This is a genomic window from Cohnella sp. AR92 (genome assembly GCF_003990975.1).
Taxonomy (GTDB): domain Bacteria; phylum Bacillota; class Bacilli; order Paenibacillales; family Paenibacillaceae; genus Cohnella.
The window spans coordinates 114,078-170,909 of sequence record NZ_RZJR01000006.1; the positions used below are offsets into that span (position 1 = coordinate 114,078).

The window sequence follows — 56,832 nt, forward strand, 5'->3', positions numbered from 1 at the left end:
GGTATGTATCCAAGGGAACCTTCTACGATCCGGATGCGATTGCGGAGAAATATTGGGAGCTGTACAAGAACCGCGATGAAGTCGAGTACTTATTCGTAGAGAAATAAGAATGGAATCCGTTAAGATCGGAATTATTCATATGCTGAGAAACCCATCATCTGGAATCCGGATGCATGGGTTTCTTTGTTTGGGGAAAGCTTACCCTCGGACCCATCTCCGGTTCAATCAACATTCGAAAGAGTTTCGTTGAAGATGAAGGTCATTGGGCGACAGTCGATCGCCATCTGTCGGATAGATGACATTCCCGGTTGCATTGATTCTTGTTCACCTATCTGTAACGATTTAAACTACAGATGGGCCCCAAGAAAAAATGAAACCTGGTTTCATATCAAACTCTATACGGAAAGAAGAGAATATCCATCATGGCAAAAACAGCGATTATCACCGGCGCCGCCGGCGGCATCGGCAAAGAGCTTGCGCGCCGTCTGGCCGAACGCAAGCTGAATCTTGTGTTGGTTGACTTGAAGGAAGAAGCCGTCAAAGCGGTCATCGAAGAGCTGGGCTTGAACGATTCCAACTCCCTGGCGGTAGCGGCAGACGTATCGAAAGAGGAAGACGTTAAGAACTACGTCGACAAAGCGGTCGAGAAATTCGGCTCGATCGACTACTTCGCGAACAACGCCGGCATCGAAGGGCCGCTCGGCAATGTGGACGATCTTAGCGTTAACGCGCTCGATCTCGTCTACAACGTCAACGTTCGCGGCGTGTTCCTTGGCCTTCACTATGTCGTGCCGGTCATGAAGAAGCAGCAATCCGGCGCCATTCTCAATACCTCGTCGCTTGCTGGCTTGATGGGCGCGCCGGGCATGTCTCCGTATGTCATGTCCAAGCATGCCGTTATCGGCATTACTCGTTCCGTCGCGAACGAGCTGGCGCCGCTCGGCATCCGCGTCAATGCCGTATTGCCGGGGACGATTAACACTCGCATGATGCGTCAAATCGAGAAAAATTCGGGCAATCCCGAAGACTATAAGAAGCTGAACGAAGCGGCAACGCCAATGGGACGCTACGGCGAACCGCAAGAGGTTGCGGCCGTCATGAACTTCCTGCTGTCCGATGAGGCTTCCTTCGTAACCGCTTCGCTTTATACCGTCGACGGCGGCATGATGGGGCAATAACCCCCCGCTATAACCGTTAGCCGACAAGCTAGCCCGGTTTTCTCCACCTTGGAGAAGGCCGGGCTTTTCTTCATCGCTTGTATTGCGGATCCCCGAATGACTATAATGTTTTCCTAGAACAGCCCCTTATCGAATAGGAGTCTAGCGGACATGGAAGAAGCGAACGACAGAAGAATAAACCGTACCCGAATCGCCCTGAAGCGGGCTCTGGTCGAATTGATACACGAGAAAGGCTACGAAGCCATCACCATATCGGATATTGCGAACCGTGCGGACTATAATCGCGGAACTTTCTATAAGCATTATTTGGACAAAGAGGACCTGTTGGCCGCGATCAAAGAGGAGATCCTGAAGGATCTATCCGAAGCTTTGTTGGCCCCATACGAAGGATTGGAACGAATCGACGCCCATCACATTTTCCCGTCCACCCTTAGACTGTTGGAGCATATCGAGCATCGCAAAGAGACCTTCATCGCGATCGTGTCCGTCAATAAGGATTTTTACTTCGATATCTATAACATGCTTCGCCGATCGATGAAACAAGAGATGCATATCGTCATCAAAGAAACGAAAGACGACATTGATTATGAGATCATGCTTAGCTATCGGATGTCCGCCTTCGTCGGGGTCATCATGCATTGGGTAGAGAACGGGTTTAAATATTCGGCGAATTACATCGCGGAGCAAGTCCTGATCCAAGTGAACCGGAGCCTCGATTATATCGAATTCATCTGACGGAATCGGGACAGCTCTTCACGATGAGCCGCACCTTCAATAAGAAACGGCTTTTCTTTATTCTCGCGCATTGAAACCAAAGGAAGCGGCCAGTAGAATAGAAAACGACACTTCGTCACGGAGGCTCCAAGATGAACATTAGACCGATTCGGGTTCAAGATAACGAAGACATCGAGACCATTATCCGGCAATGCTTGATCGAGTTCGGCGGTAACCGCGCCGGGCTGGCATGGGAGGATGAGAGCTTGAGCCATCTATCGGACTTCTACGCTCAAGAGGGAAGGGAATATTGGGTGGCTCTCGATGCAAGCGGCAAGATCGTCGGCGGGTGCGGCATTGCGGAGTTCGGTTCTCCCGAGGGGGAGATCTGCGAATTGCAGAAAATGTACTTGCTGCCGGAAGCGAGAGGGACCGGGGCGGCGGCGGAGCTGCTTCGGATCGCTATCCAATTCGCCAAGCAGCATTATCGGGCTTGCTATCTCGAGACGCTGCAGAACATGCAGGCCGCCAATCGTTTCTATGCGAAGCACGGATTCAACAAGCTGGACGCTCCTCTCGCCGGGTCCGATCATTTCGCCTGCGATGCCTGGTATATTCGCGAGATCTAGCAGATGTCCAGCTCGTCCATAGAAGGAGGAGGCGGAGAGGCCATGGATCAACGGGACCTTCATATTCAGGAGTTGACGACGCTTAAGACGATCGCCGAGACGCTTAACGAATACAACGATCTGAACGCCATGCTCCATGTCGTCCTCGAGAAGCTGCTCGAGCTGACGGGACTGGCGGCCGGATGGCTGTTCCTCGTTGACGAACGCGGAACCTACGAATTCGCCGCAGGAAGCCGTCTGCCTCCCGGCCTGTCTTATAACGATGCCCAACCGATGCGCTGCGGGGATTGCTGGTGCTTGAACCGTTATAAAGACGGCAGACTCAAGAATGCCGTCAATATCATGAACTGCAAGCGGATCGAGAATGCGGAGAGATATGCTTGGGGAGACACTTGCGGAATTACGCATCATGCGACCGTGCCGCTGCGATCCGGCAATAGACGCTTCGGCTTGCTGAACGTCGCCTCACCCGGTAAAATCCGCTTCGAAGAAACGGAGCTGGAGCTGCTGCAATCCATAGCCCTGCAGATCGGCAGCGCCATCGAACGAATGCGGCTCTATGCAGCCGAACAGAGAAGAGCCGCTTTGTTCGCTAAGCTGGGCGAATACGGCAGCGCTTTAGGAGCGGCGACGGCCCAAGAGGAGGATCGGGCCGAGCTGTTCAAGCATGCCCTGTCTCTGGTGGGCCGCCTGTTCGATTGGCCCTATGCGGCGCTGTTCGAACCTATCGGGGGCGAACTTGTCGTACGAGCCGTCTATGCGGAAGGACAAACGATGATTCCGCAGCTTCAGACGCCGATGGACGACATCGATTGGTTCGAGGACAATTCCATTCATCGAGAGACGGCTTCGATCCGCAGGGAGGAAGCGGAGAAGCTGGCCGTTTGGCTCGAACGCCATGGATTGATGCCCCGTGCGGCCAAGGCCGCAGCCGCTCCGGTCACTTGTCCGGGCAGGGGTTCGTCGGGGATCCTCCTGATCGGCTACGATACGGAGGATGATCGTTATCGTACCGATGCCGAAGCGATCGAATCGCTCGCGGGCCATATTGGCCTGACGTTCGAACGGATTCGGCTGGAGAGGAATCGGCGCGAGATTGCCCGCATGGAGGAACGCAACAGGCTGGCCCGGGATTTGCATGATTCCGTCAGCCAGACGTTATTCTCGCTCGCCATGATGTCGAAGGGGACGTCAAGTCTTCTCTCAACGGGCAAAGACGATCTCTTGAGCGAATCCTTGCAGGATATGCAGACGTTGTCCCAGAGCGCCCTCAAAGAGATGAGGGAGCTCATCATGCAGCTTCGTCCCGCCGGGCTCGAAGCCGGATTGGCTACGGGGCTCAAACAATACGGAGAACGGCTTAAGCTTAACGTTCAAACGAAAGTAAACGGGGTCATGGAGCTGCCTCGAGAGGTCGAAGAGGCGTTATGGCGTATCGGCCAAGAGGCTCTCAACAACGCAAGCAAGCATTCGGGTACGTCCGACGTCGACGTGATCCTTATCCTAAGGCGGGAAGAAGCCATTCTGCGGGTAATCGACCATGGCATAGGCATCACGAATAAGAGACTCGCCGAGTTGAAGCGGCACTCGATCGGCTTGTCTTCGATGCGCGAACGGGCAGAATCGTTGGGAGGCCGCTTGACGTTACAGACGGCCTATCGAAAAGGAACTACGATTGAGGCAGCCATCCCATTGGCTGTAAGTGACTGATCTTGGAAAAGGAGGGGGACGGATGGCGATTCGATTGCTTATCGCGGACGACCATGCCATGGTCAGGCGCGGCCTGCAAGTTTTTCTGGCGACGCAGCCGGATATCGTATTGGTCGGAGAAGCTTCCAACGGGCAGGAAACGCTTGATCGTGCCTTTGAACTGCAGCCAGACGTTATCCTGATGGACCTCAATATGCCCGTGCTGAACGGGATCGAGACGACGGCTCGGCTCGTTCAAGCGCAGCCGTTGACGAAGATCATCGTCCTTACGTCGTTCGCGGACCAGGACCATGTGCTGCCTGCCATTCAAGCCGGAGCGAAGGGTTACTTGCTCAAGGACATCGAACCGGAGACGCTTGTCGAAGCGATCAGGCGGGTCCATCAAGGCCGGGTGGAGCTGCATCCGGACGCCGCCGGATTGCTTGTCAGCCATCTGTCAGGCTCCGAAATGACCCATGGCCGCAACGATCCGGAAGCGATCGAAGAGGACATGCTTGCCCGGCTTACTCCAAGAGAGATGGAGGTGCTTCGGCATCTCGCCTCGGGCAAGTCCAATAAGGAGATCGGCGATTCACTCGTCATTACGGAGAAGACCGTCAAGACCCATGTCAGCCATGTGCTCGACAAGCTGGGTTTCTCCGACCGGACGCAAGCGGCCATCTTCGCCGTTAAACGGGGGATTGGCTTGTAGAACCGAATCCGTTATCGTCTCCGACTAAAGTCGTAGAGGCTCTCGACCGAACGGTTGAGAGCCTCTTTGCTGTAACTTCATCCTTGCAGCCGACGACCGAGGAGAGGCCGTTCTCTACAATAAGGGTAACTAGAACAGACAAAGGGTTCTAACCCAAGGAGTGAGAGGCCTATGAAGATCGCAGTGATTGCAGGAAGCAACCGTATTAACGCAACAAGTACGAATCTGGCTAAGGCAATGGTCAATCGGATGGAAAGAATGCAAGTCGAAGCAAGCGTCTTCGATCTTGCGGAGCGGCCGCTGCCGTTCTACTCCCCGGATGACAGCTACGCGCACCATGACGGCGTACAGAAGCTGAGTAGAATCATGATGGATGCAGACGGAATCGTCTTGTCCACGCCGGAGTACCACGGAGGGATCAGCGGCGTTCTGAAGAACGCGATCGACTTCCTGGGCAAGGAACACTTCTCGGGCAAGCCGGTTCTCTTGATCAGCTCGTCCGGGGGCGCCGTAGGCATCAGTTCTCTGACGCAGCTGCAGATGACCGTGCGCAACCTTCATGGCATCAACAGCCCGCACTGGATCTCCATCGGCGGGAATCAGCGTTCCCGTTACGAGAATCCGGAGACGGCTGAGCTTGATTCCCGCGCTGAGCAAGCGATGGAGGCTTTCCTGGATTTGACCGGCAGGCTGGCGGGAAGATCGGAGGCGAACGCCCGATAATCACTCATTTTGCGAGTCTAAAGCTGCACACCGTTTCCCTTCAAGGCGTGAAGCAGTTCTATCGCGATATACTCGGATTTCCCATTATCCAAGAAGAAGAAACCGAGATTCGGGTTCAGTCTTCCGAGAATAGCGAGCTTATCTTCGCGGAGACGGAAGAACCGATCGCTCCCGTACACTTCGCTTTCGAGGTTCCCTTCTTAGCCTTCGAAGAGATTGCAGCCAAACTAGGGCAAGTCGTCCCTTTGTTAGCCTGGCAGGATGGTACCCGGATTAATCGGTACCCGGGGGGACAGAACGTCTATTTTCGAGATGGAGACGGGCATCTGCTCGAGTTGATCGCGCACGAGGATCTCCGCGGAGAAGTCCCAAAGCCATTCGGGAAGCTCCAAGTGTTGTTCCTTCGAGAAGTCGGACTCCCGTTTGCCCCCATTCGTTTAGCTGCGGCCAAAGAATGGATGAGAAAGGTTCTGGGCATGAGGAGCGAGCTGGAGGACGATCGATTTGCTTTTATGATAGCCGGTTCCGCCTACGCGGTAGTCGTATCGACAGACAGAAGGTGGGTGCCGATCTCGATGGCCGCGCTTAAACCGAGAATTGAGCTAACCTATGGAGTCGACGGCAAGGACTATTTCGAGAGCGTGAAGAGGCAGTTGAGTTTGGAGCAAAAGCTGATAAAAGGCGGAGAAAGCACGTTGACGTTCGACCTGTTCGGTTATCTTATTCATATGACTTTAGGAGGCGGCAACAAGGAACGTTATCGCTGAAGATTACCTGTGCAAGATGTTGGGCTTGATGCAATAGCCCGTTACCCTTCAACCACTGCGCTTTTCATTGGCGCCGGTGGTTTTTTTTGGATAGAAATCGCGATTTCAGTTTATAAATGATTAATAATTGCTGTCTATACTGGGAAGGACATCGGCAGCGACTCGGTTGCTTTTTCGAAAATGGCCATATAGGCAGGGTGAACATGAGATATTTAAGCCAAAGGCTGTCCAGAGAGCAGCTACTTATCATTTCGGCCTTCTTCTTTCTTTTGCTTTATCTAAGTCCGTTATTGATTCTGGGAGATAACGCACATGTGCGGGTTCACGATAATTTGGATTCCAATGTCGCTTGGTACAAGGTGCTCACGCGCAGCCACGAGCTGTTTGGACCGATTGACGCGACCGTCCCCCAAGTGATCAATGGATTGCCTAGAGGAGCGTATGGAACGGAATTCAGCGGAATCGTGTGGCTTTATGCGCTCTTTCCGACCATGATCGCTTATTCGCTCAGCCAGGCCATCACAAGAGTATTCGCTTTCCTCGGCATGTACTGGCTGCTTAAGAAGCACTTTGTCCGCGAGGAGGCCGGGGGGCTGATCCGGGTTGGCGTCTCTTTGGCGTTCGCATTGACCCCGTTCTGGCCGTCCGGCATGCTGAGCACGCTGGGACAGCCTCTGGCGCTATGGGCGTTCCTGAATATCCGCAACCGGGAGAAGTCCTGGAGATCGTGGCTGGTCCTTCTGTTGCTGCCCCTGTATTCCAGCTTCGTGCTGGGGTTCTTCTTTTTCTTGACGGCGATGGGCTTGCTCTGGCTTCGGGATCGAATCAAGAAGCGAGATTGGAATCCGGTCTTCCTCGGAAGCATCGCTCTGATGACGGGGCTGTATCTGGCGATCGAATATCGGCTGTTATTCGGAATCGTTCTGTCCAGCGTCCCGACAAGCCGTTCCGAATTCGTCGAATCCACGCAGAATTTCGGCCATACGCTGCTGCTTGCCCTGTGCAATTTCCTCGTCGGCCACGGCCACGTGCTAACCATGCACACGCTGGTCATCCTGCCGGTTCTTTTCCTTGCGTTAAGAGTGGTGATACGCCGGGGAAGCCGGCAGGAGAACAAACGGTTTATTTACCTGTTGATCCTGAACGGCGTGCTATCGCTTTGGTACGCCTTCTGGTTCTACAGAGCCTGGGCGCCTTTGAAGGAGCACTTCTCCATCCTCACGACGTTCAATTTCGCGCGGTTTCATTTTCTGCATCCTCTTGTGATCTACGTGGGGTTCGCGCTGGGTCTCGGCATTCTCTGGAAGGCGGGGGGAAAAGGACCCAAGTGGGTGCGCGTCTGCTTGGTGTCGCAAGTCATCATTCTCTTGCTGTGCAATGACGAGATCGTGTACCGCGTATACGGGGAACCGTCCGTCAAGCAGTTCTACGCGACCAAGCAGTTCCAAGAGATCAGGGACTTTATCGGGAAGCCCCAGAGCTCGTACCGCGTGGCCAGCATCGGGCTTCACCCGGCGATCGCCCAATACAACGGATTCTACACCTTGGATACCTATAACAATTATTATCCGCTAACGTATAAGCACGAGTTCCGCAAGATCATCGCGGGCGAATTGGAGAAGAGCCCGGAGCTTGAATCGTACTTCGACCATTGGGGAGGACGGTGTTATGTCTTCGTTAGCGAGCTCGGCAAGAAGTATGACTATAGGAAGGATTCCGCGAAGGAGATTCGACATCTGGACTTAAATACGGATGCATTCCGTTCACTGGGAGGGGAGTATCTCTTCTCGTCTGTCCCCATTCGGAATGCCGATGAAGAGAGGCTTCGTCTCTTGAAGAGCTTCGACAATCCGGAGTCCGCTTGGAAAATCTATCTCTATCAGGTCGAGTAGCAACCTTATCCGATGCGATGCGTCCAATAGTGGGAAGCAGAAACAGCTAATTTTCTACTTAAAGGAGCAATCGACATGAAGAAGGTTCTGGCTAGCATGACTCTAACCTTAGGTTTGCTCGCCGCGGCGTTGCCCGCTTATGCGGCTGATCAGCCGATCAAGATCGACGGCGTTGCGATTAAATCGGACGTGAAGGCCGAATTCAAAAACAATCGTACGATGGTGCCGCTGCGCATCATCAGCGAGAATCTGGGAGCGAAGGTGAATTGGGCGAATTCGGTCGTCACGATCGCGAAGGGCAAGTTGACCTTGACTCTCCAGCCTGGCAGCGCGACAGCCGTGAAGAACGGGGTGAAGCTACCGCTCGACGTGAAGCCGTACATCAAGAACAATCGAGTCATGGTGCCTCTCCGCTTTATTGCGGAGACGTTCGGCAGCACGGTGAATTACAGCGATTCGACGGTAACGATCGATAACGCTCCTCTCTTGATCGGTGGAGTTAAAGTAGCCGCGCTGCAGAATGAATTCCATATGACGATGGGCGGAATGATCACTCAATACTACGGCAATGCGAATATCGAAGCCGTCTTCGACGCCTTCGAAGCGAACATAGGCAAGAAAGTGGATGCGCCATCCAGTTACTCGTGGCAAGTGAATCTGGATGTTCCTGGTTCCTATTATAAGAATGGACAATTTGAATTCTTGGACGAGCAAGGAAAGAGCTTAACCCGATACGATATCTACACCCTGCTTCACTCGGTCCCCGAAGAACAATTGGCCGGTTATGAGGAGATCCTGCTCTATAACGCGACGGAGGACCAATGGTATACGTTCAGCAGGTCCGCTTACGAGACCATCAGCCAGCTCATGAATACGGCCGCTCTGAATGGCTTCTCGAAAGTGATCAGCAACACGATTGTTTAATCTAGCAGCGATTTAACATAGGGATAACAAAGAATGCCTCGAAAGTCATTATACTATGACGAAGAGGCATTTCTTTGTTAGGAGGATCCGGATGAGAGCATTGTTGGAAGTTTTCGCCGCGTCGGCTAAGCTCGGCCTGACGTCGTTCGGCGGCCCGATCGCGCATTTAGGTTATTTTCGTCAGGAATACGTGGAGCGCCGGAAATGGATGGACGAACGAAGCTACGCCGATCTGGTGGCCCTCTGCCAGTTCCTTCCCGGGCCGGCCAGCAGCCAGGTCGGCATCGGAATCGGCGTGATCCGGGCAGGCTTGCTAGGCGGGATAATCGCTTGGCTCGGGTTCACTCTGCCTTCTGTCCTTATTCTTGTCCTGTTCGCTCTGCTGATGCAAGGCTTCGATATCGGAAGCGCGGGATGGATACACGGACTCAAGATCGTTGCCGTCGCCATTGTCGCCCAAGCCATCCTTGGAATGGGGCAGAAGCTCACGCCAGACCGCTATCGGGTGACGATCGCGATCCTAGCCGCCTCGATCGCTCTGCTATGGCCTTCCTCGGCCACTCAGATTCTGTTGATTATCGGAGCCGGCCTCATCGGGATAGCGGCGTACGGCAAGAGGGAGCTTGGCGATTCGGCGGATATTGCGGTTCCCATAAGCCGCAGGGCGGCTATTGCCTGTTTGACTATCTTCTTCGGCCTCTTATTCGCATTGCCGTTATTAAGACAATGGGTTGCTTCCGATGGGTTCGCCATGTTCGACAGCTTCTACCGGTCGGGCGCGCTTGTCTTCGGAGGAGGGCATGTCGTTCTTCCGCTGCTCGAGAGGGAGGTCGTCCCTACGGGGTGGGTTAGCGAAGCCGACTTTCTGGCGGGCTACGGAGCGACGCAAGCGGTGCCGGGGCCGCTGTTTACGTTCGCCGCCTACTTGGGAGCGATGAGAAGCGGGGTCATCGGCGCCCTGATCGCGACGACGGCGATTTTCCTTCCGGCGTTTCTGTTGATCGTAGGGGCGCTGCCGTTCTGGAATTCGCTTAGGAGGAGCAAGAAGGCCCAGGGAGCTTTTATCGGAATGAACGCGGCCGTCGTCGGGATCCTGCTCGCAGCGTTGTATGATCCTCTATGGACGAGCGCCATCCTGGCTCCGGCCGACTTCGCGCTGGCTGCCCTGTTGTTTATCCTGCTCGTCTTCTGGCGAACGCCGCCTTGGCTCGTCGTGTTGGCCGGTGCCGCGGGAGGAATGCTTCTGCAGCTTTAGACGTTGGCCGGAGCGAGGGCGAATTGAGACGGGGACTTCCTCGACGAGCGAGGATATGACAATTATACTAAGATAAAACGCTCTATTGGGCTTGTTGGGTAACAGGAGGATTGGCCGATGTCAGAGAGTCAAATCTATATTCGCTTTCCGCAGGAAGCAGATACCGCTGAATTGGCAGCCCTATACAAAAGAAACCGGGAATTCTTCGAGGAGTTCTCGCCGAGCCCCGGTGACGATTACTATACGGAAGAGAATCAACTCCAACGGATCATTCAAAGCAAGACCGATAGAGACGAGGATCGGAGATACGAGTTCGTTATTTGCGAACAGGAGAATGACCAGGTGATCGGCACCGTCGGCCTAACGTTCGTGACAAGAGGACCGCAGCAGAGCTGCATGATCGGATATAGTCTCGATCAAGCTTATAACGGCAAGGGTTATATGACCGAAGCCGTGAAGCAACTGGTCAGATATGCGTTCGAGGAACTAGGGTTCCACCGGATCTATGGCGAAGCCACGCTCCGGAATCCAGGCTCTATCCGCGTGCTTGAGAAAGCCGGCTTCCAGAAGGAAGGAATCGCCAGAAGCAAGCTGAAGGTAAACGGAGTCTGGACCGATCTTCAGGTGCTGGCCATCATCAATCCAGCGGATGAGGTGTAGAATCCATATCGAAATGGGGTTATTTGATGATAATAAGAACGGAGAATGAACGGGAATACCAGGAAGTCTATGACTTGAATTATCAAGCCTTCGGTAATAGAGAAGACGAATCGAAGTTAGTGGAGCGGATAAGAACGTCCGAAGGATTCGTTCCCGAGTTGTCGCTTGTGGCGGAAATGGATGATCGAATCGTTGGTCATTTATTATTAAGCGAAGCCACAGTAGAAGATCAAGAGGAATCGCATACCGTAATCGTATTAGCCCCAATAGCCGTGAAGCCGGACATGCAAGCACGGGGAATTGGAAGCAGCTTGATTCAAGAGGGGATTAAGAGGTGCAAGGATCTAGGATACGAATTAGTCTTGTTAATCGGACATCCTAGTTATTATCCGCGTTTGGGATTCCAGCCGGCGAGACCGTTTGGACTTGAATTGCTACAGTTCGAGGTGTCCGATGACATATTTATGGTCTACGAAGTTAAGGAAGGGGCGCTTCTAAAAATGAAAGGCGAGTTGAAATATCCGGAAGCCTTTTTCTAAGCTAGGAACTGATCGACGATAAACTGCTGTGGAGAGGGACCTGCTAGAATGGAGGCGCCATGAGGAAGAAGCGAATTCGATTAGAGCCTGCACACGATATCCGAGAGTATGCTCATGGATTCAGCATCGTTTCAGCATCAACGGGCTTTGACAGCCTCATCTATCTACTCCTTCGCCAGTCACTCCCATATGGATAAATCCGCGCTCCGCGCGGTTTTTTTATTTTCGCCCAGCACATGACCTTGACAGGAGGGAGGGTATCGCCTACTATGGGATCTATTCAATAAATCTATTGAATAGTTGAGGTGGGCGCAATGGAGTTTGAACGTCAATGGAAAGATCAACTCTACCGGGAGTTTGCGCGTATAGGCAAATGTTTATCCAGTCCGAAGCGGCTGGAGCTGATCGACTTGCTGTCCCAAGGACCTAAATCCGTGGAGCAGCTGGTCAAGCTAACGGGAATGAGCGTAGCCAACGTCTCCCAGCATCTTCAGACCCTACATGAATCGAAGATGGTGCGCTTCCATAAGAAGGGCAATTACGTCATCTACGAGATTGCCGAGCGCTCGATCGCCGACTTCATGGTATCCATGCATAAGCTAAGCGAGAAGCAATTGATCGAGATCCAACAGCTCAAGAAAGAAGTATTGGAGCATCGGGCTCGAATGGAGCCTATTGCTCTTGACGAACTTCTAGAACGCATGGAGAAGGGGGAAGTCGTGCTGGTGGACGTAAGGCCGGAGGATGAATACGCGAGCGGGCATATCCCCGGCGCCCTGTCGATGCCGATCGATGAACTGGAGAAGCACTTGTCGTCCTTGCCGATGGATAAGCATATCGTGGCTTATTGCCGAGGTCCTTACTGCCTTCTGTCGGCACAGGCCATCGAAATTCTGGAGAGAAACGGGATAAAGGCCTCCATGCTGGAAGAAGGCGTGCATGAATGGAAGCATCATCTGGAGCACTCCAATCGAAGATAGGTAAATGCGGTTCGAATTGATTATAGAAGAAAGGCGGTTCTACGCGATGAAGCATGAACCCGATCCTATCCAGAAGTACGTGAATTCGCCAAGCTTGCAGCAACAATTGTTCAAGAGGTCCCTCTGGATCGTCGTCATCTCGCAAATATTCGGCGGAGCCGGTCTGGCCGCCGGGGTAACCGTCGGCGCACTGCTTGCCCAGGACATGCTGGGAACGGAAAGCTATGCGGGGATACCAACAGCTTTATTTACCCTCGGTTCTGCGCTGGCTGCGTTCCTGGTAGGACGTTATTCGCAGCGCTTAGGCCGCCGTTGGGGACTTTCCGCCGGCTTTATGGCTGGTGGAATTGGAGCCATAGGAGTCATTTTCGCGGCTATTCAAGACAGCGTTGTTCTCTTGTTTATCTCGCTCTTTATCTACGGGGCAGGAACGTCGACGAACCTGCAAGCCCGATATGCCGGGACCGACCTGGCGAAGCCGAATCAACGCGCCAAAGCGATCAGCATCGCGATGGTCACGACGACGCTGGGGGCGGTTGCGGGTCCGAACTTGGTGGAAGTCATGGGCAAATTCGCGATTTCCATCGGAGTTCCGGCTTTGGCGGGGCCCTTTATTCTTGCTGCCGCAGCCTATATACTGGCAGGTTTCGTTTTTCTCCTCTTTCTCCGTCCGGATCCGTTCGTCGTCGCTCAAGCCATCTATCGGGCGCAATCGGCGACGAATGGCTCAGTCCAAGCGCCATCGAGCGCTTCTAAGGTCAATAACCGGAATCTGATCGTCGGGACGACCGTCATGATCCTCACGCAAGTCGTGATGGTCGGCATCATGACCATGACGCCCGTTCACATGAAGCATCACGGACATAGCATAAGCGATGTCGGAATCGTCATCGGCATTCATATCGGATTCATGTTTTTACCATCTCTCCTAACAGGAGTACTTGTCGATAAAATAGGTCGTGCGACCATGTCGATTGCATCGGGCGGCGTGCTTCTTCTTGCCGGACTGGTTGCGGCTTTGGCGCCGGCCGACTCCATGTTCGTCCTGATTATCGCGTTGGCTCTGTTGGGGCTTGGCTGGAACTTGGGCTTGATCAGCGGAACGGCTCTCATCGTGGATGCGACGGATCCGGCAACGCGCGCCAAGACGCAAGGAACCATCGACGTGTTGATCGCGCTTGCGGGAGCTTCGGGAGGAGCGGTATCCGGCATGGTTGCCGCACATTCCAGTTATTCGGCCTTGTCGCTCTCCGGCGGCGGACTTGCTCTTCTATTGATCCCCGTGGTGATATGGTCCCGAAGAAAACAGCAGCATCAACCTTCTTCCGACCAAATCTCTCTTAACTAACGTTCGATCATCCATACGGCCATTTCCGATCCGCGCGTTGCGCGGATTTTTTTTATGCTGCGGGACGTTCTTTACAAAGCCAATGGGAAACGATATTCTTTGGTGTAAATAAAACAGGAAGAGGAGTTGCGAAGCATGGCGTTCACAAGAGCCCTCATCAATATCGATTATACGAACGATTTCGTGGCCAGTGACGGGGCACTGACCTGCGGGGAGCCGGGACAAGCGATCGAAGCCCGAATCGCGGCCCTGACGGACGAGTTCATTCGGAACGGCGACGAAGTCATCTTCGCAATCGACATTCATCGGGAGAACGATCCCTATCATCCGGAAACGACACTATTCCCGCCGCATAATATTGAAGGAACGACCGGCAGGCGATTGTACGGCAAACTGGAAGAAATCTATCAAGCTCATCGAACGCTAGCGAACGTTCGCTGGATGGATAAAACAAGATACAGCGCGTTCGCGGGCACGGATCTCGATCTTCGGCTTCGCGAGCGCGGCATATCGGAGCTTCACTTGGTCGGCGTCTGCACGGATATCTGCGTTCTTCATACCGCGGTAGACGCTTATAACAAAGGCTATAAGATAATCATTCATGAGGATGCGGTCGCGAGCTTCGACGAAGCCGGCCATCAATGGGCGCTGCGCCACTTCAAAGGTTCGATCGGGGCGGAAGTGGTCAGAGGCTAAGCGAAAAATGAGGAAAAGGACAGGGAGGAGTAGGCATATGAGACCGATTTGATTCACTTTTTACACTGCCCAAACTAAATCTAAAATTGAATACGGGGAGATAAAAGTGAACGCTAAACGGTCTTTTTATTACTTGTGGGGCTCGCAGGCCTTGTCCAACCTGGTAGACGCCTTCTATTTAGTCGCGCTTATCACTTACGTGCTCAACCAGACCCACTCGGTTATCTTCGCGACAATGGTCCCTTTGATGCGCGTATCCGCGCAGCTGCTAAGCGGATTAGCGGCACCGCTCATGATCGTCCGATACAGGCTGCCTTTTCTGCTTACGGTGTCCCAGCTGGGGCAGTTCCTGCTATTCGGCGCGTTGGCCGTCTATTTGTCCCCTCATGTCGAGGGAACCGCCTTATTGCCTATCTATGCGATTATCGCCGCGATCTCCTTCCTCGACGGTTGGACGACGCCGGCTCGCAATGCACTGGTTCCGAGACTCGTCCGAGACGAAGCGCTGCTGAAGGCGAACGGGATGATCGCCACCACCGATCAGATCATTCAATTCGCCGGATGGGCGGTCAGCGGGGTACTGGTGGCATCCTTCGGATCCTTCCCGGTTCTGCTGGCCGTAGCCGCCGGCTTCGGCGTTGCGATGGCAGTTACGCTGCTGATCGAAGATCCGACCGAGTCCAAGCGGCGCAGTCTATGGGATGTGAGAACGGGGCGGGAATATCGCCGCGGAAGCGAGACCAGATGGAACACCCTGAAGGAAGGATGGCAGCTGCTGTGGCAGTCCAGACGGCTTCGTTCCATGAGCCTTATGGATATGACCGACGCATTGGGCAGCTCCGTGTGGGTCGGAGCTTTCTTGCTTGTGTTCGTGCAGGACGTTCTGCATAAAGACGAACAGTGGTGGGGGTATATCAACGCCGGTTATTTCGCCGGAACCGTATTGGGCGGCATTCTGGTTATTGCCCTCGTGAGACGGTTGGAAAATCGGCTGTTCCTGTTCATGATTGTCGGGTTGCTAGGGTATGCCATGTGCACGGCCGTGTTTGCCATAAACAAGGTTGCTCCCCTTACTTTGTTGATCGTCTTGGTGACGGGTCCGTTCACGGAATTGTCGGCCATCTCTCGCAAGACGCTAATTCAGAGAAGCTGCACCCGGGATCAGCTGCCCAAGGTCTTCTCCGCCCAGAACACGTTGATGAACTTGATCTTCGGCGTATCCTTGCTCTTGATGAGCTATCTCGCGGAGCGGTTGGGGATCGTATCCATGTATCTGATCGCTGCCGCAATCAGCGCCGCGGCCGCAGGAGTCGGCTGGTCGAACCGCAACGCGTTCGCCGAGGGACAGGGAAAGGCTGTCAACGGGAGGCAAGCGGGAACGAGCCTCTAAATGAAGACGTTAAACGGAAGAAGAAGCCGTGCGCTCGCACGGCTTCTTCCCGTTTACATTCGAAGGGTACGGCGTCCGCCGATACGTGCCTTGACGGCGGCAAGTCCGGGAGGGAAGGGAAGGCCGATATAGGATTGGCGAAGATCGGAAGGAGCGAATTGCGATAGGTAATCGTAGTCCGGATAGACGATTAAGTCTTCCAGGTAAGCGGATCGGTCCGCGCCCGACCGTCTGCGTCTATTTAATGCGTTGATGATGTCATTGGCCGATCGGATGCCGACGCCGTGGCCATAGTACAAATCCTGATCGAGCATAATGACGTTCTCGCCTTGCCATTCCATCTTCTCGGGATTCACGTCCGGGTTCTTGAAGTAAAGGCAATCCCCCGGCCGTCCGTAGGAAGCGCTGACTTCTGCGGAAGACACGCCCAAGTCGGCGTCCGTATCCCAGCTGTGCAGAAGCAGTCTGCCGAACAACTCGTTGAACTTCGTCGAGCCGATCGTGTCCAAGACTCCTTTGTAGAACAGGATGACGACGGCGGTGGCGCACTCGAAGCCGTATTTGGATCCGTTCGAGAAGATATCCCGGATGCCCTTCGACGGGGAAACGCCGTCGCGAATATGGAAGCCCCCGTTATTCGTCAGGTACCAATAGTTCTTATTGCAGAACGATGTACGGAAGGTGGCGAACCTCGTACCGCCGGTACTCATCTCTCGCGCCGCGGCGACAATATTCGATCGCAGCGCGTCTTCGAAATTCATGTGGAATCATCCCGCCTCTCCAGGTTGCTATCCTTCAGCTTATGGCCGACTGCCTAACTTCGTACCTGATCGTAAGTTCCCTGCAATTGGATATACTAGGGCAGACTCTTGAATAAGGAGGAGCCTCATTGACGCCTGCAACGATCGGCCTTGAATTCGACAAGTTAGTCGGCGAGCACTTCGCCGAACAACACGATTATCGGTCCCAAGAGCTTAACCTCGGAGTATCTCGGTACAAGATTCATTACTTCGAGACGTTAGTCGATTCCGCTCTTATACAGGATTATATCCTGAAGCCTCTCTTACTGCGGCCTAATGATCCTATTCGAGAAGTCGTCTCCATTCTGGATTACGCGGAGACGGACAATCCGGGGGAAGCCGTGCAAGCGATCTTGGGCGGCAAGACGGTCCTCCAACGATCGAACGGAGACAAGATCTATTTGCTTGGGACGGATCTAAAGAAAGAACGATCCATCAATATCCCGACCAATGAAAGAGTCTTGCGGGGGCCGAACGAAGCTTTTATCGAGAATCTCCATACGAATATCAACTTAATGCGAAATCTCATTCCTTCCTCCGAGCTTATCGTCAAGATGACGACCGTCGGAAGGATCTCGCGAACGAAGGTAGCGCTCCTCTATATCAAATCGATTGCCGATTCGACGTTCGTGAAGGAGATCGAAAGCAGGCTCCGAAGCATTGACATCGACTACGTGGAAGCGCCGGGATTTATCGACGAACTGATCCGCGAGAAGAAGTTCAGCCTGTTCCCGCAACAGCTCGTCACCGAACGGCCGGACCGGGCTCGAGCGCATCTTATGGAAGGGAAGATCGTCCTCCTAACCTCCGGTTCTCCGGACAGCCTTATTTTACCGGTAACCTTCTGGTCTTTCTTGCAGAGTCCGGACGACTATCAGATCAGCTGGCTGCTGGGCACGATTTTTCGGCTGTTGCGCCTATGCTGCTTCTTCATTACGCTTGGCCTGCCCGGCTTGTATGTATCCGTATGCTCGTTCAACCCTCAGCTGCTGCCGATCAATTTTGTCAATACGCTCCAGAGCTCGATGAAGTACATTGCCTTTCCTCCGTTGCTCGAAGCTCTCTTCATGATGTTATTGCTCGAGGTTGTCAGGGAAGCGACGGTGAGGTTGGCGAATCCGATCGGCCAAACGATCGGCATCGTGGGAGGCATCGTCATCGGTACCGTCGTCGTGCAATCCAATCTAGTCTCGAATGCGATGGTCATTATCGTCGCCTTGACGGGGGTGGCTTCCTTTATCATTCCGTCCTACGAGATGAGCAGCGCCGCAAGACTGTTAAGCTATCCGGCTCTTCTTATCTCCTCGCTCTTGGGTTTATTGGGACTTGCCTTCTTCTTTATGATGATCGTTATTCATCTGTGCAAGGCGAGTACGTTAGGAGTCGCTTACTATGCTCCGCCGTTCACCGCACAAGCAGCGAAGGATACGTTGATCAGAGCGCCGATGTGGAAACAAAGGGAGCGGCCGAGAGATACCGCGCCAAGCAACCGAACGAGGCAGCGCAACCCGAGGGGATGGAGAAGATGAGGAGGGAACAATCCATCACGGCTAGACAGCTGTTCGCGCTCGTCTTGATGACTCAGCTGGGGACCGAAGTGTTATCCTTGCCTCATGTGGAGTCGGGAATCGCGGCTCAGGATTCTTGGCTTGCCGTTCTTCTCTCCGGATTGGCGGGGCAACTCGGGATCCTCGTGCTCTGGCGGCTGGGAAGCCGTTATCCGGAACGGAACTACTTCTCCTATACGGCTTCTATTGTCGGCATTCCCGCGAAGAGCCTGATCAATCTCCTTTACGGAAGCTATTACGTCTTCTCCGGCTTATTGCTCGGCCTGCAGTACTCCGACATCCTGAATCGGTGGCTGTTTATCTACACGCCGAGATGGATCATCTTGCTGCTGATCCTGATTGTATGCGGATTTGCCGCAACGGCCTCTCTCCGCCAATTGGCTAATGTCGTTCAAACCTTTATCCTTTTCCCGATCTTGGGATTCCTGTTGATCCTCTTCAGCGGAGTCTATGGTTATGATGCGACGAATCTGCTTCCCGTGCTATCTAATGGATGGTCGCCCGTACTGAGAGGAGCGTATGCGGCGTTTAGCGCTTATGTCGGGTACGAGGTGCTTCTCTATGCGTACCCGTATGTGGATGGAAAGGGCGGCGCTCCAAGAATCCTTCTGACGATGACTCTAGCCAACGGCTGCACGACCGCCTTCTATGTCATCGTCTGCCTGATTTGCTCGACCATGTTCAGCACGAGGCAGCTAAACGTCATTCCCGAGCCGATCGTCTTCATCTTGAAGAACTATAGGGTTCAGGTGCTGCAGAGCATCGATACTCTATTTCTTATTTTCTACCTATCCGTCGTTACGGCAACGCTTATCGTATATTACTTCCTGGCGGCCAAAGCTTACATGAATCTTCGCAATCAAGGCTTAGGCAGACAAGGCGCATGGGTATGGGGGAGCGTCGCGATCTGTTTCGTCTTCGGCTTATTCATCCGGAAGCGCGGCTTGATTCTCGAAATCGCGTCCATTCAAGATCGAATGTCCGTATTCTTCGTGGTTGCCGTGCCGTTCCTCTTGCTGATCGTGGCCGGAATTCGACGTTACGGAGGGATCAAGAGTTGAGGAAGAAGGGATCCGTTCTCTTCCTATGCTTGCTGTTGACGGGGTGTTGGGATCAACTGCAGCTCAAAAAGCTGCTGTTCGTCGATGTTGTCGGGATCGATTACGCGGACAATCAACAGAAGCTCAAGGTAGACTTTATCATCTCATCGCTTCAAGAGGCCAATCAAGGGGGCGGCAAACCGTCCAGCCTATTCATTGGCTCGTCGGGAAGCAGCCTCTATGAAGCAGTGGCGAAGACGAACAAAGAATTGTCAGGCAACCTCTCCGTCCTGGAAACCCGGTTATATCTCATCAGTCCCCGTTTTGCGAGGGATAAGCCTTTATCATACCTGGATTCAACGGCCCAGTTTATGTCGAACCCCTTATATGCTTATTTAGCGCTTTATGACGGCGATCTCAGCGAACTCCTGGGTAGGAAGACGATAAAGGAACGCACGGTCCCCGATTTCCTAATCGGTCTGTTGGACGACGAGAAGGAGAGAGGGAAGATCCCTTCGAATAAGCTGCTGCACTATATCCTCGGCGGTACGGAATTCAGGAACGATTTCGCGCTGAACCGATTCGAGCCCTATCAAGACGGCGTTCGGCTAAGCGGGACGTCCCTGTTCACGAACGGCAAATACACCGGGATCAATCTGACAAACGAACAAACGCAGCTCGCGAATCTCTTGGACGGTGCGGCAGGCCGATCCCAATTGATCATAGGCGAAGTGAATAACGATAATTATTCGGCTTTCGTCCAGGGATCCAAACGATCGATTCGAGTGATCGCAGCGGACAAAGACGTCAAAGAAGTGGACATCGAGTTAAAAGTGGAGCTGAAATTGGTGGAGCAGGATTTAAACCGAGAAAAATACACCGACGAAAAATTGGCCGAGCTCGAAAAGGGGATAGCGCAAAATATGGAATCCCTTGCCGAGGAAGTCTTTGCGACGTTGAAGAAAGCGAATTGCGACTATTTCCAATTGGCGCATGAGATTGCCGCCCATCACCCCAGGCTTTATCGGGGGATGAACTGGGAACAAGAGTATCCGAAGCTTCGCATGAAGCCGATCGTTAAAGTAACTATTCTAAACAGCGGGATCCTGGAATCCTAATTTCCGGGTTCCCGCATTGACACGACGCCGAACGGCGTCTTACAATCGAATTGTCACCTTAAGGTGTCCATTTGGATAATCGAAGCAAATAGGAGAGGGTGTTGTGAGCGGAACCACTGTTGTGCGGGATGTATTCGACGCGATCGCGGATCCGACCCGGCGTCGGCTGATTCGCTTGTTGGCGGAGGGCAAGGAGACGCCGCTTCATGAATTGACGATCCATTTCCAGATGGGCCGTACGGCGGTATCGAAGCACCTGACGATTCTTAAAGAAGCGGATTTGGTCGTCGACCGCAAAGTAGGCAGAGAGACGAGGTTCAAGCTGAATCCCGCTCCCCTTCGGGAAGTACAAGACTGGCTGTCTTTCTATAGCAAGTTCTGGCAGGACAATCTCATGCGCTTGGGGCAACTATTGGAGGAGGAAGAAGAAGAATGAGTTTAACGTTAACCTTGGATTTCCAATACAAGACGACGATCGAGAAGCTTTGGGCCGCTTTAACCGATTCGAAGAAGCTGGCCAAATGGACGTTGGAGAACGACTTTAAGCCCATCGTCGGGCATCAGTTCACGTTCCGGGCTCAGCCGACCGAATTCTGGGACGGAATCATCCAAGGAGAAGTGCTGATCGTGGAGGAGCCTACGCGGTTGTCCTATACCTGGGCGGGCGGGGAAAAGCATACGGTTACGTGGACGCTTCAGGATCTCGGGGGCGGCCAGGTTAACCTTCATCTCGAACAGTCCGGCATCTCGAACGAACGGGCGCTTGGCGGGGCCAAGTACGGCTGGACGAACTGGAACGGCGAGCTCGAGAAGCTGCTTGCGGAATAAGCTAGCCGAAGATCAAGGAAGGAGGCCGGCATGAGCGAAGCCAACCAAGAATTTATCGTCATTAACGGAGCCAGGGAGAACAACCTCAAGAACGTATCGCTGCGAATTCCCAAACGGCAAATCACGATCTTCACCGGGGTATCCGGATCCGGGAAGTCGTCGATCGTCTTCGACACGATCGCGTCGGAATCCGCGAGATTGCTGAATGAGAACTTCAGCATGTTCGTGCGTACTTTCTTGCCGCGTTATCCGCAGCCGGACACGGACGGGATCGAGAATCTCAGCATGGCCGTAATCGTGGATCAGAAGAGGCTGGGCGGAGGCTCCCATTCCACGATGGGGACGATTACCGACATTACGCCTATCCTGCGCCTACTCTTCTCCCGAGTAGGACAACCGCATGTTGGATCGGCGAATCTGTTCTCGTTTAACGATCCATTAGGCATGTGTCCGCAATGCAACGGGATCGGACGCAGCTTGTGCATCGATAAGAGCAAAGCGGTGGACATGTCGAAGTCGTTGAATGAAGGCGCCATCCGGCTGCCGGATTATTCGGTGGACAGCTTCGATTGGACGATGGTCGTGCAGTCGGGCTCCTTCGATCCCGACAAGAAACTGAGCGATTATTCGGAAGAGGAGCTCGAGGAGCTGCTGTACGGCAAGGCGAAGAAGGTAGCGACTTCCTTCGGCGGAAAGTCCGTGAACATAACCGTAGAAGGCTTCCTGGAGAAGTTCGCCAACAAGTACATCAAGCGCGATATCAAAACGATGTCCGAACGCACTCAAGAGAAGGTTGCGCCGTTCATCATAGAAGGAACCTGCCCCAGCTGCCTAGGCGCGAGGCTGAGTCAGGCCGCATTAGGCTGCAAGATCGACAACCTTAACATAGCCGATATGTGCGCGATGGAGGTTGGGCGGCTCATCGAAGTCGTCCGCGGCTTGGACATCCCGGAAGCGGCGCCGGTCATCAAGTCTCTGGCGGAACGGCTGCAGCATCTGGCTGATATCGGGCTTGAGTACCTGACGTTGGACCGGGAGACCGATACGCTATCCGGCGGCGAGTCGCAGCGGGTCAAGATGGTCAAGCACCTAAGCGGAAGCCTGGTGGATTGCACGTATATCTTCGACGAGCCCAGCATCGGCTTGCATCCGCGCGACGTTCACCGCTTGAACGAGCTGCTTCGGAAGCTCCGCGACAAAGGCAACACCGTGATTGTCGTCGAGCATGACCCCGATGTGATCAAGGTAGCGGACCATATCGTAGACGTCGGTCCTTATGCGGGCAGCCGCGGCGGCACCATCGTCTATGAGGGCGGCTTCGAGGGCTTGCTCGAAGCAAATACGTTGACGGGAATTCACATGAAGCGTACGCTCCAAATCAAGCGGGAAAGCAGGCAGCCGACCGGGAAGCTGGCGATCCGGAATGCCAATCTTCACAACCTCCGGAATGTCAACGTCGACATTCCGACCGGAGTGTTGACCGTCGTAACCGGCGTCGCCGGTTCGGGCAAGAGCACGCTGATTAACGATGTCTTCCTCAGCCAGCATCCGGATGCAATCGTCATCGACCAATCGGCGATCGGGGTGTCTACGCGCTCCAATCCGGCCACCTACACCGGCATCATGGATGATATCCGCAAGGCGTTCGCATCCGTTAACAAGGTGAACCAAGGCTTGTTCAGCTTCAACTCCAAGGGAGCCTGCGAGAACTGCCAAGGACTCGGCGTCGTCTATACCGACCTATCCTTCTTCGAAAGCGTGAAGACGCCGTGCGATGCCTGCGGCGGCAAGCGGTTCAAGGAAGAGGTTCTTGCTTACCGGTACAACGGCAAGAACATTGCCGATGTGTTGGAGATGACGGTAGAGCAAGCGTTGGAGTTCTTCCCGCTCAAGGAAGTCGGGCGCAAGCTTCAGGCGATGAGCGACGTGGGGTTGAATTATTTGAAGCTTGGCCAACCTCTCAGCACGCTCTCCGGCGGCGAATGCCAGCGCATTAAGCTGGCTAGCGAGCTCCATAAGCAAGGCAGCGTCTATGTGATGGACGAGCCGACGACCGGCCTGCATATGTCCGATATCGGCCACCTGCTGGAGATCATGAACCGCCTCGTGGAAGCAGGGAATACGGTCATTGTCATCGAGCATAACCTTGATGTCATCAGCCGTGCGGATTGGATCATCGATATGGGACCGGACGGAGGCAGCAATGGCGGGCAGGTGGTGTTCGAAGGCACGCCTGCGCAGATCGTTCACGCGGAGCAATCGATTACGGGGAAATATCTGGGTTGAATGAAAGAGCCTCGCAGAGAGGCTCTTTTGCTTTTAAATTTGTCTGAGATGATGCTCCATATGTTCGAGGTAGTCATCGATCAGCCACTCCAGCGAGACAATCTTCGCTTCGCCAACGTCGCAAGAGTTCTTTAATTTGTCTTCCGAGATATTCTCTAGGACGGCGACGATCTGATTATTTAATGCTGCCCATAAATTCAACAGGTGAGCGGTGGGCAGGGCACGATAATTCATCCGATCTACCCATTGATCTTGCTCGTATTTCAATACTTGATAAGGCAGCGGCTCATATTGCGCGCGAACGAACCGCTGCAGATTGACCAGAGCGGAGTCGCACAGATGGCCAAGAATTTCTTTTTTAGACCATTTATTAGGTTGAGGCTTGGCGGTGAGATTTTCCTCCGGAATAGCTTGAATCTTTAAGGGAACTTCGGTAATCAATTCCTTTAATTTTGCTAATGCATGGGTCATATGACTTCACCTATCCCTCGTTTTACTAGATTATATCAGCGCGCATATCCGTAAGCCAATTTAGCAATTACGAGAGACGATTAATCATTTCAATCTGGCTTTATACTTGCCCGAGTGACGAATCAGAACCGAGACTCTCACGCGGCGCAGATCGACTTTATTCATATCCAGCTGATCGGTCACGTTGCGCTTCCAAGTCTGATAATGGAATCGGTAGAGATGATTGGTCAGGTTGTAGACATCCGCGTTAATCCGCTTGCCTTCCTCGAACGTTGTTTGTACGGCTTCTTCCACGTTCTCGCGAATTTGCTGCACTAGGAACGATTCGGGGACCTCTTGAAGCATCTCGTCCACATAAGCTTCCATGCTTATGCCCACGTCGAATCGGACGATCCCGCCGGACACGCTGTGCCGGATTTTGACTTTGGGTTTCACCAGAACGAGGAGCGCGGCCGGCTGCTCGTTCTTGAATACGGTGAGTTTGGTACGATGCGTTCGTTCATTCATATACCTCAGGCCGATCGCTTGATCCATCGTCAGCTTGCCGGAAAGTTTCTCCGAAGCGAATACGTAATACCCGTTCAGCTTTACCGTCGGAACCTTCTTGCCTCCTTCGGTCCAAGTCGAATCGTCCAATGCCAACTCGGGAAAAAGCAGCGTTCGGCTCCGTTCGAAATAATCCGAGACGAACCGGTTGAGATAGATCGGAGCGATATCGGAGAACTGCCGAAAGGTCTGATCCGGCTTCATGAGCCTGGAATCATAAGGCGAATAGCCGAAATACGGCGAGAATTCCAATATCCGTTCGATCGGTTCGTCGGTTCCGAATACCCACACGTTATAACGAAGATCGCGATAGCGATTAATGGAATCGACCAAGCTCTCGATCGTTACGTTCTCAAGCGCCTGCCTGGTGAAGACGATCGAAGAGATGTGACCCCAATAAACCGGCTCCTGCTCCGATTGGTAAAGATGGAACATCGATTCCGCGACCGTCTCGCCTTGGGAGATGCCGACGATGGAGGTTGCCGCCTTCGTCTGTTGGCCGGTCCTCTTGGCGATATTGGCCAAGTTCAACGATTGCGCATACATCGTATAGGCATTGTTGCGGTAATCGACGCCGATCGTCGACCCGTAGGTAAGCTGGCGCGCATCGTGAAAGTCCCAGCATGCGGTCAACAGGGTGAAGACGAGTAGAAGGAATGTCATCCGAATTGTACGAACGAAAGCGAGTATTGCCATTCTCCGATTCGCCCCCATGAAGCGATTGAATGCTTTAACGCAATCTGCCTTTGTATTTGCCGGTATTCTGGAGCAAGAAAGAAACTTCGACGCGGCCGAGCTCCACTTTGGACATATCAATGCTCGGGCCGATCGTACGCTTCCAGGTTCCATAATGGTATCGGAATAGAGGAAGCGTCAGATTCAGCACATCCGCGTTCAGCTTCTTGCCTTTCTCGAACGTCTCTCGAACCTGCTGCTCCACGTTCTTCTCTACCTGCCGTTCCAACTCGTTCAGCGGTATATCCTGCAGCAACTCGTCTATGTTGCCTTGCAGTCGAATCTTGACGTCGAAGCGAGCGACTCCGTTCGCGACCGAGGGACGAATCTTCACTCGAGGTTTGTTAAGGACGATCAAAGAAGCAGCCTTGCCGGAGCGATGGATGACCATCGGCATCCGGACGGAATGCTTATCCATGTAACGTCTTCCCTTGAGCTCCTCTTCCGACAACGAGCCGACATAGGGTCTAGGCGAGAAGATGTAGCACCCGTTCATGATTAACTCCGGCGCTTGTTCGCCGCCTTCCTTCCAGGAAGTGCTGTCGATATCCAGCTTCGGAATCATCACCGTCTTGCCGTTCTCGAAGTAGTCCGAGACGAACCGGTTCAGATAGATGGGCTTGATATTGGAGAACTGGCGATACGTCTGGTCCGGCTTCATCAACCGCGAATCGTACGGCGAGAAGCCGAAGTAAGGAGCCAGATTCTCCAGCTTATCGATCGGCTCATCGGTTCCGTACACCCAGACGTTGTATCTCAGCTCCCGGAAGCGGTTGACGGAGTCGACCAGGCTGTCGATTTGGACGTTCTCCAAGGCTTTCCTGCTGAAGATAATCGCGGAGATATGCCCCCAGTACACGAACTGTTGTTCGGAGCGATAGAGATTGAACATGGCGTCCGTAACGGTGTCGCCGGTCGCGACTCCGACGACGGCTTTATGCCTGGTTGGGCGTTCGCCCTCCCGTTGGGCAATATTCATGAAGCTGAGCGCCTGCGCGTACAGAACGTACTTCTTATCCTTGTAATCGATGCCGATCGTCGTGATGAAGGAAATGTGGTGAACCTCGTGATAATCCCAGCAACCCGTCGTTAGCAGCATGGCTTGCGCGAGCGTGATTAGAAGAGCAAGGAATCGAACCGCCTTCCGCATGGACATCTACCCTTTGTTGTTTTTACGCAGATGATAAGGAACGAATCCGCCTAATTTGCGCGGCATCATGAGGAAAGCCCGAGCGATATCTTTAATGTTCAAAGGAGTGACGGGCGCCAAGTACGGAACCCCGAACGAGGTGAGTCCCGACAGATAAACGATCAATAACAGGACAGACAGCAAGAAGCCGTACATGCCAAGGAGGGCGGCGAAGGCCAGCGAGAAGTAACGAAGAACGGCCACCGTTCCGGTCAGCGTCTGGCTGATCAGCGTTGAGCCGGCAACCATGGCGATCGCGCCGATGACGACAAGGCTTGGCGAGATCAATCCCGCGCGAACGGCGGAATCGCCGATGATCAAGCCGCCGACGACGGTTAGCGTCTGCCCGATCATGGACGGCAGTCGATACCCCGCTTCCTTGAACAATTCCAGGAAGAACAGGACAAGGAACATCTCCATCGGCGCCGAGAGAGGAATTCCGAGCCGGGTCATGACGATCGTCGCCAAGAGTGGGAACGGAATCTGATCCTGGTGGAAACCGATAAGAGCGATAAAGAAGCTGGGAAGGAACGACGAGATCAACAAACTGAACAGTCGAAGGGTCTGGCCGAAATTCGCGGTCAAGAAGCTGAAGTGGGAATCCTCCGGGGTCTTGATCAGCAGAAACAGCGATGCCGGAGCGACCATGGCGCCGGGTACCCCGTCGACAAGGATGATAAACCGGCCTTTATTCAAGCAAGTCGCAATAAAATCCGCCCTTCCGGTATAGACCGAGAGTGGGAATAAGCTGTACGGGTGGTCGGAGATTCTCTCCTCTAATTGAGTCGTGCTTGACAGCTCGTCCAACTTGTCGGCAACGTCTTTAAGACGGCTGCGGATTTCCTTAAGCGTCGGTTCTTGGACTTTGCCTTTGAGGTAGAGCAAGCCGACCTTCGTTCGGCTTAAATTCCCGATCTCGATCACGTCCAAGCCGAGATTCGGCGTTGGCAGGCGCTTGCGAACCAAGCCGACATTGATCGAGAGCGACTCGACCAAGCCGTCCTTCGGTCCGCGGATCGAGACGTCCACGTTGGAAGCCTCCGTGGATCGGTGAGGAATGCTGGCAATGGACAAGCTGAGCGGCTCCTCGAGGGAGTGGAAGAAGACAAGCGCGTGGCCCGCGAACACGGAGCGGACGACCGCATCCCGGTCTTTGGCTTCTTCCAGTTGAATGCGGCTCTCCGAACGGATCTTATTCATATCGGAGAAGCCGGTCAACTGATGGAGACGCGTCAATTCGGGCAGTACCATCTCGTTGATCAACTGCTCTTCCACTAACGATTCGCAATAGACGAGCGATATTTCTTGACCGTCGGAATAAGCGTGGGGATAGAACAAGACATCCGCGCAAGGCGCAAACCATTCATGGACTTCTTCAAGACGCATTGGTGTGGCGCCCTCCTTTTCGAGTCGATATCCGAATTAGCACAAAGAGAAGCAGCAATATCGCCATCAGGCAACAGAACGCAATCGGGAAGTAATAGGTCCTCAGAAAATAAAGGAAGACGTTGTCGGGCAGCTTGATGGAGATGCTGACGGCAAGCAAACCCGAGATCGAAGGGAGCACCCACTTTTTGCTTTTGCCGGTCATGTCCGATATGAGAAAAAGCGCCAATCCGATTCGTATAAAAGCACCGCTTAACCATTGGAAGATCGACAGGAAGTCCACGTGCTCGATATAACTGCCGATCTTGACGATTCGCCATTCCTCGAACGCCGGGAAACGAAGCAATGCTCCTTCCGTCGGACCGAATTCCGCCAATGCGCCCATGACCGGACCGATCGTAAGTCCCGCCAGAAGGAAGCCGAGAATAATGACGTTGCGCTTGCGCAGGGGACGGGCGAAATAGTGCTGAAGTAAAAAGAGAAAGATCAGCTCCAGGAAGCTTGCCCCTATGTAAAATACGCCTTTCCACATCGGCATGGCTCCATATTCGAACGCCGGAAACAGCGCCGTGTAGTCTTTGCGAGGGAAGTTGAAGGTCATGACGAACTCGCCGAACAAGACGACAAGCGGCAGCAGAATGGCGGAGGAGTACGCAATGGTCCGAATGCCGCTGCTTGCCAGGTAATAACAGACGCCGATGAAGCTGAACGTAACGACGATCATGGGCGTCTGGGGAAGGAAGGATTCATTGATCCATATCACCATGTCTTTGCCTGTTATATAAGCAGTCATGAAGAGAACGATAGCGCCGATGGCTCCGATGAGAATGGACAGCCACTTGCCGTAGCGTTGACCCACCCAAGAGAGGAAGGGGCGATCCGTCCCCGTCCGCTGAATAATGGAGGCAATCATATAGAAAAAAGGGATGAACAAAAACGCGGCCACCAGAACGGACAGCCACGCATCCCGATGGGATACATCGAGAAGAATGGGAATGATGATGACATGATTGTTCAACCCGATAGAGAGAAGGACAATGAAGGCGATCTGCAGGAACGTGAATTGAGGCTTCGGCAAGGTTGGTTTCCCCCTAGAATCTGACAAGCGATTCAGATACATTCTAGCCCTATTCGGAAGCGGGTAAACCATCGCAGAAGGGGTGGGATCGTCGAAGAGCAAACCCGAAGGAATCTTATGCTCCTGATTCGAATTTTGTATGTCCATATTGGATTTTTCTATTATCCTCAGCCATCGCGGGTAGCCTATAGTAGAAATGCCGACATCTTGCATATGATATGTATGAATTAATTATCGAAAGGAGATCAACCGCATATGTCCACATTAACTGAATATTTACGGCAAAAGAGAGAAGCGCTGCTCGCTCGCAGAGAACATGCCGAGAAAAATCCCATCCAATCCGGCAACTTAATCGGAGCGAAAGTCAGAGTGGCGGGAAGAAGCGGCGTCCGTGAGATTCGGATCCGCGACTTTCAAGTCATCAGCGACAGCCCGCCGGATTTTGCGGGTTACAATCTCGGGCCATCCTCGCCGGAGCTTCAGCTTGGGGTGCTCGGCAGCTGCATTTCGCATATAGCGTTAATTCAAGCTGCCGATCTGCAAATTTCTCTTCAATCGCTGGAAGTCGAGGTCAACGGCGAAATGCATCCTTTGGCGGGTCGCCCGGGTTATGAAGGCGTACCGATCTATCCCCACAACATCCGCTATAAGCTGATAGTAGAATCGGATGAATCTCAGGAAACTCTTGAAGCATTCCTTGATTCGATTGAGAGGGTGTGCCCGATCTTTAATCTCTTGCGTAATCCCCAGCACATTCAGGGCGAGCTCGTAACGATCCGCTCCAACGCCAATCCGGTGTAACTACGATACGGAGGACCGGCGAATTGCCGCACTGGAAACGCAATTTATATATACTCTGGCTCGGACTCTTTTTTAATCATATGGCCTACACGCTGTCCGTTCCGTTCTTCCCCTTGTTCCTGCAGAAGGATCTGGGGATCCGCGGCGGGCTGGAAGCCTGGTCGGGCATCTCTATCTCCATCAGCTTCTTGATCAGCAGCCTTTGCGCTCCTTTCTGGGGGTCGCTCGCGGACAAGTACGGCAGCAAGTCGATGCTGATCCGTTCCGGCCTTGGACTTGCAGCCGCGCATCTGGCCAACTATTTTGTCCACGATCCGTTTGTCTTCATCCTGGTGCGGATATTCCAAGGACTTATGGCTGGCTTCAGTCCCGCCTCCATCGCGTTGGTCGGAACGAATACGCCGGAGAAGCATGTCGGCTACGCGCTGGGCGTCATCTCTACATCAACCGCCGCAGGCGGCATTCTAGGACCGCTGGCCGGGGGAATCTTGAGCCATTGGGTCGGACTTCGCGGCTGCTTCGTAGCGTCTGCGGTCATCACTCTATTCTCCGCCCTCATCGTCATGGGAGTCAAAGAGGTCCATAAGCATAACGAGGGATTAAAAACGAACGTCTTGCAAGATTTGAAGAGAGCCGCGGCCAACCGCCGACTCTTTCATCTCTACGGGCTTAGTCTGCTCGTTTCGACTTCGGTGTTGATTCTCGAACCGCTGTTGACGCTTTATGTCGTTCAGCTAGGCGGCAGCGTTCAGAACGCTACTCTCAGCTCGGGCATCGTCTTCTCGGCGGTTGGCGCGGCAACGGTGATCATGGGATCGCGGTGGGGGAAAATAGGAGGTAGAATCGGTTACGAGAAAACGCTGTTGATCGGTTTAATAGGCGGGGGAATCGGCAATCTCCTGCAGCTCGTTGCGCCTAATCTCTACGCATTCGGGATATTGCGGTTCGGTTACGGTCTTTTCTTTGCTGCCGTCTACCCGGCGCTCAATGCTCTTATTATCCAGCATACGGAGCCGGATTTCCGAGGAAGAGCCGTCAGTTTAAGCCAATCCGCGAATCAGCTCGGAATCGTGATCGGACCGCTGGCCGGCGGTTTTATCGGCGGTTGGATCGGCATCCCATTCGTATTTCTGCTTACGGGAATCGCGCTGCTTGGTTCGTCTTGGGGCATCCGCAGCTTTGTAGCCGGGAAAGGGGAAGCAGTCGAATTTGAATGAAGAACCGCCTCGGGACCCAAAATCCTGCACGGCGGTTCTTTTTTTCTGCGGCTTTCTATGGCATCATCAGAATAGACGGAGGCGGTAAAGGATGTTCCAGGATTTTAAGCTCGCCCATGACCGGCCGGTCGCGATTCAAGCCAAAGAATACCTCAAGCGTTTGATAATCAAAGGGGCGTTGCAGTCGGGTCAGAAGCTGCCTTCCACCCGGGAGATGAGCAGCCTTCTCGGGATAAGCCGCAATACCGTCATTGCCGCTTATGAAGGGCTGCAGGACGACGGATTCGCTTATGCGATTCCCGGCAAGGGAAGCTATGTCGCAGCTGCGATTGCCGGACAGACGGATGCGAATGACGGGTGGAACGACGGCATTGCTTCCTGCCGGATCGACTGGAAGGCCAAATTTAACGAGTATACGGTCTCGGCCTCAACGCTGGATACGATGAAACGGGGGATCCACGCCCCTAAAGATGCGATATCGTTCACCAGCATCGCTCCGGATGAGCATCTGTTCGATCTGGGAGATGTCAAACGGGCTTTCCTCGACCGAATGGCGATCGAAGGCCAGGTGCTTCTCAATTACGGATATGCCAAGGGCTATAAGCCGCTGATCGACTATCTGATGCAATATATGGAGAACAAGGGCGCCGATACCCGCGGCAAGGATATGCTGATCACCTCCGGGTTTACGGAGGGCTTCGACTTGGTCTTGTCGGCCTTGCGGCCAACGACCCGCCAAGGCAGAGCGATCTGCGAGAATCCGACCCACCATACCGCGATCAAGAATCTGAAGCTTCATGGATTCGAGCTGACCGGCGTTCCCATGAAGCCGGACGGAATGGATATGGAGCGGCTCGAGGAGATCCTGCGCACGGAGAGCTTCGATCTGGCCTATCTCGTTCCTTCCTATCACAATCCGACGGGCATCGTGATGTCCCCGGCCAAGAGAAGCGCCGCGATGAGCTTGCTTGCCCGTTATCAAGTTCCGGTAATCGAGGACGGCTTCAATGAGGAGCTGCGCTATTCGGGAGCTCATATTGCCCCCTTAATCGCGACGGCTGGGCAGGGGAACGGCGTGATTTATATCGGAAGCTTCTCCAAGGTGCTGTTCCCCGGCTTGCGGGTAGGCTGGGTGTTCGGCGATCATGAGCTGATTAGCGCCCTGGAGAGCATGAAGCGCGCGCGCACCATTCATACCTCCACCATCGACCAATCCATTCTGTACCAGTACCTGTTAAACGGCAACTTCGATAAATACGTCCGAAAAGCACGCATGGAGTATAAGCGCAAGTTCGAGGTGACCAAAAAGTGCTGCGAAGTCCATATTCCGAATGCGCAGCTAACCGGCGACGGTGGCTTGCATGTGTTCCTCGCCTTCCCGACAGGGGCAGATACGCGGCGGCTGTTGGAAGCATGCTCGGAGAAAGGCGTTATCTTCACGCCCGGCGACCGATTTTTCGTTCGCGAAGGGGAAGGAACGAACACGCTCCGGCTTGGCTTCTCAAGAGTGACGGACGAGAATATCGAACGGGGCATTCGAATCATCGGCGAGCAAGCGCGCAGCTTGTTTCATTCTTAAACAAACGAGGGATCGACATGAAGATAGGCGTTATCATGGGAGGCATCTCCTCCGAACGAGAGATTTCCCTGCAGACGGGCAACGAGATGATCCGCCATCTGGAACAAAGTCGTTATACGGCCATTCCTATCGTGATCGATCGGAGATCGGATCTTATCGAGCAAGTCCGGCAGGCGGGCATCGATCTCGCGCTACTGGCGCTCCATGGGCAATTCGGCGAAGACGGAACGGTGCAGGGATGCCTGGAGACGCTTGGCATTCCATATACCGGAAGCGGAATTCTGGCAAGCAGCTTATGCATGAATAAGCAGCTGTCCAAGATGCTGTTGAAGGCAGCGGGAGTCTGGGTTCCTTCCGGCCTCGTCTGGCATGGGATGGACGATTATGATCCGCAGGCGGTCGAGCGGATCGGATATCCGGTTATCGTCAAGCCCAACACGGGAGGCTCCAGCATCGGCGTTCAATTGGTACGTCAAGAGAAGGAGCTCTTGGCGGCGGTACAGGAGGCTTTCGCCATGGATCGGACGATCCTGATCGAGTCTTATGTGAACGGAACGGAAATTACCTGTTCGATCCTCGATGGCGAGGTCCTGCCGATTATCGGCATTCAAGCCGCACGCTCGGATTGGTTCGACTTCCAATCGAAGTATGAGGACGGCGGCGCGGATGAGAAGGTGATTCCGCTTCCTTCGGAGATGGAGCGCCGCGTTCGCGAGGCTGCGCTGGCCAGCTATCGGCTTCTGCAATGCAAGGTGTATGCGCGGATCGATATGATCCTAAGCCAAGATGGACCGTACGTGCTGGAAGTCAACACGCTGCCGGGAATGACCGCGAACAGCCTGCTTCCGAAGAGCGCGGCCGCCGCAGGCATCGCCTTCCCGCAGCTGCTCGAACGGATCATGGATGTCTCGCTCCTAGAACGAATGAAGGAATGGGGAACGAACAGCTAAGCCTAAACAGAAAGTCCAGGCAGGGAATCCTGCCTGGACTTTCTGTTTGGATCGGATATTAGTCGAGCACGGCCGAAATATGGGCTTTGGTAACCGACCAGTGAGTCGCGCTCCAGTATTTGGCTTTGTCCTTGATGTAGATGATCTGCGGGGACTCGTGCTTGACGTTCAGGTCTTCGGCAATCTGATTCGAGATCGGACGGGACTCGATAACCTTGACCAGCGTATAGTCGACGTCTTGGTTCGGAGCGCCCTTCAAGTATTCCTCGTATTCGTGAAGCGCATTGGCGCTTACGGGACAAGTGGTGCTGTGCTTCAGAATAACCTGCCCGCGCTCAGCCGATTTAGCAACAAGGTCGTTCCACTCTTCTAGGGTCGAGATTTCTCTCCAGGACATTCGGATTCCTTCTTTCTTCGATTCGTTATACGTCTCTTGAATGAATGAATTGTATCATAACTAGCAATTATTGCTCAACTTCCGAGCAATTATCGGAATTACGCGGGGAACGGATTCCGATAGAATGGGTTCAAAAAACGAAAAGGTGATCTTCGTGACCCAACCCGCCATGACCGTGACGGCCAGGCAAACGGCCAATACCATCCTCTTCGGCGTCAGCCTTGCCCATCTGCTGAATGACGCCATGCAGAACGCCGTTCCGGCCGTATTCCCCATTTTCCAGAAGTCCTTGCAGCTCAGCTATGCCGAGATCGGCTGGGTCGCCTTCACGCTGAACGTAACGGCTTCCATCCTGCAGCCGCTGATCGGCACTTATACCGATCGCAGGCCCATGCCTCTTCTGCTTCCTCTTGGAATGGTATTCACTCTGCTCGGCATGGTCGGATTGGCCTTTTCCCCCGGGCTGGCTATGCTCCTTCTGTCGGCAGCGCTCGTCGGAATCGGCTCTTCGGTGCTGCACCCGGAATCGTCGCGCGTCGCCCATCTGGTCGCCGGCAAGGGGAGAGGGCTTGCTCAATCCGTATTCCAAGTAGGAGGCAATACGGGCCAAGCGTTCGCGCCGCTGATGGTCGCTCTTATCATTACTCCGCTAGGACAGCATGGGTTCCTGTGGTTTACGATCCTTGCCGTCCTAGGCATTCTTATCCAATCGTATATCGCCAAGTGGTACGGCGGCCATATGCGGATGCGTTCCATCGCGGCCAAGGAAAGTCCCGTCGCTCCGATGGCCGCGTCGCCGTTCTCCCGCGGCTTCGTTATTTACGTGCTTGGCATTCTGGTCGTGCTGCTGTTCTCGAAATTCGTCTATCTGGCCAGCATGACGGGGTATTATTCGTTCTTCTTCATGGAGAAGTACCATTTATCGCTTGAGAGGGCTCAGGTATCCCTGTTTGCGCTTCAATTCGCGGGCATGCTCGGAACGCTGCTCGGCGGACCGCTCGCCGACAGGTTCGGCCGGAAGAAGATCATCTGGTTCTCCATCTTCGGCACGGCGCCATTCTCCTTGCTGCTGCCCTACGCCGGCCCGGTTGGATCGGTCCTGCTCTGCTTGGCGATCGGCGCCATCCTGATGTCCGGCTTCTCGGTCATCATCGTCTATGCCCAGGAGATGCTTCCCGGCCGGGTAGGCATGATCTCCGGCCTGTTCTTCGGACTCTCCTTCGGCCTTGGGGGGCTTGGTTCGGTCGTTCTCGGCTCGCTCATCGATCATACCGGCGTCGACTTCATGATCAAGGCGTGCGCGTTCTTGCCGCTGCTCGGCGTCTCCGCGTTCCTGCTTCCCAAGGATTCGAGAATCATGCGAGAGTCTTAATCATAGCGCTAATAATTGAAAATAAAGGCACAACATCCCATATTATGCTATTATCCAGTTAGATAATAGAAAAGGGGACTGATTCACCTTATGCAAAGAACGATCAATGATAGCCTAATAGAGGCCGATATCGATTCGCTGCAAGCAGCCATGGAGGCAGGCTCGCTGACGTCGGCGGCAATCGTGCGCTGGTATATCGAGCGAATCGATCGAATGAATCCGAAGCTGCGGGCGGTGCTGGAGGTTAATCCGGACGCGCTTAAGATTGCGGAAGAGCTGGACAAGGAGCGTCTGGAACGCGGCGCCCGCGGTCCGCTTCACGGCATTCCGATCCTGCTCAAGGACAACCTCGATACGGGGGACCGCATGCACACGAGCGCCGGTTCGGTCGCCCTTGCGGAGCATTTCGCCCCGAAGGACTCGGCCGTGGCCGCTCAATTAAGAGCGGCAGGCGCCGTGTTCCTGGGCAAGGCGAACATGACGGAATGGGCGAACTTCATGTCGAACGAGATGTGGGCGGGGTATAGCTCCCGAGGCGGCCTGACGCTGAATCCTTACGGCCCCGGCGAGCTGTTCGTCGGCGGGTCGAGCTCGGGTCCCGCCGTGGCGGTTGCCGCGAATCTGTGCGCGGCCGCCATCGGAACGGAGACTTCGGGTTCGATCATCAGCCCGTCTTCGCAGAACAGCATCGTCGGCCTCAAACCGACGATCGGGCTTGTCAGCCGCACGGGCATCATTCCGATTACCCAGAGCCAGGATTCCGCCGGCCCGATGACGCGCACGGTCCGGGATGCCGCGATTCTACTCGGCGCCATGACGGCGTTGGATCCGGCTGATAAAGCCATGCAAGAAGAGAAGAGAACCGCGCATCCGGATTATACGGCGTTCTTGGACCCGAACGGTCTCCAAGGGGCAAGGATCGGGGTGCCGAGGCATTATTACGGCGGATTGGACGAAGCGCGCGCGAGGATTATCGAGCAGGCGATCTTGCTGTGCAAGGAACGCGGCGCAACTATCGTCGACCCGGTAACCCTGCCTTGCGAATCCGCGAGATGGGATTGGACGGTCATGCATTACGAATTCAAGAAGGGGCTCAACGATTATCTCGCGCAAGCGGGGGAGGGACCCTTCGTACGGACGCTGGATGAGCTCATCGCCTATAACGAGGAGAACAAGGAGGCCGCGTTAAAATACGGGCAAGACGTGCTGATCTGGGCTAACGGGACAAGCGGGACTTTATCCGAGTCCGAATATGCCGAGAGCTTGCGACTCAACCTGGAATGGTCACGGAACCAGGGCATCGACCATGCTCTCCGCGAACATAACCTTGACGCGCTGATCTTCCTCGGCAACGAAGACGGGCTCGACATATCCGCCCGAGCGGGCTATCCGGTCATTACCGTACCCGGCGGGTATGCGGAAACGGGAATTATCGCCGAAGGCGGCTATATTACCAAAGGACCCCAAGGCATTACTTTCGTCGGAACGGCCTACAGCGAACCGGTCTTATTCCGGCTGGCTTACGCTTTCGAACAGGCCAGCCTAGCCCGCTTGGTGCCGGACGAAGCGATCTAGCATCCATGGGCATATCAAGAGAAATAGGCCTGTTGATCCGCATTCCAAAGCTTATAGACGAATAGAGGAAAAATAAGTAAACTATCTCTGGACGATAAATTAAGCGGATGGAGTGGAACCATGGGCAAAATCGCGATTTACGGTTTCGGACGTATCGGAAGGCAATTGCTCCGAGTAGCGCTGCAGGACAATCTCTTCGTTCCCTTGTCGATCTCGGATATCAAGGACGAAGCGACGCTGGCCGCTCTATTCGAAGTGGATACGAACTATAAACGCTGGCCGGAGGCGGTCTCCGCGGAAGAAGGGCATATCGTCATCGGCGGCCGCGACATCCTGTACTTGAATTCTTCCAAAGAAATTCCCGATTGGAAGGCGCTGGAGGTGGATCTGGTCATCGATTGCACGGGCAGAGCCGTTACTCGTCCGGTAGCCCAGCTCCATCTGGATCGCGGGGCCAACCGCGTGCTCGTAAGCGGTCCTAGCAAATCCCTGGAGGATTGCGATGCCGTTCTGTTGAAGGGGATCAACCTTGACACCTTCGATCCGGATAAGCATAAGATCATCAGCATGGCGAGCTGCACGACCAACGCATTGGCACCCGTCGTCAAAGTCGTCCGCGAGAACTTCGGCATCAAATACGGCCTTTTCTCCACCGTTCATTCCTATACGAATACGCAATCGCTGACGGATCAACCGATGAAGGATCGCCGGGATTCCTGGGCGGCGGCCGAGAACATCATTCCATCGTCGTCCGGCGCGGCCAAGGCGCTCAAGTTCATCTGGAACGACCTGCAGATTACGGGCAAGGCTTACCGCATCCCGACGCGTACGGGAAGCATCGCGGAGCTTAACCTGATCACCGAGAGGCCGTGCACGGCCCAAGAGATCAACGACCTGTTCCGCGCCAAGGCGAAGGAAGGCGAGTTGAAGGGCGTGCTCGACGTCCTGGAAGGCGAATGGGCATCGTCCCGGATCGTCGGCGATTCGCATTCCTCGATCATCGATCTGCCGCTTACCCAGGTGCAGGGAGAGATCGTATCGATCGCCGCTTGGTACGATAACGAATGGGGCTATGCTTCCCGTCTGGCGGAGGTTGCCGCGTTCCTGGCCAATCGATAAAGAGAGAGGGTCCCCGGCGGAATTATCCGCCGGAGACCTTCTTCTTTTATCCGCGGAAGGAGTATAATAGGAAGATGTTCGTATCGGACAGTCGCGTTTGGGGTATGTTGGGAATTATCGAAAAATAAACTTTCATCCATGAATGAGCAGCAGAATCGAGGATTTCTATGAGCAGGGTCAAACAACTAAAGATAAGAAATGTCGGGTTGGAGCATCTCGAACAATACAATCAGCTTCTTAGATACGTCTTCCAAGTGACTTATCGGGATCTGCATCAGATCGGATGGGAAGAGCAGGAGATCATTCGCGCCAAGTCCCCCGTGCTGGAGCAGGCGGACGTGATCGGTTGGTTCGACGGGGACAAGCTGATCAGCCAGGTTGCGGTATACCCGATGAAGGTGCGCATCTTCAACAAGACTTACTCCATGGGGGGATTGACCGGGGTCGGTACCTATCCGGAATATGCCAATCAAGGACTCATGCATAAATTGCTCGTTCAAGCGCTGGAGAAGATGAAGAGCAAGGGGCAGTCCATCTCTTACCTGTATCCTTATTCCATCCCTTATTATCGCAGAAAAGGCTGGGAGATCATCTCCGACAAGATCACCTACGAAATAAGCGATTATCAATTGCCGAAGAACAAGCAGGTGTCCGGCGATATCGAACGGGTGCCGGTGGAGAGCGAGCAAGTGAGAAAAGCCTACGAGCGTTTCGCTACGCAGACCCATGGGGCTCTGCTCCGCGACAGCTTGGCCTGGAATGAATATTGGCTGTGGGATCCGGACGACATGATGGCGGCCATCTACTATAATTCGGACGATCAGCCCGACGGCTATGTGCTATACCGGATCGCGGACGAGGTTTTCCATATCAAGGATATGATTTTCGTGAATGAAGAAGCCCGGAGCGGTCTTTGGAACTTTATCAGCGCCCACTTCTCCATGATCTCGAAGGTGGTCGGCAATACGTTTACGGATGAGCCGTTGGCGTTCCTCCTGGAGGATGCGGACATCAAAGAAACGATCTCTCCTTATTACATGGCCCGAATCGTAGACCTGGAGCAGTTTATCTCCGAATATCCGTTCAAGCCGGACACGATGGATCGGGAGTGGACCTTTACGTTGGACGATCCGATGCTTGCCTGGAATCAAGGGGTCTGGCGTCTTAGCATTACCGCGGAGGGGCGGGGCAACGTCGCTCGCGTCTCGGAGAGAAGCGCCGACAAGATCGACATCCAGACGATGACGACGATGCTGCTAGGCTACAAGAGACCGGACTATCTGCACAAGATCGGACGCATCGCGTGCGCGCCGGAGACGGTCGATATGCTGGAGGATGCCATCGAGCAGCAAACCCCGTATTTCTCCGATTATTTCTAATGACGTTAACGACGATATCGAAGGTAACGGCATTGTTAATGAAGTAAATAGCTCTTCACAAGCGCAATCCGCAACCGGTTCCGGTTGCGGATTGCGCTATTTATTTCGTGAATTTCACATTCACTTCCTGAAAGTAATCGTCTATCGTTTGCTTGCGCATATGAAGCTGCAAGATGCCATTCTTGTACACCGCAACGCAGCTCTCCGGAACGACATGGGACGTTAGCTTAATGTTCTTTTTGGAATTGCTGTCCGGCAAGCCCTCCAGCCGGACTCGGTCGACTCCCGCCGTTACTTTAACGTTCTTAGCCTCGTTTTCCGTTAAGTGTACTTTAATGATGACGTTCTTGTGGGTTTCAAAAACTTCCATCTGAAGCCTGGATGGATTCTGCGAATGGGTGGAGAGCGTCTTAGGCATATATTGAGTCATGGCGTCCTGGACGTATTTCTCGATCCACGCCAAATCGTCCATTTTCTCGAGAAGATTAAAAGGGAAGTTCTTGCCGAACGGCAGATTGAAAAAATCCCGGTCCATGCCGCGGTTCGGGTCGCCGCTTTTCGAATCGCTCAAGGTGTCATCCCCTTTTCTTCCGAGTAGGTAAGGGGCACATGCGGATTGAATATAAGAGAATCTGTAGGCGTATCGAAGTAGGACGAGGTCACGATAGACTCCGCATCGCCGATCAGGATCAGCGATGTCGCCCCGGCGTCGCCCAGATCCATTTTCCCGATGAAGATGCATTTGTTCTCGACCGTCATTCTCATGTTCGGATTTCCGCCTTTCGTGCCGCAATATGCGAGGGTACCCGCCGACTGTCTTCTAATCTATGCAGCATATGGGCGGGGAATGAATATCCGATAAGCGAAGATCATATTATGCATTAAATGTAGCCGCGAATTTCTTATCCGTTTCGGGGGTATTCGAGTGAGCAGGCCCGGAACAATAAGGGTGTGGGATCATGCCGGCAATCGTTGGCGCCGTAAATATTATCGCGATCGATGGAATATTCACTATCGGCGACGTAGGGACCATTGCTCCGGTAGGTTTTTTTAAGACCTTTGCGGGCGGAGGATCTTTTAACGCGGGAGAGACGGTAAACATCAGTAATTCGCCAAGCGTATTCAACGTGTACGGGAACGAAGTGTTCGAACAGAATATCGTTGCCAACCGAACCGAACCGCGAGACGGGCAGGAGAAGCTATCGACGGCTTCGGAGCCATCCGACGGTTCAGAGCAGGAGGACAACCGAACATGAATTTATTCGTGCATCAGAACATTACCATTCATAGCTTAAAGGTCGAGGGCATATCGAATTCCTCGGTTCTCCAAATCGGGAGCGCCGGCCTTATCAAGCCGTTATCCCAGCTGTTCAACACCGGGGGCTTCACGAAGTCGGCCCCGACGACGGGCGGCCTTCCTTCGATCGTTCCGTTAATCCCTTTGTCGCCGGTCATCAATCTTCCTACGCGCTCCTGATAAGCTCTCGATTATTTCTTCGAAAGGTGGATTTGAATGCAAACGCCACAAACGCCCCAGGATATCCTCAGTTATCTGCGGCAATTAAACGGCTACCTGTACCAGCAGCATCAACAAATCCAACAAATCGATACGAAGCTGAACGAGCTGCTTCAGGAGATCAAACGAATAAACGAGAAAAATGCCGAGCCCCCCGTCAATCGCAATGAGTACCGGTTCGATCTGCTCAAAATCGAACGGTTGGAGGGAACCCTGAACATAGGAATCAATCCCAAAGCATCGGATACGGATATGAATATCGAAGATTTCGCCATCGCCCAGTCGCTAGAGGTTCCATCGTTGATAGAGAATCAGCATCCGGGCGTCTTTCCCGGAATTCAGCAGCTAGTGAACGAATATTTGGACAAAGAAGCCTATGATTACCTTAAGCAATTGGAGCTTAAATACAATCTTCCTCTAACCGACACCTACAGGACGTTCATTGTCGAGGACGTGAAGAAACAGATCGACGCCCGAATCCGCGACTATCTGAAGCGCGTTCATCCCGAGGACGCAGGATCGCCCGAGCAAATATCCACGATCACGCAAGCCGTCTACGAAGATGTGAAGCGCGACGTCCAGAATGCCTTCGAAGCCTATTTAACCAATCTAAACCGGAAGGAGAAGGGAATCTGATGCTGGAATACACCGTCGTCAACGGCAAAGTCACGATCGGCGCGTTCAAAATGTTTATTATCTCCACTTCGACTACGCTAATGGTCGGAGACGTAAAAACCGTCTCCTTATACAGCGCGTTCGAAGGACCTCCGGAAAGGGTTATCGTCGGCGCAACGCTGCCGACGGCTTAACCGGCAGGATGGTTCCGAATCCAGGGAAAGGCAGAGTCTCGTCCATTGGCTACTTCAGTCTAGTTGCCGTAGGGGGCACGAGTGTCGTTGAGATTGGAGATTCCAACGCCATAACCCCGGTCAGTCATACCATAGCCGTACAACGGGAGAAGGCCCACTTTTTCCCGTATGTCGAATTTTTATTCCGCGATTATTCGATCTTCTTCCGTCCGGTCACTCTGCCGGCAACGGAACCCGTTCAAGTGACGACCATCAATGAATGCTCCGTCATCGAAGTTCAGTCCTTCGATCTGTTCCGTACCTTGTCCAGCAGCGTCGTTCATTTCGGATCGAGCGAAATTCTGATGGGCGATTCACGAATTAAACATGTTCGTCATTTATTAAGGGAGAGGCCAGAGAGCCTATGATTGTCTTCATGTAAATAGGACCTGCAGCCGTTTACGGCGAAGCCCCTAAAGAGGGGGATCCACCATGCCATCACTTGTCGGTTCCGTGAATGTCAATAGCAACTCCGGGGTCATTAACTTCGGCGACACCTTAAACATATCCCCGAAGAGCGCAACCAAAGAGGTTACCGGCCAGGGGGGCGGCAACATCGGCAATGTCGTGTTCACCCTGAACGGCGCCAATATCAATAATACGCTGGACCCCGATATCGCCGATCAAGCCATGGCCGGTAATGCGTAACGCCGCTTCGATTCCGATGAAAGGAATGGATTCCAATGGAATTCAAGCATGTGACGACGGACAGAAGCTGGATCGGGCTAAGGGAGCCGTTCGAAAAGCATTTCCCATTCATCGACCCAAAGCGATGGACCGAAATCATGAATGAATTTCTCGCCTCCCAAGCGGTCGCGGATCCCGATATCGTCTCTCTCTATTACAATAACAGTTACTTTGGGATCTCCAAGAATACCTTTGAGAACGTGTTGGGAACAAGCCAGACTCCGGAATGGGAAGAACGGGAGGAAGAGACCGGTTTGATGCCGGTTGAGTTAGACTTGACCGAAAGCGACTAGTTGGCAAGAGATCGCTCATAAGACGAATGGGGACCGCCGGCGAATCCGGCGGTTATTGATGCCATTATCGGATTCCGGGCGCTTAACCTGTCATAACTCGCTCCGCCGGATAGTTGAACTTAGGCGCCTTGCGGTTGCCGCCGATGAGGTACAGGCACGAGGTCAAGCCGATTCTTCCCATGAACATCAAGGCCATTAGAATGCCCTTCGCGATGGGACTCAGCTCCGGCGTGATTCCGGTCGACATGCCGACGGTACCGAAAGCGGAGCACACCTCGAAGATGACGGCCAACAGCGATTCGCGATCGGTTATGCAGATGGCAAGAATGGATAAGCTGCAGAGGAGAAGGGCGAGAACCGTAATCGCCAAGGACTTAAGGATGTCGTCCGGATGGATCTCCCGCTTGAACGCCTTGATCTTGCGATAGCCTTTGGCATACTGGTAGACAAACAGAACGTTCAAAGCGAACGTCGTCGTCCGGATTCCTCCGCCTACCGAATTCGGAGATCCCCCGATAAACATGTAAGCGCTCATCAGGAGAAGGGTGGGCATCGTCAGGTCGTCGATATCCAGGGTAGTAAGCCCGGCGCTCCTTGTCGTCGTGGATTGGAACAAGGCATAGAACAGACCGGCATGCCATGACATCCCTTTAAAGGCGTGCCCGATCTCCAACAGCCAGATCAGGATCGCGCCGATTGCCAAGAGAATTCCGTAGGTGAAGGTAGTCATTTTCGCAAACAGCGAGAAGCGGTACGGCGACCCTGCCGTTTTTCTTTTGGCGAAGAAGGTCTTGACCTCGATCAAGACCGGGAATCCGATCGCTCCGAATATGATTAGCGCCATCGTGACGAGCTGTACGACATAATCCCCCGCATAGGGCACGAGGGAGTTGCCCGTAATGTCCATTCCGGCATTCGTCGTGGCGCTGACGGAAGCGAACAACCCCTGTAAGAGCGCTTCTTCGACAGTAGGATAATAACGCAGGAAGCGGATCCCGAATATGACGGCTCCCGCCAGCTCGGTGATAAGAACGAACTTCAGAATATCCGTCACTAGGGAGACCAGGCCGGATAACGCGAACTGATTGTTGTCGACCATGATCAGCTGTCGTTCGCGCAAGCCGATCCTGCGGCCGGTTAGAATCCAGAAGAACGTGCTCATCGCCATGATCCCGATTCCGCCGAATTGAAGAATGAACATGATGACGAAATAACCGAACGCGCTGTAGGTATCCGCCACGTTAAAGACGCTTAGCCCGGTGTCGCTGACGATGCTGACCGACATAAATACCGTGTCGAAGAATGAGACATTCACTCCGGGCTTGCGAACGGCGGGCAGGCTCAGCAAGAGAATGGCAATAGCTACAGCCAATAAATAATAGCCGGCAATCACTTGGGCAGGGGACCGCTTCTCAATCCATCGCCTCGTTCGGATCCACATCGCGAGCAACTCCCTTGAGGGCAGCGTAATAACTACTGCTTTCGTTTGCCCCCATTCGAAAACGAATATACCAGATAGTGGAGATCGTGGATTGACACGACACCAAAAGGTGACCTATAATGCGGATTAAAGCGATGAGGAAGAGGAGCGGACCTTAATGATAGCAGGGGGAAGAAATCCGAAGATCGATCCTTACTTTAACAAGCTCAAGAGTTGGAAAGAAGAATCCGCGCTGCTCCGAGAACTCGTTCTTGACTGCGGACTGGTCGAGGATTTCAAGTGGATGCACCCGTGCTATACGTTAGACGACAAGAACATCGTTCTTATCCACGGATTTAAGGATTATTGCGCGCTTCTGTTCCATAAAGGGGCATTGTTAAAAGATCCCCACGGGATCCTCATCCAACAAACGGAGAACGTACAAGCAGCGCGCCAAATTCGGTTTACCGACCTTCAGCAGATCGAAGAGATGCAGCTGATTATCAAAACCTATATCGACGAAGCGATCGAGATCGAGAAAGCCGGCTTGCAGGTTCCCTTAAAGAAGAATGCCGACTATGCCGTTCCGGAAGAATTGGAGAATAAATTCGTTGAAGTGCCCGAGTTAAAAACGGCATTCGAAGCGTTGACGCCGGGCAGGCAGAGAGCCTATCTTCTGCATTTTGGCAGCCCCAAGCAGTCCAAGACTCGCGATTCGCGGATCGAGAAGTATCTGCCGCATATCTTGAACGGCAAGGGAATGGACGATTAACGATGGCAAATGCAAGCCGAGATCGATGCCGATCTCGGTTTATTTGCACTTGCAACCCGAACTTTTCTTCGTCACAATAGGGGAAAGGTTTAGAAGAGCAATCAAGCGCTGGAGGTCTATCCATGAGTCAACGTTACCGGATCACGAGATCCTTTCAAGAGAATAACCCCGAGCAGACGATTTCTTTAGAAGAATGCTTGCAATATTTTGATTCCAAACCCGACTTCAAGTATGCGCCGGTGTATACCGTCACCGGTCCGGAGAGCACGATGTCCATCGAAGGGAATTTTTTCTTGTGGCACCATGACGGCAAGATCTATCCCTTCCGGCATTATGACGGAGACCTGTACGTTGCGGTATCCATTGAAGCGATCGTTCCCCTGATGATGGAGATAGCGAGCGAGCTTAAAGCAGACATCTCGGAAGGGTAAGAAAATAATAAAAAGCCGACGATCCGCAGAGGGGTCTCGGCTTTTATTCATTTAATTTCCTTGCTCCAAGAACAACTCGATTCTTGCCTTAATCGCATCTCTCACGCCTCGGAATTGGGCCATAATCTCATCTTCCGAGCCTATCGCTTTAGCCGGATCGTCGAAGCCCCAATGCCACTTTGTTACCTTAGGGTTGCTTATGACCGGGCAATGTTCATCCGCATGTCCGCATAACGTGATGACGTAGGCGGCTTGATTCAGAATCTCGGGATCGATCACGTCGGAGGTATTCCCGCCGATGTCGATACCGGCTTCCTTCATGACCTGTACGGCACGAGGGTTTAGGCCATGAGCTTCCAGGCCGGCGCTTCTGACATCGAACCTCTCAGCTCCTAGAGCCTTAAGGAATCCATCCGCCATCTGACTTCGGCAAGAATTGCCTGTGCAGAGGAAGTAAACGATTGGCTTCTTGTTCATCTTAAGATTACCCCTTCGACTCTAAAGTGTTATCCGATTCCATTCAACCGCAAGAACAAACCAATAAGCGTAAGCAAAAGTACGGGAATCGTAAGAACGACTCCTGTCTTGAAGTACGAGCTCCATGAGATTTTGACGCCTTTGCTAGACAGGACATGCAGCCATAGAAGCGTTGCAAGGGAACCGATAGGCGTGATTTTGGGGCCCAGATCCGATCCGATGACATTGGCATAAACGAACGCTTCCCGAAGGACGCCTTCCGGATGGGTTCCCTCGATGGCCAGCGCATTGATCATCACCGTCGGCATGTTGTTCATGATCGAGGAGAGAATGGCCGCGATGAAGCCCGTGCCGATCGTAGCGGCGAAAAGTCCGTGGTCTCCCACCCATTTAAACGCATTGCCAAGTTCATCCGTCAATCCTACGTTCCGAAGGCCGTACACGACGACGTACATCCCGATGGAGAAGATCACGACGGACCAAGGGGCGCCTTTAACAAGCTTCCAGGTTCGTATTTGTCCACTGCGCCTTGCCAGGAGCAAAAAGACGATTGCGGCCGCTCCAGCAATGATCGATACGGGTACTTCAACGATTTCGCTGGTTAAATAGGCAAGAAGCAAAACCGCTAGCACGATCCATGAAATCTTAAATAAATTTTTATCCTTGATGGCGTCGATCGGTTTCTTCAGTTGGGATAAGTCGTAAGAGGACGGTATGCTCCGTCTGTAGAATACATAGAGCACCAGTAGACTTGCCGCCACAGAGAAGAAGGCAGGAACAATCATACGACCAGCGTACTCCACGAAGCCAATTCCGAAGAAATCGGACGATACGATATTCACCAGATTACTCACCACAAGGGGGAGAGAGGCCGTATCGGAGATAAAGCCGCTCGCCATGATAAAGGGGAGGATCATCCGTTCGTCCAGCTTCAGTGCCCGAACCATAGCCAATACGATAGGGGTTAGGATCAGAGCGGCCCCATCATTCGCGAACAAAAAAGCGACTGACGCGCCTAAGAGAATGACATACACAAACATAAGCCGGCCATTCCCGCGAGCCAAACGCGCCATGTGCAGAGCCGCCCATTCAAAGAAGCCGATCTCATCAAGGATGAGAGAGATCAGAATAACGGCGACAAAAGCAAGGGTAGCATTCCATACGATTCCCGTGACATCCCAGACATCGCGTAAATCGACGACTCCGCAAGCCAAGGCAACGACGGCTCCTGCGGTTGCGGACCATCCGATGTTTAACCCCTTCGGCTGCCAAATCACAAATACCAAAGTAACGAGAAAGATGATGGTAGCTAAGGCTAACATGGGTTCTCCTTTCCAACCGTTATGTCGCTTCATGTCCAAACATGGACGATTATATAGGCGGCCAATCTGATTATCAAGAGCTTTGGCTCATTTAATCAAAAATATTTGATTTAGTGTTGACCCTCCATTTTTTGCATGTTATGATCGCTTCATCAAATATATTTGATGTATTGGTGGAATGAAGATGATCAAAGAACTTCCCGTTATTGGGCAAACAGAGGAGACCGTCGATTTTGCGGCCTACGAAGCCAAATTCAAAGCATTGGCCGATAAGAAAAGGTTGCGAATCATGTACGAGCTGACCCAGAAGGGCAGCGTCTGCGTATGCGATCTGGAAGCGATCATGGAGATGCCCCAATCCAAACTGTCCTACCACTTAAAAATCCTGCTCGATGCGGGATTAGTCACCAAAGAGGCCAAAGGAACCTGGAGCTATTACGCGCTAAACCACTCCGAAGTGAACCGTTTGCTCTCTGCCGAGCTGTGCTGTGTTTTCCGCAAAGACGATCGTCAACAAGGGGATTGTTGCTCTTAAATGCAGGTTCTAATTCCAGCGAAGGAGTGATTCCGTTACCATGAGCCAGGTTCAGAATGATGAAGTCCGTAACCATGTTCGCAGCCGATATAAGCAAATCGCGATCGAAAGCGCCCCGACATCAAGCTGTTGTTCGCCTCATCCGTCTGCGTCAAGCTGCTGCGGCACGCCTGATGAAGTCTCCTCTAAACTAGGTTACTCGGAAGAGGAGTTATCCGCCGTTCCGGCAGGCTCCAACCTTGGTCTTGGCTGCGGGAATCCGCAAGCGATCGCCTTGCTGCAGCCCGGAGAAGTCGTTCTCGACTTAGGCAGCGGCGCAGGCTTTGACTGCTTTCTGGCTTCCAAACAAGTTGGGAACTCGGGAAAAGTATACGGGGTGGATATGACGCCGGAAATGGTGAGCAGAGCACGGTACAATGCCCAGAGCAACCATTACGAGAATGTCGAATTCAGACTTGGCGAGATCGAGCATCTGCCGATTGCGGACGGAGCTGTTGACGTTATCATCTCGAATTGCGTCATCAACTTGTCTCCGGATAAGCAACAGGTATTCAATGAAGCCTATCGCGTTCTTAAGGCAGGCGGCCGGTTAGCCGTTTCCGATGTCGTCACGACAGCGACGCTTCCGGAAGAGTTGAAGGGGGACCTCGACTCGCTCGCGAGCTGCGTATCCGGCGCCTCTTCGATCGAAGAGGTGCGGCATATGCTTCAAATAAGCGGATTCTCGGATATCCGCGTGGAACCCAAGGAGGAATCTCGAGAGTTCATCAGGGATTGGATTCCAGGCAGCTCTATCGATGACTATATCCAGTCTGCCGTCATTACTGGAGTTAAAGCTAGATAAATGCTGCTTCGGCACGGCTTGCGGGCTGCGCTTCCTCAATCGATCGCGTTTATAGCAGTGAGAAGCCGTTCCACGCTTGATAGATTCATGCATAAGTTATCAAGAATGGCTTGTCATTCTAGCACTGAAGGAGACGCGATCGATGAGTTGGAATTTCTATAATCCCGTATTTGCTTACGATTCGGGCAATCCGGCTTTGAAGGCACTATCGGCTTGGACGGGCCATCGGCGGTTCGCTTACGATCTGGCCCGGAATCTGAAGCCCCGTACCGTCGTGGAGCTGGGGACGGCGTTCGGCGTCTCCTTCTTCAGCTTCTGCCAGGCAGCGGTCGATTCAGGCGCGGACACCCGTTGCTTCGCCGTCGACACCTGGCTGGGGGACCCTCATGGAGGCTATTACTCCGAGGACATCTACCGAACGGTTAGCGCGATCTCGCAATTCCACTATCCGAATACGGCTACTCTCGTACGCTGCACCTTCGATCAGGCGCTGACCTATTTTCCGGATGCATCGATCGACGTCCTGCATATCGACGGCTATCATACGTACGAGGCCGCCAAACACGATTTCGACACTTGGATCCCCAAGCTCGCCCCGGGCGGAGTCGTGCTGTTCCATGATATCGCGGAGAGAGGGCGCGACTTCGGAGTGTATCGAGTGTGGGAGGGGCTTGCGATCTACCCCAGGATGGAATTCGCCCACAGCCACGGACTCGGCGTTCTATTCCCGAAGGGATGTCCTCCGTCGATGTCCGCTTTGGTCTTGAACGGCCCCGCTTACGCTGCCCATTATGCGCAGTTGGCTCATCTCGGTTAATTCATGGCAATTGCTAAGTTCAGGTGAAGAAGCAGGACAAGTACGATATAATGAGTTGACGCTAATGTCCACGGGATCCGTGGGCTCTTTTATTTAAGATCAAGCTTGGAGGTCGACAACATGATTGCTCCTACCGCAGACCGAATCAAGATTGCGCAGGGATTCTGGACGAGCTTAAGAAGCCTGAATTTGCAGCCCCAAGACGTTGTTCGGCAAGCCAAGCTTCCTCTATCCGTCATCCATGAACCGGTTGTCTCTACCGAGCAATATTATGCGATCTGGCAGGCCTATTCCGATCTCATTGGGGAAGCGGCCAAGGGAATCGTTAAGCTGGCGACAGCTTTCGAAACGGCGCTGTATCCTCCTGCCGCCTTGGCGACTTTCCATGCTCGCAACTACCGGGATGCCTTGAACGGAATGGTACGATATAAGCAAATGTGCCCTCCTGAAAACTTAAGCATTCAGGAAGTAGGCGAGCTAGTCTCTATTGAGCTGCAGTGGCAGCATGCCGAGCAGCCTGGACCGCCGGTACTTCTCGGCATTACGCTCGCTTATCTGCTTGAACTCGGGCGCCGGGGAACAGGCTATCCTCTGAAGCCGATCTCGGTGGAGTTCGTCCAATCCGTAGGCGAAGTTAACGTTCTTGAAGAATTCTTTGGCTGCAGCGTTCGGACAGGAATGAAGCGCAATAGCCTAACCTTTAAGAGCACGGATCTCGAGCGCCCCTTCACGTCGCACAACCAAGAGCTTCTCGAGATTCTGACGCCCGTTCTGGAATCTACTTTGAATGAACAACAACGGCAGCTCTCCTTGAGCGATAAGGTGAAGGCGATCCTATCGAGAAGCATGTCGGGAGGGCCTGCCGACATTCAAGCTGTCGCAAGCGATTTGGGCATCAGCAACCGTACCTTGCAGCGCAGGCTGTCCGATGAAGGCACTAGCTTTAAGCTCCTGATGGCGCAAACCAGACATGAGCAAGCGGTCGCGTATTTGTCGGATCCATCGCTGGAGATTAAAGAGGTCGCTTTTCTAGTCGGTTACGAAGATCAGAACTCCTTCTATCGCGCATTCCGTTCCTGGGAAGGGGATACTCCCGCCAATTGGCGCGTCGCGCAAGAACGTCGGCGTTCCGCGCTAGTTACCAAGTAGCGAAATCGAAGTATCATAATCTCTATCCTACGCATAAGGAGTGCAGCCAGATGGATATGGGATTGAAGAAGATGACGGCTTTGGTAACGGGTTCAACCCGAGGGATAGGCAAAGCGATTGCCATAGAACTTGCTAGAGAAGGAGTTAATGTACTCATAAACGGCCGGAACAACAACGATGTCGAGCGCACGATCTTGGAGATTCAAGAGGCCTTCCCTGATACGCAGCCTCGGAATGCAACGGCCGATCTCGTCGATGAGCGGCAAAGAGAGGCTTTGTTCGAGAAGTTTCCCGAGGTCGATATTTTGGTCAACAGCATGGGCATTTACGAGATCATGGCTTACGACGAGGCAGACGATGCCGTATGGGAAAAGTACTTCCGCACGAACGTGCTGGCGGCCAACAGCTTGTCCAGGTTCTATATGCCGTCAATGCTGAAGAAGGAGTACGGACGCATTATTTTTATCGCAAGCGAAGAGGCCGTCATGCCTTCCGGGCAAATGCCTCAATACGCGATGACCAAGTCGATGCTGCTATCGCTGTCCAAGAGCCTATCGAAGCTGACTCGCGGCTCGGAGGTTACCGTCAACACGATAATGCCGGGTCCGACTCTATCCGAGAACGTGAAGCAGATTATCGAGAGCCTTTACTCGGATGAAGCGATGACCTTCGCCGAGAAGGAGAGGCACTTTATGGCCGCGAACCTGCCTCAATCGGAGATTCAAAGGTTCATTCAGCCTATCGAGATCGGCCGTTTGGCCGCGTTCGTCTGCAGCCCGATGGCCTCCGCCTTCAAAGGATCCCCGATTCGCATGGACGGGGGAATGGTTCCGACCATCTATTAACTTACTTGCGAATACCCATAGGAAGCCGCGCTCTGCGCGGTTTTTTTTTGTAAGGACCGGGAGATAGGAGGCAGGATACCGCTCTGTTTTAGCCATGAATTTAATATGCTTCAATAGTTATGAAGAGTGCTATAATTCTCAATATCTTCATATAGAGGTGACTACGCATGAACCAAAGACCGTTAGAAGAAGAATACGCCGAAGACTTCGGCTATTATATCGGGTTGGTGCCGGAAGGCAACATCATCGACATTCTGCTCGCCCAGGAGAAGCAAATGTCCGAGCTGTTAGCATCGTTGACCGAGAGCCAGGGCGCGTATCGGTATGCGGAGGGGAAATGGACGCTGAAGGAAATCGTGGGCCACATTGCGGACGGGGAACGTGTCATGGCCTACCGCCTTCTCCGGTTCGCAAGAGGGGACCAGACGCCCCTGCCCGGTTTCGACCAGGAATTATTCATGTCTCCTTTCGAAGACTGGACAATCGGGCAAGTGGCCGAAGACTATCGGGCCGTAAGGCAATCGACGATCACGCTGTTACGCGGCTTACCGGAAGAGGCGTGGTCCCGTAAAGGCACGGCCAACGACGTAAGCGTTACGGCGCGCGCTATCGCGTACGGCATCGCAGGACACGAACTTCATCACATGGGTGTCATCCGGAATCGGTACTTATAGACCGATAGGTTGCCAATCAAACGAAGTTCTCAACCCGCTTGCATAATTGGAAAATTCAATGCAAAGAGTAACCCGTATCACTTTGCATTGGGGGATTACGATTGAGACGGAAATTGGCTGTCGCTGTGACCATGTTGGTAATGGTTATGCTGCTGTGCGAAGTGAAACCATTATGGGCGGCCAGCGGAGCCGAGCCTTATCATTTCGGGTTTAAGAAGAGCCGAGGCGGACAGCTGCCATCCATTGCCGAAGAGGGCTTCATGGGCGTCATGCAGAATAACGAAGCCATTTTCTTAGGGGATACGAACAAGAAAGAGCTGTACCTGACTTTCGACAACGGCTATGAGAACGGCTTTACCGGCCGAATCCTTGACGTTCTGAAGGAAAAGAAGGTGCCCGCCGTATTCTTCGTAACGGGCCATTATGTGAGGGAGCAGCCGGAGCTTCTGAAGCGGATGGTCCTCGAAGGGCACTTGATCGGCAACCATTCCTGGAGTCACCCCGATATGACGACAGTCTCGAACGAACAGATCCGGCAAGAGCTGGAGAAGGTCCGCCAGGAGGTCGCCAGACAGACGCCGCAGCAAACGATGAGTTACGTTCGTCCGCCTCGAGGCATCTTCAACAACCGGGTGCTCGGCGTTTGCCGGGAGAACGGCTACACGAACGTCTTCTGGTCGATTGCCTACCGGGATTGGGAACCCAATAGGCAGAAGGGCTGGCAATTTGCGTATTCGAGCGTGGTCAATCAGCTGCATCCCGGGGCGGTCATCCTGCTTCATTCCGTCTCGAGCGACAATACGTCGGCTTTGGGCAAGATTATCGATGAAGCAAGGGCGCAAGGCTACGAATTCAAGCGACTGGACGAGCTTAAGGTGAAGGTTTATCGATAAGCAAATAAGGCGGAACGGGAGAATGATTCCGTTCCTTTTTTTTATTACTCTTGCAGGATAGAATACGAGTACCTTAGAAAATCGAAGGAACAGCGCTAGAGCGGGAGCATTGAAAATATAGGCTTCATAACATCCATAATCCCCCAACGAAAAAAGTTAATCATCGACGAACAAAATAGGCACTTGCGGAGTCCTTTGAGATATACCAACCGAAAGGGGCTTCCCCGATGAACAAATTCATTGCGTCCGTTATGCAACGGTCTACCATTATCCTTATTTTTGTCATTCTCATTCTTGCATGGGGCGGCGCAGCCGCTCTGCAGATGCAGCGAGATTATATGCCCGGAATCACCAACACGACTCTTATGGTTTCCTTGCGCGCCTCATCCTTGCAAGCCAATCAAGTTCAAACGCAGCTGACTTCCAAGCTGGAGGATGCGCTAAAGAGCGTGGACGGGTTATCGAATATCGAGACAACCTCCTACGACGGCGGCCTCTTAATGAATCTGTACTTCCCGATGAACGACAACATGAAGAAAGCGGAGAGCGACACGAAGCAAGCGCTCGCTGCCGTTACGCTTCCGGACGGCGTCAATGCGCCGACGGTGACGAGGCTGACGACAAGCACGTTCCCCATTCTGAGCTACAGCCTCACGGCCGGCAACGGCAAGATCGACGAAACGACGCTGCGTTCCAGCATGCAAACCGGCATCGTCAAACAGTTGAAATCGGTTCCCGGCGTTGCCGACGTCCATACGACGGGCGGAGCAAACAATGGCTACGTCGTTACGATCCGAATGAGAGACCTTGAGAAGAGCGGAATGACGCTGGATGACTTTAACCAATCCGTGTCCGCGGCTCTGCCGAATTGGTCTCAGGGCAACCTCGCGAATATTCGCGCCTCGATTCCGATTCAAGTCCAAAGCTGGGATGCGACCGATCGGGAGCTCGGCAATCTGCCCATCAAGAACAAACAAGGGGACACCGTCGCTCTTGCTGCCGTAGCCGACATCTCTCACTCGCTTACCGACGTCAAAACGGTGTCTCGAACGAACGGGCAGGCTAGCGTAACGATTGACGTCATTAAGACGCCATCGGCGAACCTTATCGATGTCGCCAAGCAGGTCAAAGACAGGGTTGCCCATCTCTCCGACGTGCAGAACGGCGATGTCGCGATGAGTTTGTTATTGGATCGCGCGCATGATCTGAATGCATCCTTGAAGGGGCTCTTAAGAGAAGGGCTGCTTGGCTGCTTGTTCTCGATGATATGCGTGCTTGTGTTCTTCCGCAATATCCGTTCGACCCTCATAATCGCAGTCTCCTTGCCGATCTCGCTCCTTGCGACAACCGCGTTGCTTAAGGCGATGGGCATCACGCTCAACATCCTGACCGTCTCGGGACTCATTGTAGCGATGGGGCGCATCGTGGACGATGCGATCGTCATTCTGGACAATATGTATCGGAGGACGCAAGAACGCAAAGACGGCGACGAATCCCGGATTCGCGTTCTGTCTTCCTCGGTCGTCGAGATGCTGCCGGCCATCTTCGCGTCGACGGCCACGACGGTAGCCGTCTATATTCCGATCGCGATGATCGGAGGGATCGTAGGAGCATCCTATTCCGGATTCGCCTGGTCTGTCGTAATCGCCATTGCCGTGTCCTTCTTGGTCGCTATGCTCGTTATCCCGTCGCTTGCCTATATGGGGTGGAAAGGGAACCAAGCCAAATCCGTCACCTTGGAGCCGGTTATGCGTCCGATTCTTCAAGCGGCGCTCAAGCATAAGAAGACGGTGGTTGGCATCACGTTAGCTCTCCTGATCGGAGCGGCGGCCCTAGCGACGCAACTTCCGTTCAGTCTTCTTCCGAGCACCGCATCCGGCGAAGTGGCCGTCAAAGTCGAGATGCCGAAGGGCAGCACGCTAGCTCAAGTAGACGACCAAGTCAAGCTCGTCGAGAACGCGCTTAAGCAAGACCGGAACGTGGCTTCCTATTCGGCCAGCTTCGGTTCGACCTTCACTCCGCAAGCCGACGACGTGTTCGATCAAGGAGGGGGATTCATTCAGCAGCCGAATGTAGCCAATCTCTCCCTGACCCTGCATGACAAGAAGCATCTGAACTCGTTTATCGCCTCTCTGCAGGACTCGCTGAACCGGATTGCCGGCAAGTCCGTCATTACGGTCTCGAACCAGAACATTGCCGGCGATGACTCGCAGATGAAGATCATGCTGACCGGCGCGGATCAGAAGACTCTCGAATCCGCCGCTCAAACCATCCGTACTCGCCTGGCTTCCATTGACGGTCTAAGCGTGAACGGCAAAGCGGATCTGACCAATGGGGCAACCAAGTATGCCATCCGACTTCATCAAGACCAGATGGAGAAGTACGGCGTCCGTATGGATGAGGTCAACAAAGTGATCGCCCGCTATATGGCGAAAGGCAAGGACTTCGATATCCCGACATCCAAGGGAGCCATCCCAGTCGACGTTTATTTAGACCCCGTTCATTCCGGAAGCGGGGCGAAGTCCGAAGCGGGGACCGAGCAGGCTCTGGCGGCATTATCGGCCGAGACCTTCCAAGCCAAGGACGGGCAATCCGTAAGACTCGACCAGTTCGCAACCATAGGAACGAGCAGCGAGGCGACCTCGATCCAAGAGCGGGACGGACAGCCATTCGCGGTCGTAACCACGCAGATCGTCGCCAGCAACATGAGCAAAGTCTCCAAGCAAGTCCAATCGGCACTCGCTCATACCGAGCTGCCTAAGGGGGTAAGCTACTCGTTGGGCGGAATATCCCAGCAAGTTACCCAGATGATCGAAGAGATGGTCGTTGCCGTAACGGTGTCCATTCTGCTCGTGTTAATGATCATCAGCTTTGTTTTCAAAGGCTTGAAAGCTCCGCTAGCCGTACTCGTCAGCATCCCTCTGGCATGGATTGGGATCGTGATCTCGCTCTATCTGATTCACGGACAATGGAATTTGGCCGCGCTCGTCGGCGTTCTGATGCTGACCGGAATCGTCGTCACGAACGGGATCGTCATGATCGATAAGATCGAACGCAACCGCAGAGAAGGAATGGAATTAAGAGAGGCCGTGATGCAAGGAAGCTTGTCTCGCGTGCGCCCGATCTTCATGACGGCGGGAACGACGGTACTGACTCTGCTTCCGCTGGCATTCTCCCATGAGGGAGACGCCGTCGTATCGCAGACGCTGGGAATCGTCGTGATCGGAGGGATGATCACTTCTACCTTAAACAGCTTCCTTGTCATTCCGATTCTATACGAATGGCTGCAAGGGGCCAAAGCAAAAGCCTTGAACGTTCATCAAGCGCCGATAGGAGGGAAGCCATGACCCACATTAGCGATATGTTGACGCATTTATTGGAGTCTTACGGATACGTTGTTCTCTTCTTCGCCCTTCTGTTGGAGTTGATGGCTTTGCCGCTTCCGGGGGAACTCATCATGACCTACGCGGGACTTATCGTCTATGGCGGACGCCTGAATTGGATAGCCAGCATGGCGATTGCGGGACTCGGAGCTTCGCTCGGAATGACGATTGCCTACGCGATAGGGTATCGGCTCGGTTATCCCTTTTTCCATAAATACGGCGCTCGCTTCCATCTTGGTCCCGACAAGCTGGAAGGGATCTCCAAGTGGTTCGATCGCTACGGAAGCAGAATGCTGGTAATCGCTTATTTTATTCCGGGGATTCGCCATATCACGGGTTACTTCTCGGGAACGACGCGGATGCCTTTTCGCAGATTTGCGGGATATGCCTATACGG

At 53.5% G+C, this 56,832-nt stretch carries 61 protein-coding genes (2 of these 61 running past the window's edge); 49 read left to right on the forward strand and 12 right to left on the reverse strand.

Annotated elements, in window-relative coordinates; genetic code table 11:
• The 17 genes from ELR57_RS10950 to ELR57_RS11030 all read left to right on the forward strand — a co-directional run.
• Positions 1–107 carry the 3' end of an SDR family NAD(P)-dependent oxidoreductase gene (locus ELR57_RS10950; RefSeq protein WP_126959109.1) on the forward strand. Its footprint begins 550 nt before the window's first position, so the window shows 107 of its 657 coding nt (coding positions 551–657); its start codon lies off the left edge, out of view; it ends in the stop codon at positions 105–107.
• A 315-nt stretch (positions 108–422) separates the two neighbouring features.
• Positions 423–1,178: an SDR family NAD(P)-dependent oxidoreductase gene (locus ELR57_RS10955; RefSeq protein ID WP_126959110.1), complete on the forward strand. Its 756-nt coding sequence runs from the start codon at positions 423–425 to the stop codon at positions 1,176–1,178.
• Positions 1,179–1,328: 150 nt separating this feature from the next.
• A complete protein-coding gene (locus tag ELR57_RS10960; protein ID WP_126959111.1) occupies positions 1,329–1,913 on the forward strand; it encodes a TetR/AcrR family transcriptional regulator in 585 nt (194 codons plus the stop codon).
• A gap of 131 nt (positions 1,914–2,044) precedes the next feature.
• A complete protein-coding gene (locus ELR57_RS10965) occupies positions 2,045–2,521 on the forward strand; it encodes a GNAT family N-acetyltransferase (RefSeq protein WP_126959112.1) in 477 nt (158 codons plus the stop codon).
• Positions 2,522–2,563: 42 nt separating this feature from the next.
• Entirely contained in the window at positions 2,564–4,231 is a 1,668-nt protein-coding gene (locus ELR57_RS10970; protein WP_126959113.1) for a GAF domain-containing sensor histidine kinase, read from the forward strand.
• A 22-nt stretch (positions 4,232–4,253) separates the two neighbouring features.
• Positions 4,254–4,922 (forward strand): response regulator, encoded by a 669-nt coding sequence (locus ELR57_RS10975; RefSeq protein ID WP_126959114.1) that lies wholly within the window; start codon positions 4,254–4,256, stop codon positions 4,920–4,922.
• A 171-nt stretch (positions 4,923–5,093) separates the two neighbouring features.
• Positions 5,094–5,645 carry an NADPH-dependent FMN reductase gene (locus ELR57_RS10980; protein ID WP_126959115.1) on the forward strand — a complete coding sequence of 184 codons (552 nt, stop codon included), beginning with the start codon at positions 5,094–5,096 and terminating at the stop codon, positions 5,643–5,645.
• A gap of 23 nt (positions 5,646–5,668) precedes the next feature.
• Complete coding sequence (locus ELR57_RS10985; protein WP_370452257.1) at positions 5,669–6,412, forward strand: VOC family protein; 744 nt, start codon at positions 5,669–5,671, stop codon at positions 6,410–6,412.
• Positions 6,413–6,615: 203 nt separating this feature from the next.
• Positions 6,616–8,304, forward strand: coding sequence for a DUF6044 family protein (locus tag ELR57_RS10990; RefSeq protein ID WP_126959117.1), 1,689 nt, complete (start codon positions 6,616–6,618; stop codon positions 8,302–8,304).
• Between the two features lie 75 nt (positions 8,305–8,379).
• Positions 8,380–9,228: a copper amine oxidase N-terminal domain-containing protein gene (locus ELR57_RS10995; protein ID WP_126959118.1), complete on the forward strand. Its 849-nt coding sequence runs from the start codon at positions 8,380–8,382 to the stop codon at positions 9,226–9,228.
• Between the two features lie 91 nt (positions 9,229–9,319).
• Positions 9,320–10,483, forward strand: coding sequence for a chromate transporter (locus ELR57_RS11000; RefSeq protein WP_126959119.1), 1,164 nt, complete (start codon positions 9,320–9,322; stop codon positions 10,481–10,483).
• Positions 10,484–10,600: 117 nt separating this feature from the next.
• Positions 10,601–11,143: a GNAT family N-acetyltransferase gene (locus tag ELR57_RS11005; protein WP_126959120.1), complete on the forward strand. Its 543-nt coding sequence runs from the start codon at positions 10,601–10,603 to the stop codon at positions 11,141–11,143.
• 26 nt (positions 11,144–11,169) lie between these two features.
• On the forward strand, positions 11,170–11,682 hold the full coding sequence (locus ELR57_RS11010; protein ID WP_126959121.1) for a GNAT family N-acetyltransferase: 513 nt from the start codon (positions 11,170–11,172) through the stop codon (positions 11,680–11,682).
• Between the two features lie 314 nt (positions 11,683–11,996).
• Entirely contained in the window at positions 11,997–12,662 is a 666-nt protein-coding gene (locus ELR57_RS11015) for an ArsR/SmtB family transcription factor (RefSeq protein WP_126959122.1), read from the forward strand.
• Positions 12,663–12,708: 46 nt separating this feature from the next.
• Positions 12,709–14,010 carry an MFS transporter gene (locus ELR57_RS11020; protein ID WP_126959123.1) on the forward strand — a complete coding sequence of 434 codons (1,302 nt, stop codon included), beginning with the start codon at positions 12,709–12,711 and terminating at the stop codon, positions 14,008–14,010.
• A 135-nt stretch (positions 14,011–14,145) separates the two neighbouring features.
• Entirely contained in the window at positions 14,146–14,706 is a 561-nt protein-coding gene (locus tag ELR57_RS11025; protein ID WP_126959124.1) for a cysteine hydrolase family protein, read from the forward strand.
• A 106-nt stretch (positions 14,707–14,812) separates the two neighbouring features.
• Positions 14,813–16,096, forward strand: a complete 1,284-nt coding sequence (locus ELR57_RS11030; protein ID WP_126959125.1) for an MFS transporter — start codon at positions 14,813–14,815, stop codon at positions 16,094–16,096.
• 53 nt (positions 16,097–16,149) lie between these two features.
• On the opposite strand, the gene ELR57_RS11035 is transcribed toward ELR57_RS11030, so the two are convergent.
• Positions 16,150–16,857, reverse strand: coding sequence for a protein-glutamine gamma-glutamyltransferase (locus ELR57_RS11035; RefSeq protein ID WP_126959126.1), 708 nt, complete (start codon positions 16,855–16,857; stop codon positions 16,150–16,152).
• 128 nt (positions 16,858–16,985) lie between these two features.
• Here ELR57_RS11035 and ELR57_RS11040 point away from each other — a divergent pair, with 128 nt between their 5' ends.
• The 6 genes from ELR57_RS11040 to ELR57_RS11065 all read left to right on the forward strand — a co-directional run bounded on the left by ELR57_RS11040 (position 16,986) and on the right by ELR57_RS11065 (position 23,736).
• Complete coding sequence (locus ELR57_RS11040; protein WP_238162483.1) at positions 16,986–18,425, forward strand: spore germination protein; 1,440 nt, start codon at positions 16,986–16,988, stop codon at positions 18,423–18,425.
• The gene (locus ELR57_RS11045) at positions 18,422–19,525 is read left to right on the forward strand and encodes a GerAB/ArcD/ProY family transporter (protein ID WP_126959127.1); all 1,104 of its coding nucleotides are present in this window, start codon (positions 18,422–18,424) and stop codon (positions 19,523–19,525) included. The genes ELR57_RS11040 and ELR57_RS11045 overlap by 4 nt, the downstream gene beginning before the upstream one ends.
• Positions 19,522–20,622 (forward strand): Ger(x)C family spore germination protein, encoded by a 1,101-nt coding sequence (locus tag ELR57_RS11050; protein WP_126959128.1) that lies wholly within the window; start codon positions 19,522–19,524, stop codon positions 20,620–20,622. Before ELR57_RS11045 ends, ELR57_RS11050 begins: the two co-directional genes overlap by 4 nt.
• A 103-nt stretch (positions 20,623–20,725) precedes the next feature.
• Complete coding sequence (locus ELR57_RS11055; RefSeq protein ID WP_126959129.1) at positions 20,726–21,058, forward strand: ArsR/SmtB family transcription factor; 333 nt, start codon at positions 20,726–20,728, stop codon at positions 21,056–21,058.
• Entirely contained in the window at positions 21,055–21,450 is a 396-nt protein-coding gene (locus tag ELR57_RS11060; RefSeq protein ID WP_126959130.1) for an SRPBCC family protein, read from the forward strand. The genes ELR57_RS11055 and ELR57_RS11060 overlap by 4 nt, the downstream gene beginning before the upstream one ends.
• Positions 21,451–21,480: 30 nt before the next feature.
• Positions 21,481–23,736, forward strand: coding sequence for an ATP-binding cassette domain-containing protein (locus ELR57_RS11065; RefSeq protein WP_126959131.1), 2,256 nt, complete (start codon positions 21,481–21,483; stop codon positions 23,734–23,736).
• 33 nt (positions 23,737–23,769) lie between these two features.
• On the opposite strand, the gene ELR57_RS11070 is transcribed toward ELR57_RS11065, so the two are convergent.
• The 5 genes from ELR57_RS11070 to ELR57_RS11090 form a co-directional block, all read right to left on the reverse strand.
• On the reverse strand, positions 23,770–24,207 hold the full coding sequence (locus ELR57_RS11070) for a DinB family protein (RefSeq protein WP_126959132.1): 438 nt from the start codon (positions 24,205–24,207) through the stop codon (positions 23,770–23,772).
• An 84-nt stretch (positions 24,208–24,291) separates the two neighbouring features.
• The gene (locus ELR57_RS11075; protein WP_158629999.1) at positions 24,292–25,449 is read right to left on the reverse strand and encodes a Ger(x)C family spore germination protein; all 1,158 of its coding nucleotides are present in this window, start codon (positions 25,447–25,449) and stop codon (positions 24,292–24,294) included.
• A 34-nt stretch (positions 25,450–25,483) separates the two neighbouring features.
• Positions 25,484–26,638, reverse strand: coding sequence for a Ger(x)C family spore germination protein (locus ELR57_RS11080; RefSeq protein ID WP_158630000.1), 1,155 nt, complete (start codon positions 26,636–26,638; stop codon positions 25,484–25,486).
• Positions 26,639–26,644: 6 nt separating this feature from the next.
• Complete coding sequence (locus tag ELR57_RS11085) at positions 26,645–28,063, reverse strand: spore germination protein (RefSeq protein ID WP_126959135.1); 1,419 nt, start codon at positions 28,061–28,063, stop codon at positions 26,645–26,647.
• Positions 28,053–29,141 (reverse strand): GerAB/ArcD/ProY family transporter, encoded by a 1,089-nt coding sequence (locus ELR57_RS11090; protein ID WP_158630001.1) that lies wholly within the window; start codon positions 29,139–29,141, stop codon positions 28,053–28,055. The genes ELR57_RS11085 and ELR57_RS11090 overlap by 11 nt, the downstream gene beginning before the upstream one ends.
• Positions 29,142–29,396: 255 nt before the next feature.
• On the opposite strand from ELR57_RS11090, the gene ELR57_RS11095 reads away from it, so the two are divergent.
• From ELR57_RS11095 to ELR57_RS11110, 4 genes are all read left to right on the forward strand, one after another.
• Complete coding sequence (locus ELR57_RS11095; protein WP_126959137.1) at positions 29,397–29,942, forward strand: OsmC family protein; 546 nt, start codon at positions 29,397–29,399, stop codon at positions 29,940–29,942.
• Between the two features lie 23 nt (positions 29,943–29,965).
• Entirely contained in the window at positions 29,966–31,159 is a 1,194-nt protein-coding gene (locus tag ELR57_RS11100) for an MFS transporter (protein WP_126959138.1), read from the forward strand.
• Between the two features lie 91 nt (positions 31,160–31,250).
• Positions 31,251–32,738, forward strand: a complete 1,488-nt coding sequence (locus ELR57_RS11105; RefSeq protein WP_126959139.1) for an aminotransferase-like domain-containing protein — start codon at positions 31,251–31,253, stop codon at positions 32,736–32,738.
• A 17-nt stretch (positions 32,739–32,755) separates the two neighbouring features.
• Positions 32,756–33,688 (forward strand): D-alanine--D-alanine ligase, encoded by a 933-nt coding sequence (locus ELR57_RS11110; protein WP_126959140.1) that lies wholly within the window; start codon positions 32,756–32,758, stop codon positions 33,686–33,688.
• A gap of 58 nt (positions 33,689–33,746) precedes the next feature.
• Here ELR57_RS11110 and ytxJ read toward each other — a convergent pair whose 3' ends face one another.
• On the reverse strand, positions 33,747–34,085 hold the full coding sequence (gene ytxJ / locus ELR57_RS11115; protein ID WP_126959141.1) for a bacillithiol system redox-active protein YtxJ: 339 nt from the start codon (positions 34,083–34,085) through the stop codon (positions 33,747–33,749).
• A 169-nt stretch (positions 34,086–34,254) separates the two neighbouring features.
• On the opposite strand from ytxJ, the gene ELR57_RS11120 reads away from it, so the two are divergent.
• The 4 genes from ELR57_RS11120 to ELR57_RS11135 all read left to right on the forward strand — a co-directional run bounded on the left by ELR57_RS11120 (position 34,255) and on the right by ELR57_RS11135 (position 39,530).
• Complete coding sequence (locus ELR57_RS11120) at positions 34,255–35,457, forward strand: MFS transporter (protein WP_238162502.1); 1,203 nt, start codon at positions 34,255–34,257, stop codon at positions 35,455–35,457.
• A 90-nt stretch (positions 35,458–35,547) separates the two neighbouring features.
• Positions 35,548–37,032, forward strand: a complete 1,485-nt coding sequence (locus tag ELR57_RS11125) for an amidase family protein (protein WP_126959143.1) — start codon at positions 35,548–35,550, stop codon at positions 37,030–37,032.
• A 120-nt stretch (positions 37,033–37,152) separates the two neighbouring features.
• Positions 37,153–38,151 carry a type I glyceraldehyde-3-phosphate dehydrogenase gene (locus tag ELR57_RS11130; RefSeq protein WP_126959144.1) on the forward strand — a complete coding sequence of 333 codons (999 nt, stop codon included), beginning with the start codon at positions 37,153–37,155 and terminating at the stop codon, positions 38,149–38,151.
• Positions 38,152–38,318: 167 nt separating this feature from the next.
• Positions 38,319–39,530, forward strand: a complete 1,212-nt coding sequence (locus tag ELR57_RS11135; protein ID WP_126959145.1) for a GNAT family N-acetyltransferase — start codon at positions 38,319–38,321, stop codon at positions 39,528–39,530.
• A gap of 100 nt (positions 39,531–39,630) precedes the next feature.
• On the opposite strand, the gene ELR57_RS11140 is transcribed toward ELR57_RS11135, so the two are convergent.
• Together ELR57_RS11140 and ELR57_RS11145 are read right to left on the reverse strand one after the other, a co-directional pair.
• Positions 39,631–40,101 (reverse strand): Hsp20/alpha crystallin family protein, encoded by a 471-nt coding sequence (locus tag ELR57_RS11140; protein ID WP_126959146.1) that lies wholly within the window; start codon positions 40,099–40,101, stop codon positions 39,631–39,633.
• Positions 40,098–40,295 carry a spore gernimation protein GerPD gene (locus ELR57_RS11145; RefSeq protein WP_126959147.1) on the reverse strand — a complete coding sequence of 66 codons (198 nt, stop codon included), beginning with the start codon at positions 40,293–40,295 and terminating at the stop codon, positions 40,098–40,100. Before ELR57_RS11145 ends, ELR57_RS11140 begins: the two co-directional genes overlap by 4 nt.
• Positions 40,296–40,489: 194 nt before the next feature.
• Between ELR57_RS11145 and ELR57_RS11150 the strand changes: the two genes are divergently transcribed.
• The 7 genes from ELR57_RS11150 to ELR57_RS11180 all read left to right on the forward strand — a co-directional run bounded on the left by ELR57_RS11150 (position 40,490) and on the right by ELR57_RS11180 (position 42,874).
• Positions 40,490–40,786 carry a spore germination protein gene (locus ELR57_RS11150; protein ID WP_126959148.1) on the forward strand — a complete coding sequence of 99 codons (297 nt, stop codon included), beginning with the start codon at positions 40,490–40,492 and terminating at the stop codon, positions 40,784–40,786.
• Positions 40,783–41,007, forward strand: a complete 225-nt coding sequence (locus tag ELR57_RS11155) for a spore germination protein GerPB (protein WP_126959149.1) — start codon at positions 40,783–40,785, stop codon at positions 41,005–41,007. Before ELR57_RS11150 ends, ELR57_RS11155 begins: the two co-directional genes overlap by 4 nt.
• Before the next feature lie 36 nt (positions 41,008–41,043).
• Positions 41,044–41,682 carry a spore germination protein GerPC gene (gene gerPC, locus ELR57_RS11160; protein WP_126959150.1) on the forward strand — a complete coding sequence of 213 codons (639 nt, stop codon included), beginning with the start codon at positions 41,044–41,046 and terminating at the stop codon, positions 41,680–41,682.
• Positions 41,682–41,855 carry a spore gernimation protein GerPD gene (locus tag ELR57_RS11165; protein WP_126959151.1) on the forward strand — a complete coding sequence of 58 codons (174 nt, stop codon included), beginning with the start codon at positions 41,682–41,684 and terminating at the stop codon, positions 41,853–41,855. Before gerPC ends, ELR57_RS11165 begins: the two co-directional genes overlap by 1 nt.
• 8 nt (positions 41,856–41,863) lie before the next feature.
• Positions 41,864–42,262, forward strand: coding sequence for a spore germination protein GerPE (locus ELR57_RS28605; protein ID WP_126959152.1), 399 nt, complete (start codon positions 41,864–41,866; stop codon positions 42,260–42,262).
• 64 nt (positions 42,263–42,326) lie between these two features.
• Positions 42,327–42,542, forward strand: a complete 216-nt coding sequence (locus ELR57_RS11175; RefSeq protein ID WP_126959153.1) for a spore germination protein — start codon at positions 42,327–42,329, stop codon at positions 42,540–42,542.
• 35 nt (positions 42,543–42,577) lie between these two features.
• The gene (locus ELR57_RS11180) at positions 42,578–42,874 is read left to right on the forward strand and encodes a hypothetical protein (RefSeq protein ID WP_126959154.1); all 297 of its coding nucleotides are present in this window, start codon (positions 42,578–42,580) and stop codon (positions 42,872–42,874) included.
• Between the two features lie 82 nt (positions 42,875–42,956).
• Here the strand turns inward: ELR57_RS11180 and ELR57_RS11185 are convergent, their stop codons facing one another.
• The gene (locus ELR57_RS11185) at positions 42,957–44,315 is read right to left on the reverse strand and encodes a TrkH family potassium uptake protein (protein WP_126959155.1); all 1,359 of its coding nucleotides are present in this window, start codon (positions 44,313–44,315) and stop codon (positions 42,957–42,959) included.
• Between the two features lie 157 nt (positions 44,316–44,472).
• Between ELR57_RS11185 and ELR57_RS11190 the strand changes: the two genes are divergently transcribed.
• Both ELR57_RS11190 and ELR57_RS11195 read left to right on the forward strand, forming a co-directional pair.
• On the forward strand, positions 44,473–45,066 hold the full coding sequence (locus tag ELR57_RS11190; RefSeq protein ID WP_126959156.1) for a YdeI/OmpD-associated family protein: 594 nt from the start codon (positions 44,473–44,475) through the stop codon (positions 45,064–45,066).
• A gap of 122 nt (positions 45,067–45,188) precedes the next feature.
• Positions 45,189–45,497, forward strand: a complete 309-nt coding sequence (locus ELR57_RS11195; protein ID WP_126959157.1) for a hypothetical protein — start codon at positions 45,189–45,191, stop codon at positions 45,495–45,497.
• A gap of 51 nt (positions 45,498–45,548) precedes the next feature.
• Here the strand turns inward: ELR57_RS11195 and arsC are convergent, their stop codons facing one another.
• Both arsC and ELR57_RS11205 read right to left on the reverse strand, forming a co-directional pair.
• Positions 45,549–45,974 (reverse strand): arsenate reductase (thioredoxin), encoded by a 426-nt coding sequence (gene arsC / locus ELR57_RS11200; protein ID WP_126959158.1) that lies wholly within the window; start codon positions 45,972–45,974, stop codon positions 45,549–45,551.
• A gap of 29 nt (positions 45,975–46,003) precedes the next feature.
• The gene (locus ELR57_RS11205) at positions 46,004–47,296 is read right to left on the reverse strand and encodes an arsenic transporter (protein ID WP_126959159.1); all 1,293 of its coding nucleotides are present in this window, start codon (positions 47,294–47,296) and stop codon (positions 46,004–46,006) included.
• A gap of 184 nt (positions 47,297–47,480) precedes the next feature.
• Between ELR57_RS11205 and ELR57_RS11210 the strand changes: the two genes are divergently transcribed.
• The 9 genes from ELR57_RS11210 to ELR57_RS11250 all read left to right on the forward strand — a co-directional run.
• A complete protein-coding gene (locus ELR57_RS11210; RefSeq protein ID WP_126959160.1) occupies positions 47,481–47,831 on the forward strand; it encodes an ArsR/SmtB family transcription factor in 351 nt (116 codons plus the stop codon).
• 40 nt (positions 47,832–47,871) lie between these two features.
• A complete protein-coding gene (locus tag ELR57_RS11215; protein ID WP_126959161.1) occupies positions 47,872–48,675 on the forward strand; it encodes an arsenite methyltransferase in 804 nt (267 codons plus the stop codon).
• 142 nt (positions 48,676–48,817) lie between these two features.
• Positions 48,818–49,492, forward strand: coding sequence for a class I SAM-dependent methyltransferase (locus ELR57_RS11220; protein WP_126959162.1), 675 nt, complete (start codon positions 48,818–48,820; stop codon positions 49,490–49,492).
• A gap of 120 nt (positions 49,493–49,612) precedes the next feature.
• A complete protein-coding gene (locus tag ELR57_RS11225; protein WP_126959163.1) occupies positions 49,613–50,641 on the forward strand; it encodes an AraC family transcriptional regulator in 1,029 nt (342 codons plus the stop codon).
• Between the two features lie 50 nt (positions 50,642–50,691).
• Entirely contained in the window at positions 50,692–51,486 is a 795-nt protein-coding gene (locus ELR57_RS11230) for an SDR family NAD(P)-dependent oxidoreductase (protein ID WP_126959164.1), read from the forward strand.
• A 167-nt stretch (positions 51,487–51,653) separates the two neighbouring features.
• A complete protein-coding gene (locus tag ELR57_RS11235; RefSeq protein WP_126959165.1) occupies positions 51,654–52,160 on the forward strand; it encodes a DinB family protein in 507 nt (168 codons plus the stop codon).
• Between the two features lie 140 nt (positions 52,161–52,300).
• Entirely contained in the window at positions 52,301–53,053 is a 753-nt protein-coding gene (gene pdaA / locus ELR57_RS11240) for a delta-lactam-biosynthetic de-N-acetylase (protein WP_238162503.1), read from the forward strand.
• A 227-nt stretch (positions 53,054–53,280) separates the two neighbouring features.
• Positions 53,281–56,400: an efflux RND transporter permease subunit gene (locus ELR57_RS11245; RefSeq protein WP_126959166.1), complete on the forward strand. Its 3,120-nt coding sequence runs from the start codon at positions 53,281–53,283 to the stop codon at positions 56,398–56,400.
• Positions 56,397–56,832, forward strand: partial view of a VTT domain-containing protein gene (locus ELR57_RS11250; RefSeq protein WP_238162484.1) — the 5' end (the start) only. 899 nt of this gene lie beyond the right edge of the window; the window shows 436 of its 1,335 coding nt (coding positions 1–436); the start codon lies at positions 56,397–56,399; its stop codon lies off the right edge, out of view. Before ELR57_RS11245 ends, ELR57_RS11250 begins: the two co-directional genes overlap by 4 nt.

Coding starts and splice junctions, on each gene's coding strand:
- ELR57_RS11000 (WP_126959119.1), top strand. CDS start 9,320: ATGAGAGCATTGTTGGAAGTTTTCGCCGCGTCGGCTAAGCTCGGCCTG.
- ELR57_RS11155 (WP_126959149.1), top strand. CDS start 40,783: ATGAATTTATTCGTGCATCAGAACATTACCATTCATAGCTTAAAGGTC.
- ELR57_RS11215 (WP_126959161.1), top strand. CDS start 47,872: ATGAGCCAGGTTCAGAATGATGAAGTCCGTAACCATGTTCGCAGCCGA.
- arsC (WP_126959158.1), bottom strand. CDS start 45,974: ATGAACAAGAAGCCAATCGTTTACTTCCTCTGCACAGGCAATTCTTGC.
- ELR57_RS11015 (WP_126959122.1), top strand. CDS start 11,997: ATGGAGTTTGAACGTCAATGGAAAGATCAACTCTACCGGGAGTTTGCG.
- ELR57_RS10990 (WP_126959117.1), top strand. CDS start 6,616: ATGAGATATTTAAGCCAAAGGCTGTCCAGAGAGCAGCTACTTATCATT.
- ELR57_RS11195 (WP_126959157.1), top strand. CDS start 45,189: ATGAGTCAACGTTACCGGATCACGAGATCCTTTCAAGAGAATAACCCC.
- ELR57_RS11220 (WP_126959162.1), top strand. CDS start 48,818: ATGAGTTGGAATTTCTATAATCCCGTATTTGCTTACGATTCGGGCAAT.
- gerPC (WP_126959150.1), top strand. CDS start 41,044: ATGCAAACGCCACAAACGCCCCAGGATATCCTCAGTTATCTGCGGCAA.
- ELR57_RS11025 (WP_126959124.1), top strand. CDS start 14,146: ATGGCGTTCACAAGAGCCCTCATCAATATCGATTATACGAACGATTTC.
- ELR57_RS28605 (WP_126959152.1), top strand. CDS start 41,864: ATGGTTCCGAATCCAGGGAAAGGCAGAGTCTCGTCCATTGGCTACTTC.
- ELR57_RS11125 (WP_126959143.1), top strand. CDS start 35,548: ATGCAAAGAACGATCAATGATAGCCTAATAGAGGCCGATATCGATTCG.
- ELR57_RS11165 (WP_126959151.1), top strand. CDS start 41,682: ATGCTGGAATACACCGTCGTCAACGGCAAAGTCACGATCGGCGCGTTC.
- ELR57_RS11205 (WP_126959159.1), bottom strand. CDS start 47,296: ATGTTAGCCTTAGCTACCATCATCTTTCTCGTTACTTTGGTATTTGTG.
- ELR57_RS10980 (WP_126959115.1), top strand. CDS start 5,094: ATGAAGATCGCAGTGATTGCAGGAAGCAACCGTATTAACGCAACAAGT.
- ELR57_RS11145 (WP_126959147.1), bottom strand. CDS start 40,295: ATGAGAATGACGGTCGAGAACAAATGCATCTTCATCGGGAAAATGGAT.
- ELR57_RS11105 (WP_126959139.1), top strand. CDS start 31,251: ATGTTCCAGGATTTTAAGCTCGCCCATGACCGGCCGGTCGCGATTCAA.
- ELR57_RS11110 (WP_126959140.1), top strand. CDS start 32,756: ATGAAGATAGGCGTTATCATGGGAGGCATCTCCTCCGAACGAGAGATT.
- pdaA (WP_238162503.1), top strand. CDS start 52,301: ATGGTTATGCTGCTGTGCGAAGTGAAACCATTATGGGCGGCCAGCGGA.
- ELR57_RS10995 (WP_126959118.1), top strand. CDS start 8,380: ATGAAGAAGGTTCTGGCTAGCATGACTCTAACCTTAGGTTTGCTCGCC.
- ELR57_RS11080 (WP_158630000.1), bottom strand. CDS start 26,638: ATGCGGAAGGCGGTTCGATTCCTTGCTCTTCTAATCACGCTCGCGCAA.
- ELR57_RS11020 (WP_126959123.1), top strand. CDS start 12,709: ATGAAGCATGAACCCGATCCTATCCAGAAGTACGTGAATTCGCCAAGC.
- ELR57_RS11245 (WP_126959166.1), top strand. CDS start 53,281: ATGAACAAATTCATTGCGTCCGTTATGCAACGGTCTACCATTATCCTT.
- ELR57_RS11190 (WP_126959156.1), top strand. CDS start 44,473: ATGATAGCAGGGGGAAGAAATCCGAAGATCGATCCTTACTTTAACAAG.
- ELR57_RS11070 (WP_126959132.1), bottom strand. CDS start 24,207: ATGACCCATGCATTAGCAAAATTAAAGGAATTGATTACCGAAGTTCCC.
- ELR57_RS11045 (WP_126959127.1), top strand. CDS start 18,422: ATGAGGAGGGAACAATCCATCACGGCTAGACAGCTGTTCGCGCTCGTC.
- ELR57_RS11060 (WP_126959130.1), top strand. CDS start 21,055: ATGAGTTTAACGTTAACCTTGGATTTCCAATACAAGACGACGATCGAG.
- ELR57_RS11010 (WP_126959121.1), top strand. CDS start 11,170: ATGATAATAAGAACGGAGAATGAACGGGAATACCAGGAAGTCTATGAC.
- ELR57_RS11095 (WP_126959137.1), top strand. CDS start 29,397: ATGTCCACATTAACTGAATATTTACGGCAAAAGAGAGAAGCGCTGCTC.
- ELR57_RS11135 (WP_126959145.1), top strand. CDS start 38,319: ATGAGCAGGGTCAAACAACTAAAGATAAGAAATGTCGGGTTGGAGCAT.
- ELR57_RS11185 (WP_126959155.1), bottom strand. CDS start 44,315: ATGTGGATCCGAACGAGGCGATGGATTGAGAAGCGGTCCCCTGCCCAA.
- ELR57_RS11180 (WP_126959154.1), top strand. CDS start 42,578: ATGGAATTCAAGCATGTGACGACGGACAGAAGCTGGATCGGGCTAAGG.
- ELR57_RS11005 (WP_126959120.1), top strand. CDS start 10,601: ATGTCAGAGAGTCAAATCTATATTCGCTTTCCGCAGGAAGCAGATACC.
- ELR57_RS10955 (WP_126959110.1), top strand. CDS start 423: ATGGCAAAAACAGCGATTATCACCGGCGCCGCCGGCGGCATCGGCAAA.
- ELR57_RS11120 (WP_238162502.1), top strand. CDS start 34,255: ATGACCGTGACGGCCAGGCAAACGGCCAATACCATCCTCTTCGGCGTC.
- ELR57_RS11065 (WP_126959131.1), top strand. CDS start 21,481: ATGAGCGAAGCCAACCAAGAATTTATCGTCATTAACGGAGCCAGGGAG.
- ELR57_RS10975 (WP_126959114.1), top strand. CDS start 4,254: ATGGCGATTCGATTGCTTATCGCGGACGACCATGCCATGGTCAGGCGC.
- ELR57_RS11235 (WP_126959165.1), top strand. CDS start 51,654: ATGAACCAAAGACCGTTAGAAGAAGAATACGCCGAAGACTTCGGCTAT.
- ELR57_RS10970 (WP_126959113.1), top strand. CDS start 2,564: ATGGATCAACGGGACCTTCATATTCAGGAGTTGACGACGCTTAAGACG.
- ELR57_RS11150 (WP_126959148.1), top strand. CDS start 40,490: ATGCCGGCAATCGTTGGCGCCGTAAATATTATCGCGATCGATGGAATA.
- ELR57_RS11075 (WP_158629999.1), bottom strand. CDS start 25,449: ATGGCAATACTCGCTTTCGTTCGTACAATTCGGATGACATTCCTTCTA.
- ELR57_RS11085 (WP_126959135.1), bottom strand. CDS start 28,063: ATGCGTCTTGAAGAAGTCCATGAATGGTTTGCGCCTTGCGCGGATGTC.
- ELR57_RS11210 (WP_126959160.1), top strand. CDS start 47,481: ATGATCAAAGAACTTCCCGTTATTGGGCAAACAGAGGAGACCGTCGAT.
- ELR57_RS11230 (WP_126959164.1), top strand. CDS start 50,692: ATGGATATGGGATTGAAGAAGATGACGGCTTTGGTAACGGGTTCAACC.
- ytxJ (WP_126959141.1), bottom strand. CDS start 34,085: ATGTCCTGGAGAGAAATCTCGACCCTAGAAGAGTGGAACGACCTTGTT.
- ELR57_RS11130 (WP_126959144.1), top strand. CDS start 37,153: ATGGGCAAAATCGCGATTTACGGTTTCGGACGTATCGGAAGGCAATTG.
- ELR57_RS11225 (WP_126959163.1), top strand. CDS start 49,613: ATGATTGCTCCTACCGCAGACCGAATCAAGATTGCGCAGGGATTCTGG.
- ELR57_RS11035 (WP_126959126.1), bottom strand. CDS start 16,857: ATGAATTTCGAAGACGCGCTGCGATCGAATATTGTCGCCGCGGCGCGA.
- ELR57_RS10965 (WP_126959112.1), top strand. CDS start 2,045: ATGAACATTAGACCGATTCGGGTTCAAGATAACGAAGACATCGAGACC.
- ELR57_RS10960 (WP_126959111.1), top strand. CDS start 1,329: ATGGAAGAAGCGAACGACAGAAGAATAAACCGTACCCGAATCGCCCTG.
- ELR57_RS11175 (WP_126959153.1), top strand. CDS start 42,327: ATGCCATCACTTGTCGGTTCCGTGAATGTCAATAGCAACTCCGGGGTC.